Genomic DNA, 57,671 nt, shown 5'->3' on the forward strand with positions numbered 1-57,671 from the left:
GTCGTTGAGTGCCATAATCACCTTGGCTTTTGGTGCCATCTTCTCTATGTTAGGATTCTTTTTATACATACTGTCAATCTGAGCGATGGCTACTTTGCTCATTTTCCCAACCACTTCTTCGTAGTTCAGCAGCTTCTGCAAGCAACCATTCTTATCAGTCTGGAAGAGAACAGGTACTCCATCGAGGTACCGACTGAGCTGATCGCCAAACTGTTGTGCCGCCTCTTCGTTCCCTTCTATCTTCGTATCTTTGGTCAGGAACTCAACTTTAAAACCGTCAGCAGTGGCATCTTTCACCTCGACAGTGGTCGTGTTGGTTATCTTAATGTTCTGATTTCCAGCACCCATAGGCAGTGCTGCATTGACAGTGTTTACGTTTTCATAAACGGCTTTGTCACCTTTCTTGAGGTTGACCTTGATGAGTGTCTGCGCATTCAGTACCGTTACGGTAAGTAATAATGCAAATGTGATGAGTGTCTTCTTCATAATTTCTTTCGTTTAAAATTGTACTTTAAATGGTTAGTTGTTCTCTTTCACATCCTTGTTATGGATGTTATGCTTGATGTTCCATGGGCTGGCAGTTGCCGTTCTATGGCATAGAATGCGTCGTGCCATGGTAGGGGAAAAACAAAAAGGTGGCTGATGACCTTCTGAATCATCAACCACCTTATTATATATTAGTAGGATCTTGCAATGATAACACGGTATTTAGCAGGCTTGCCACTTACCATGTCGGTGCCAGGAGTCTGTTCGAACATGAACGGAACACAACGGATTGTAGCCTGTGTGTCCTCCTTTATCTTGGCTTCTGTCTCTTCTGTACCATCCCAATGGCAGAGGAAGAAACCACCATCCTTAACCTTCTCCTTGAATTCTTCGTAGTTTTCACACTCGTAGATGTGCGCATCACGGAAGTCTTTTGCCTTCTGGAAGATGTTGTTCTGTATGTCATCGAGGAGATTTTTCACGTAGTCAACGATGCCATCGAAGCTTACACTGTCCTTTTCAAGCGTGTCTCGGCGCATAACCTCAATGGTATTGTTCTCCAAATCACGACCACCCATTGCCAAACGGACTGGTACTCCCTTCAATTCATAGTCTGCAAACTTGAAGCCTGGGCGCTTATTGTCAGCGTCATCATACTTCACTGTGATGCCCAATGCCCTCAACTGGTCGATAGCAGGCTGTAACTTGGCTGTGATTTCCTTCAGTTGTTCCTCGCCTTTGAAGATAGGTATGATGGCAACCTGTATAGGAGCGATCTTTGGAGGCAACACTAAACCGTTGTCATCAGAGTGTGTCATGATCAAAGCTCCTATCAATCGGGTGCTCACACCCCATGATGTAGCCCATACATACTCTGGTTTGTTGTCCTTATTAAGATAGGTTACATCGAAAGACTTAGCAAAATTCTGACCTAAGAAGTGTGAAGTACCACTCTGAAGGGCCTTACCGTCCTGCATCATAGCCTCGATGGTGTAAGTGTCAAGTGCTCCTGCAAAGCGTTCAGTCTCACTCTTTACACCCTGAACAACAGGTACTGCAAGCCATTTTTCCGCAAAATCAGCATATACATGCAGCATTGTTTGTGCCTCTTTCTCTGCCTCCTCACGTGTAGCATGTGCTGTATGACCCTCTTGCCAGAGGAACTCTGAGGTGCGAAGGAACGGGCGAGTACGCATCTCCCAGCGCATAACGTTACACCATTGGTTACACATCAATGGCAGATCACGCCAAGAGTGAATCCAGTTCTTATATGTATTCCAGATGATTGTCTCACTTGTAGGACGTATTATCAGCTCTTCTTCAAGCTTAGCGTTAGGGTCTACCTCAACAGCATTGCCGTCTTCGCTTGCTTTTAAGCGATAATGAGTAACCACAGCACACTCTTTGGCAAATCCCTTTACGTGCTCAGCCTCACGAGAGAGGAAGCTTTTCGGAATCAAAAGTGGGAAGTAAGCATTCTGAACGCCTGTCTCTTTGAACATTTTATCAAGCTGTGCCTGCATCTTTTCCCATATAGCATAGCCGTAAGGCTTGATAACCATACATCCACGTACGGCAGACTGCTCAGCCAATTCAGCTTTTACTACAAGGTCATTGTACCATTGAGAGTAGTTCTCTGCTCTCTTGGTCATGTGTTTTAGTTCTTTTGCCATAATATATTTATCTGTTTCTTTTCTTTTAGGGGAAATCCCAAGCTTTGTAGGCAATTCCCTTTTGTGTTTGTAACAGGAACACCTAACTTTGCGATAGAGTAATACAAGCAAGTGCAAATGAAGTTTACTTCGGCATTGCCAAGCACTGCTTATTTTGTGCAAAATTACAAAAAAATGTTGGCAAATAGTGCTTTACACCATAATTTGTTTATCTTTGCACGGATTAGAAATAACGGGTGAGCCATCAGGAAGGCTCCATTTGAAATTAAAGGATAATATTATAACATAAACATTGCAGGTTATGAAGAATATGAAAGTAATGGCAGCAGGCATGTGTATGCTGACTGTCGTAAGTTGTCAGACCAAACAAGGAACAGGTGCTTTAGCTGGTGGTGGTGCCGGAGCGGTACTGGGCGGCATCGTTGGTAACATCATAGGAAAGAATACAAAGAGTACTGCTATCGGTGCAGCTATCGGTGGTGTGATTGGTTCAGGTGCTGGTGCGCTCATCGGTCGTCACATGGATAAGGTGGCACGTGAGGCTTCTCAGCAGCTTCCTAACGCTCGAGTTGACAAGGTAACAGATGCAAATGGTCTGGATTGTGTGAAGGTAACCTTCGATTCTGGTATCCTTTTCCCTCTTAACAAGTCTACTTTGAGTGCTTCAGCTAAGAAGGATCTGACGAAATTCGCTGGTCTGATGAAGCGCAATTCAAACTGTGACGTTGCTATCCAGGGCTACACTGACGCTTCTGGTAACGATAATATCAACATCCCTCTGTCACAGAGTCGTGCCAATGCAGTGTCTTCTTATCTGAAGGCAAACGGTGTTTCTAACCGTCAGATTCGTTCAGTTGAGGGCTTTGGTAGTGCTAATCCTATCGAGAATAAGACTGTCAGTCAGGCTAACCGTCGTGTAGAAGTTTATCTCTATGCTTCATCTGAAATGATTCGTCAGGCTAACAACGGTTCTCTTTAATCATTGATTCTGCAGTGCACAGTACTTATGTGTACTCTTAAATAAGTAAGCAGGTAATCTGTTCCATCCAGGTTTCCTGCTTCTTTTTTTGTTAATACCATCGTAAAACAGCTTTATAGCTTTCGTTTTCTTTTGGGATTTATCCGTTGATGCACCATTTATTTGAGTTGATAAGGTGTATAGTATTCAACTTATATCAGCTCTTTATTCCAAGGATAGAGCCTTGAAAGTTTACCGATAAATACTAAGATAACTTTTAAATTGCTTTGCTGTCACTTTTAACATTTCGATTAATAGCCTGTGAAAGAGGGTATTATGAGAGAAGAATGGGTGACAGTAGTGACAGGAAAGTTAGAAAGTTGCGAAAAAGTAGGGTTACTTTATAGGTGTAGACAAGTGAGCTTTGGTGTTCTTTTCAGGGTCTTCTTAAACTTTTCAGATACAAAAACAGAGAACCTCCCCAGCTCTTCCGACGAAGAGAGGGGAGGTTCTTTGTTTACCTTCATTAGTATTTGAAGGTTGCTGTGAGCGTGATGTTGCGCCCATCAGCATGAGCATATTCAGCATTACGTGCCATTAACATGGATGAAGGTGTATAATATGTATAATTCAGTAGGTTCGATACTGCGAGGCTGAAGTCCCATGCTTTCAGCTTCATTCCTGCCATAAAGTTCAGCAGGTTGATACGGTTTACGATTCCTTCTCCCTCATTGTAAGCACCGGTAGCATTAGGTGTGAAGCGGTTGCGCTTACCTGTGTGGATGTATTGTAGCTGTAGATACGTATTCTTAATAGGGGAGTAGTTCACGTACATTCCCAACTTTGCTGCAGGAATAGATATGTTCGACATGTATGTATCCCATTCTCCTGAGGCTGATTTCAGTTTGCCTTCAAACCATGAAAGGTTTGCTCCTGCCTTGAGATTGTCAAGGATCTTGGCGTCAGCACTCAGTTCAATACCATACACTTTCTGTGGTGTCCGGTTGACAACCCAGAAGCCATTCTCTATCTTCAGGTCACTACCGAGCTTTGAATAGGTATAGAAGAACGAGCCATTCAGCTGCAACCAGTCACCAATCTGTGAGTAAGCACCAATCTCATAGTTGTTTGTCTTGACTGGTTCTGTTGATATTTTTGATAGCACATCAGCCTTTGCAGCACGTAACGTACGACCCAAATCGAAGATTGAGAAGCCCTGTGAGAAGGCTACGAAAGGCTGGAATTCACGGATCTTGTTATAAGACAGTCCGACATTGAATGAGAGATTGTTGTAATGAAGTGATCCTCCTTGCACATGAACCTGTGGGTCAGAGAGTTTATTACGCAACACATCATAGTCGGGAACGCTCACATTGATGAAGTCATATCGTCCTCCCAGCTTCACGTTGAACCATTGCCACAGTGTAGCTTTCATCTGTACGAACGGTGCATGGTTGTTACTTCTGAGCCAAGGCATCCACAAACGACCGTCAACAAGGGGTTGCGCCGTCTTGTTGAAGAGGTAATCATAACCGTAAACAAGGCGTGCGAAGGCGTTTTCAGAGAGTGTCAGACGAGACGTGAACTGTGTACGGAAGCCGAACTTACGGTCTTTCACTGCTGACTGTCCGCTGGTCTCCTCCCATCGGGGTTGTGCTGGGTTGGCTTTACGGAAGTCGAAGATGGTGTAAAGGCTTGACCCATAGATGTCAGCCTCTAAGTCTGTATGTTTGAAAATGTCATGTGAAGTGAACTTCAAGTAAGCATTGTGGTTGTATCGTGTACCTTCATCAACAGCCTGTGGGTCTCTGTTCCCAATGACACCGATGGCTGGGCGCTGCAGATATATACCTGCTGAAGGAATCAGTTTCGTGTCCTGCAGACTGCGATAGAAGTTATACATCAGTTCAATTCGGCTTTTTGTTGACAGTGCATAGCCCAGTTTCACGAGTGTATTGGTGGTATATGTGTCGCCAAGTCCGTATCTTGGAGAGATGAATTGTCCGTCACCATCAACGCTACTGCCTGTTCTTCCGAAGGTTCCACTGATGAGATAGTCAAACTGTCCAGCCTTTCCGTAAAGCTGTTGGTTGATACGATAACCCTGACCCTTGCCCTGTCGGAAGAAGTTATAGGTTGATCCAGCCAGCGTTGTCTGTCCTGCAATGGCTCTGTTGGTGGTGTTTTTCTTAGTGATGATGTTGATCAAACCACCGATAGCACCGTTTCCATACAGTGCCGTTGACCCTTTCACAATCTCGATATGGTCGATGGCAGAGACGTCAATCGTACGGATATCACGGTCGGTAGAGCGTAGCGGAGTCGACTGGGGTATACCGTCAATCAGTATTAATGCGCTTCTTCCGCGGAGTGATTGTGCACGTGAACTTGTCGTATTACTTGACAATGCCATGCCCGGGGTGAGCAATCCAAGGAGATGCGACATGTCTGGAGCAATCTTACTCATTGCTTCTATCTGTTTATTGTCGATGATTGTGACCGTAGCAGCCGCATTCGACTTCAGTTCAGGGATACGTGTCGTACTGATGGTCACCTCCTGCAGATGCTGCGTAGAGTCCAGTGCGTTCTCTGTCTGTGCGTTACAAGGTGCAACAACTGCTGCCAGAATAAACACAAGTGGGGTAAATTTCTTTCTCATTATGTATACAATTTTTTATCGATAATCCATTATTTTGTGCAAAAGTATGTAAATTTTAGAATTTATACAATACCTAAAATAAGGTAATTTGATCGTCTCTTTCGCCTTAATCGTCCGTGTCCTCTCCCGTATATATCATAAAATGTCTCTTGTATATGGTTAAGAAGTCTCAGCTGTGTATCGCGCTTTCTGTTGGTAGAATAGTATCACTAATAATCGCCTTTAGTAGTGTGTGTTGTCAGGATTTTTATTACTCGCAAATCAAGAGGTGCTCTTTCGCCGTGTAAAAGACGCCCTTTTGCATTGTAAAAGATGCCCTTTTGAAGTGTAAAAGGTGCCCTTTTGCACCGTAAAAGATGCCCTTTTGCGAGGCGTTTTGTAAGCCTTTGATTGTCTGATGGTTACAAAGTCGTTTTCCATCCATATTCTTTCATTTTTCAGAATACCATGGCGTGCTATCTGTAAGGATAATTCACGGACAATAAAAAAGGCATCAAGCTGTGATAGCCTGATGCCTTATATTATTTAGATGATTGTAACAAGGATTACTTGTCACCCTCCATCTTCTTCTTCAAGTCAGCGAGTACGTCGAGATCACCAAGTGAAGTACCAGCAGCAACGTTGTTGATCTGTGCTGACTGATCCTGCTTGCGTGCGCCATTAGCTGCATGACGTGGGCGACGTGGCTCTTCCTTAACCTCCTCGAAAGTACGAGAGTGAGAGAGGATGATGCGCTTTGTGTCCTTAACGAACTCAATAACCATGAATGGGAGTTCCTCGCCAAGCTGTGCCTGTGTGCCATCCTGCTTAACAAGATGCTTAGGTGTAGCGAAGCCTTCACCACCTTCATCAAGAGTAATCACTGCACCCTTGTCCATAGACTCGGTGATCTTACCATTGTGGATAGTACCTGGCTTGTAGATTTCCTCGTACTCATCCCATGGATTTGACTCGAGTTGCTTGTGACCAAGGCTCAAACGACGGTTCTCTTTGTCAATTTCGAGAACAACAACCTCGATCTCTGCACCCTGTGATGTGAACTCTGAAGGATGCTTAACCTTCTTAGTCCAAGAGAGATCGCTGATGTGGATAAGACCGTCAACACCTTCCTCAAGCTCTACGAAGATACCGAAGTTAGTGAAGTTACGAACCTTAGCAATGTGCTTAGAACCTACTGGGTACTTCACTTCGATAGTCTCCCATGGGTCTTCCTTCAGCTGTTTGATGCCAAGAGACATCTTACGCTCGTCGCGATCAAGGGTGAGGATTACTGCCTCTACCTCATCACCAACCTTCATAAACTCCTGTGCTGAACGCAAGTGCTGGCTCCAGCTCATCTCAGATACGTGGATGAGACCCTCAACGCCTGGCTGTATCTCAACGAATGCACCATAGTCAGCCATAACAACTACCTTACCCTTAACGTGGTCACCAACCTTAAGGTTAGGATCAAGAGAATCCCATGGGTGTGGAGTGAGCTGCTTGATACCAAGAGCGATACGCTTCTTATCCTCATCAAAGTCGAGGATTACAACGTTGATCTTCTCATCGAGTGTTACAACCTCGTGTGGATCACTTACGCGACCCCATGAGAGGTCAGTGATATGTACGAGTCCGTCAACACCACCGAGGTCAACGAATACACCGTAAGAGGTGATGTTCTTAACAGTACCCTCGAGGATCTGACCCTTCTCAAGATGAGAGATGATCTCCTTGCGCTGTGCTTCAAGCTCTGCCTCGATGAGTGCTTTGTGTGATACGACAACGTTGCGGAACTCCTGATTGATCTTAACAATCTTGAACTCCATAGTCTTACCAACGAATACATCGTAGTCACGTATAGGGTGAACGTCAATCTGGCTTCCTGGAAGGAATGCTTCAATGCCGAATACATCAACGATCATACCACCCTTTGTGCGGCTCTTGATGTAGCCCTGAACAATCTCATCGTTCTCCAAAGCCTTGTTGATGTTCTCCCAGCTCTTCTGCAGGCGTGCCTTCTTGTGTGAGAGTACGAGCTGGCCACGCTTGTCTTCCTGGCTCTCTACGTAAACCTCAACCTTATCGCCTGGCTTGAGATCTGGATTGTAACGGAATTCTGAAGCAGGGATAATACCATCGCTCTTGTAACCGATGTTTACTACTACTTCCTTCTTGTCAACTGAGATTACAGTACCTTCAACAACCTGATGCTCCTGGATCTTGTTGAGTGTCTCATCGTAAGCCTTAGTAAGATCGCTCTTGCTAGCGCCATTCTGTGTTCCGTTCTCGAACTCGTCCCAGTTGAAGTCAGCTAAAGGCTGTACATTCTTGACGTCTTCAATTTTTGTCATAAAGTGTTTAAAAAAATAATTTAATTAATAAAGTTTGACTTTATATGAACTCTAATGGGGCTTAATATCCCCAAATCGAGCGCAAAGTTACTAATAATATTCTGAACATCAATGCTTTTGCGGTTCTTTTTTAACCTTTCTTCTCTTTACACCGAAAATATCCCAGATGTGGTTAAAGTCCTTTTTCAGGATGATACCCACACCTTGTGTGGTCAGTGAATTGCGAGAGAAGTAGCGGTCGTTGGTCTGATTATAGACGCGGAAGGCTACGTTCCCGCTTGGGAAAAGGAGGTATCTGATGTCGAAATCTCCAATGAATGAGGAGCTGTTTTTAGCAACATTGTCACGATAACCGAACTGCCCGTTGAAGAGTAGACGGTTGTTGAGCATGCTACCGGAGAGGAGTCCTTCGTATTCAGCATTGCTAAAGCCTTCGTTTCCTGTGGCAATGTTTGCTCCAAAGTTCCAGTTTCGGTTGTTTACTAAGTTGGAAAGGACTGTGTTGATCTGCTGGGAGATTGTTCCGGAGAGCAGACTCTGCATGGCAAGTGAGGTCTGACTTGGTCCTAAGTCTTTCTGTGCCATGTTGTTATTGTTGTTGCTTTGGGGATAGAACCTACCGACAGCAAGCAGATAAAGCACCTGGTTGTTCATCTCCTGTTCGGAGTTGAGGATGGAACGTACCATCTGTTGTGCGTCGGAGGAGAGCGTCGGAAGATCCAAATCAAAGGATACTGTTGGTGCTGCTGGTGTCCCTTCGATATTTAGAAGACAGTTTACTTTCGTGTTGTTATGTGCAAACGAATTGCCCAACCCTAAGTCGCTGAGAGGTACGGAGTTGATGGTGTATATTCCTTTTAAGTTGAGTGCAGCATTGAAAGGGTCACCTCCAAAAGCAATTGTTGACCCTGGCTGGAAGGAGAATTGCTTCTTGATGATGTTCTGTATGGTCAGACTGTAGAGCCCATGGTCTACGTTATAGTTGCCAAAAAGCTGGAATGCACCTTTATTATAATAGGTGGCACGGAGAATACCTGAGCCGTTCAGTGTGATGTTATCGCCTGTTGCTTCATCAAGGAGTACTCCTAAAGTGAGGTTAGGATTGGTCTTCAGGAGGAAATTGATGTGCAGATTGCTCGGTATATCTGCAAAGCTATTATTATTGTTGGCGTCAGATGGTGTGTGTGTAGTGGCTGGTGCCGTTACGGAAGAAGGGTTGCCCGTCTCTGGAATCAGTACTGTATTGCTGTCTACGGGTGTGGAAATCCAGTGGATAAAGTTGTTTGTCCCTACGTCACCTGCCGTTGCTGCGTTGTAAGTAATAAAGGTATTTTTCTCTGGTTCCAGCTCAACATTCATCGTTGTCTCACCCGGTCCACCTTTAATGTCACAGTTTCCTGTGCCGTAGACAACACCCCAGAATGTCTCTTTGCTGGTGTGTCTTGGGAAGTAATAAGACAGAAGGTTATGTGCTTCGACGTTGATGTCATAAGTGAGGTGGGTGAGGGAATTGTGGTGTAAGCCTCCCGTGACAATACCGATGTTCCCTTTTGGATCATAAACGGTATCTGTCGCAAATGTTATCTCATTCGGTATGAGTCTGACACGACAGTCTTTTAATGTATAGGTAACGCCAATAGGTTTGATATGGATGGGACCGTTGGCTATCATATCACCCTCAAGGTTTATGTCATCCAGTGGTCCTACCACCTTACACCAGCCTTCAGCCTGTGCGTTTATATCACTCATGAAGGAACCACAGAAGCTCTTTAGGAAGTAAAGGTGTGTCCCGTGGGCGTAAATAGGTAAGTTGATATAACTGTTTTTGATGTCAACATACCCCTTTATGTCCGTATATGATGCTGCACCAGCATCTGCTTTAGCATCTATATTGATTTTTCCTTCTTGTTCTTTGTAGTTTACTTTCGCTTGTAATGTCCCCATGTCGCCCTCTTGGAACGTGAAATCACGCACGGTAAGGGTTGCATTTGCCTGTGGATGAGAGAAGACAGAGTGGATAGAAGCCGTACCTGACGCTATACCAGAGAAGTCTACGCTGTGGAAATTGACAATATCTAATATGTACGGGACGTCGATATCCTTCAGTGTTACCATGAGAGAATCCTCTGGATTGCCTGATGTCTGTCCGTTGACAACGAAGTGTTGGTTACGGTTTGATATCTCAAAATGGTCTATAGCCAGGTTGTTGTGATAGTAAGACAAGTCGGATGGCTGTAGCTGTAACGTGATTGTGTCTACAGTTATCTTGGAAGGATTGAAGTGTAAGTCTGTCTGTAATGCTCCATGATGATGACTGAAAGCTGCCAATGTGTTGATATTACCATGTAGAACGGTGCTCCCTGGCATCTGGAAAGCAATGTCCGAGGCTACTTTATCATTGGCAATACTCCCCTTTGCTTTGACAATTACGTGTGGTCCTTGTGCTCCTGCACGTTCTCCAAAGAGGTTGACGAGGAGTCCTTCAGGATGCGTGTCTACTGAGAGGGACACATGTCTGAGCTTATGACCATCGTATGTGAGTGATGGTGCAGATGCATCCATAGTGATGGTATGTGCCTGATCATTCACCCTACCAGCAATACTGATAGGATAATGAGAGGTGAGGGACGTCTTAAAAAGTGTATTGAGGAGTTTCGTATCATCCATGCGGAAGGAGAAAACATAATTGTTTTTGCTTCTTGTCAACTGATAAGAAGGTTTCTGACGGATGACACTTGGTAAGTAATGGCTCAGAATATTTGTGATGCTTTGTGGCAATGAGGAGTAAGTATACTGTCCGTTGAGATGTATTTCACCAAGTTCTGACGTGACATCCAGCGACTTCATGAGTACACCACTGCTGGCTTTGGCATTCAGATGGTCTATGTTGATGTCTTGTCCTTCGCCCTTCATGAAGAATGATGACACTTGTAACGTTCCGTTTAGGTTGTCTACGGAAGAGTAATGACCATTAATCTGTGAGTTGAAGGAGATATCTCTATCTCCCAAAGCATCTGAAAGTTGCAGTTTATGGAGGTTTACATTATCAGCATTGATATTGATGTTTGCTGAGAGTACACCTTTTTTGTTGATGAAAGCGGAAATATTTGAAACTTTTCCACTTATTTCTAACTTGCCATTGGGGTCGTTTATTGCTATTTCTCCATTGAAAGCATCATGGTGAAGAAGTCCATCTACATGGATATTCTTGTAGGTGTAACCCTTATAGAAGAAAGAAAAGACATCCCCTTTGGCTGAGATGCGTGTGAGATCGGTACTACCATCAACGGCAATCTTGGCAACAACCTTTCCGAAATCAGGGTTTGCTAATAGCTCACCGATGTTGAATCCTGGTGTGATAACAGTGCCACGGAGGTTTTTACCATGCATAGAAGCAGCCAGTCGGGCACTACCAGCGTTGGTGTTTAGGTCACCACGTGCCGTATAAGTATTGTTTTGTTGACTGATAACGCCCTTATAGTAAATGTTCCCAAGGTTGTTTATGGGGGCGGGGAGTGGCTTTTTTGCTACTTTTGCAAGGTTTATGAGGGTGTTATGTCCAATCTTTAATGGTGCGAAAGTAATGTTCCACGAAGGCTTCGTGTCATAGTCCTTTATCCAACCTCTGGCTTTTAGAAGTGTTGACTCGGTGGGAGAGGAGACGGTTAGTTGACGAATTGTTACAGAACGGTTCGTTCCTTGTGCACTTAAAACGATTCTATAAGGGTTCCTGAGGAGGTGTAAGTCTGGTAAAAATGTGGAGAGATCTGATGGCTGTAGTGTACTATTAAAACCTTTAATGTTAAATCTTAAACTGTTGTTTATCAGTCTTTTGCCCTTTAACTCATAATGTGCTTTTATCTCTTCCAGAGCTACTTTGCTGTTAGGGAGTTGCAGGTTGAAGTCTGTAAGACTTGCTTGTCGTTGGTTGGCATTGACTTCAAAGGTCAGCTGTTGTACATCTAAGCCTGCCGATTCCTTGCATGAGAAACTCCTTAAGTTGGCAATAACACTGTTATCGTCAAGCTTATCAAGGACGATATGGGTGGAGATATTGGTTATGGCCAGGTGATGAAGGTTGAATCGGTGGGGTGTTTGTGGTGCATCATATTGATTATATCGTATGGAACCATTGCGTATGACAAGACTATTGATGGACAAGTGCAATGGCTTTTTGTTACTTTGGTCCTTTGAAGCCAGTGAGTCCAGCACGAATTGATAGTTGGGCTTGCTGTCTTTTGTTGTTTTGTAGAGGTCAGCCTTCAGTCCAAAGAGTTGTGCAGAGGATATATTGATAGCTCCAGATTGAAGGAGTGGAATGAGATCGACCTTTGCTCCGATGCGTGAAGCAGATAACATCTTCTTGTGATGCTGGTCATAAATGAGTAAGTCGTCAATGATAACGCGGTTCAGAAAGCCTAAATCAACATGTCCAATGCGTACTTCTGTACCGAGTTTTTCGGATGCTAAGTCTGCTATTTTAGAACCAATACCCCCCTGTACTGCTGGTATATGTAGCAGCACAATGGTGACGATGTATAAACTTATAATCGTCCATACAATCCAACGGATGGTAGTTCTAATTCTCTTCAATGCGTTTACAAAACTACAAAAAAAACGTTTTATACTGAAATTATTATATATAAATGTGCCAAATGTACTTAATTTTTGCTACATTTGCAGAAAATAAGCTGCGCTCGGCAATCGGAAAGTACTCCTTTCATTGCTCTTGCTTGCATTATTTTTGCAGAAAATAAGCTACGCTCGGCAATCCGAAAGCACTCCTTTCATTGCTCTTGCTTGCATTATTTTTGCAGAAAATAAGCTGCGCTCGGCAATCTGAAAGCACTCCTTTCATTGCTCTTGCTTGCATTATTTTTGCAGAAAATAAGCTGCGCTCGGCAATCCGAAAGCACTCCTTTCAATGCCTTTGCTTGCACAATCTATCGATGAAATAATATAAAAACTCGCAATAATATCATTTTTATGGCAAATGTAATTAAGTTACGAAAGGGCTTAGACATTAACCTGATTGGATGCGCACAGGAGCAGTTGCTGCCAGTTAAGCCGTCGAAGGAGTACGCTTTAGTACCTGATGACTTCACTGGATTGACTCCTAAGGTGGTTGTCCGTGAGGGAGATCATGTCCGGGCTGGTGACCCTTTGTTTGTTGATAAGGGTTGTCCAGAGGTAAGTTTCGCTTCACCTGTGAGCGGTTCGGTCACAAGTGTCGAACGTGGAGAGAGGCGTAAGGTGTTACGTGTGAAGGTTGTTGCTGATGAGCAGCAAGAATTTGTTGATTTTGGAATAAAGGATTTGGCTGGTTTGTCAGCAGACGAGGTGAAGGATTGTCTGTTGAAAGCCGGTCTTTTTGGTTTTATAAACCAGCTTCCTTATGCTGTCAGCACACGTCCTGATACTACGCCGAAGGCAATCTTTGTATCTGCACTGCGTGATAAACCACTGCAGGGCGACTTTGAATTTGAGTTGAAAGGACAGGAAAAGGATTTCCAGACGGGCCTTTCTGCATTGGCAAAGATTGCTAAAGTCTATTTAGGTGTCGGTGTTAAGCAGACTGCTGAAGCGTTGGTAAACGCCAAAGACGTTGAGGTTAACGTCTTCGATGGACCTTGTCCAGCTGGAAACGTCGGTGTTCAGGTGAATCATATCTCACCTGTCAACAAGGGAGAGACCGTATGGACCGTTGAGCCAACAGCTGTTATCTTCTTCGGTCGGTTGTTCAATACGGGTAAAGTCAACCTTACTCGTCGTGTAGCTGTAGCTGGTAGCATGGTGAAGAACACTGGTTACGTGGATGTTCTTGTTGGTACTCCGCTGCAGGATATTCTTGCAGACAACGTGAAAGGTGGCTGTCATGTCCGCATCTTGAATGGTAATCCTCTCACGGGGATCATCGCTACAGATGAAACAGTCCTTGGTGCACACACCTCAGAGGTAACAGTGATCCCTGAAGGAGATGATGTTAACGAGCTTGCAGGTTGGATAATGCCACGTTTCAATGATTTCTCAACCTCCCATAGTTACTTCACTTGGTTGCAGGGAAAGAAAGCATATAACCTCGATGCACGTATCAAGGGTGGTGAACGCCACATGATCATGAGTGGAGAGTACGACAAGGTGTTGCCAATGGATATCTATGGCGAATACCTTATCAAGTCTATTATCTCAGGAAACATAGACAGTCAAGAACAATTAGGTATCTATGAGGTAAGTCCAGAGGACTTTGCTTTAGCTGAATTCGTTGACAGTTCAAAGCTACCACTGCAGAAAATTGTTCGTGAAGGTCTTGATATTCTCAGAAAAGAAAATGCGTAGGGTTTCGTGATTCCTACATAAAATTTAAGAACCCTATAACGATTAATAATATGAGTTTAAGAAATTATCTCGATAAGATACGCCCAAACTTTGAAGAGGGTGGTAAGCTTCATGCTTTCAAGAGTGTCTTTGATGGTTTCGATACTTTCTTGTATGTTCCGAACGAAACATCCAAGAGCGGTGTCTCTATCCACGATGCGATTGACTCGAAGCGTATTATGAGTATTGTGGTAATCTCTCTGTTGCCAGCATTGTTGTTCGGTATGTATAACATCGGATACCAGAATGCTGTAGCTGCAGGGAAGTTAGCCGATGCAACATGCTGGGGAATGTTCCTCTATGGCTTGCTGGCATTGTTGCCAAAGATTCTTGTTTCTTACATTGTTGGCTTGGGTATTGAGTTTGCCTGGGCACAGTGGAAGGGGGAAGAGATACAAGAGGGTTACCTTGTGTCAGGTATTCTCATACCATTGATAATCCCTGTTACCACACCATTGTGGATCCTTGTCCTTGCCATTGCCTTTGCTGTTATCTTCACAAAGGAAATCTTTGGCGGAACAGGTATGAACATTTTCAATGTTGCTTTAGCAGCCCGTGCCTTCCTCTTCTTCTCTTATCCAAGCAGAATGACAGGTGATAGTATCTGGGTAGCAAGTGATTCTATCTGTGGATTGGGCTATACCTTACCTGACGGATTCACCATGGCAACACCATTGGGACAGATTGCTCAGGGTGTAGATGTCAACCATTCCGTTTGCGATATGGTATTAGGATTAATCCCAGGATCAGTTGGTGAGACGTCAGTCATAGCCATTGCCATTGGTGCTGTCATCCTTTTGTGGACGAATATAGCCAGTTGGAAGACAATGCTCAGCGTCTTCATTGGTGGAACAGTGATGGGACTGCTCTTCCATTCTACTGGTGCAACTCCAATACAGTGGTATGAACACCTCGTATTAGGTGGCTTCTGCTTTGGTGCAGTGTTCATGGCAACCGACCCTGTTACCTCTTCTCGCACAGAGACAGGTAAGTGGGTTTATGGCTTCTTCATCGGTGCGATGGCTATCATCATCCGTGTTCTGAATCCAGGTTATCCAGAGGGTATGATGCTCGCCATCCTCTTTGGTAACATGTTTGCCCCACTTATCGACTACTGTGTAGTACAGTCAAACATCAGCAAGCGTGCTAAGCGTGCTAAATAAATAAGGAGGAGAAAGATATGAAGACAAATAGTAATTCTTATACAATTGTTTATTCTGTCATCCTCGTGTTGATAGTAGCTTTCTTGCTTGCGTTCGTTTTCCAGGCATTGAAGCCCATGCAGGATGCTAATGTGCAGCTCGACCAGCAGAAACAGATTCTTTTTGCACTCAATCAGGATCGTAATATGACCAACGAACAGGCTGTTCAGCTGTGGAAGAAGATTATCATTGCTGACGATGTCATCAATGCTGACGGTAAAGTTACCGAAGCTGGAAAGCAAGGAGGCGTTGATGCTGGCTTCAAACTGACCAGCAAAGACGCGAAGGAAGGTAAACTGGCACTGTATCGTTGTAAAGTAAACGGTGAGGATAAGTATGTTATTCCTGTTTATGGTAATGGTCTTTGGGGTCCTATCAATGGCTTTATTGCCATCAACGGTGACAAGCAGACGGTGTTTGGAGCCTACTTCAATCATGAGAGTGAAACTGCCGGTTTAGGTGCAGAAATCAAGGATAATGCCTCTTGGCAGGCTAAGTTCAAGGGAAAGAAGCTCTTCTCTGGTGCAGACAAGCAGAAGATAGCGTTGGCTGTGGAGAAGAAGATTACCGACCCATCAACGCAGGTTGATGCCGTGACAGGTGCTACTCTGACCAGTAATGGTGTTACGGAGATGTTCCAGGCTGATAAGGGTGGACTCCAGCCTTACGTCAAATTCCTGACCAGCAAATAACTGTCTAACCGTTTAATGCAATAAGAAAATGAATTTATTTTCAAAACAAAATAGAGAGGTTCTCAGTAATCCGCTGAACTTGGACAACCCTATTATGGTCCAGGTGCTCGGAATCTGTTCAGCCCTTGCCGTCACTTCACAGTTGAAACCGGCAATTGTTATGGGTCTTGCCGTAACGATTATCACGGCATTCTCCAATGTTATTATCTCACTTATTCGTAACACGATTCCTAATCGTATCCGTATCATCGTGCAGTTGGTGGTCGTTGCAGCTCTTGTGACCATCGTTAGCCAGATATTGAAGGCTGTTGCATACGACGTAAGCGTACAGCTTTCAGTCTATGTCGGGCTTATCATCACCAACTGTATCCTCATGGGACGTCTGGAAGCATTCGCTATGACCAACAAACCATGGCCAAGTTTCCTCGATGGTATTGGTAACGGACTCGGATATGCCATGATTCTTGTTATCGTTGGTGCTGTCCGCGAGTTCTTCGGTCGTGGTTCTCTGTTAGGCTTCAAGCTAATCCCACAGAGTTTCTATGATGCTGGATACATGGATAACGGTATGATGTCCATGCCAGCCATGGCCCTCATCCTGTTAGGATGTGTTATTTGGATTCATCGTTCATATTTCTATAAAGAAGACAAGAAGTAGTTATGGAACATCTTATTAGTTTATTCTTCAGGTCCATCTTTGTGGACAATATGATTTTCGCATTCTTTTTGGGAATGTGTTCATTCCTTGCTGTATCGAAGAATGTGAAGACTTCGCTTGGACTTGGTGCTGCGGTAACCTTCGTTTTGCTTGTTACCACACCTGCCAACTATCTCCTGTTGACAAAGGTTTTAGGTCCCGACTGTCTTGCAGATGGTGTCGACCTCACTTATCTTAGTTTCATTCTTTTCATCGCAGTCATTGCAGGTATCGTGCAGATAGTGGAGATGGCGGTAGAGAAATTCTCTCCTTCACTCTATGGTGCATTAGGTATCTTCCTTCCATTGATTGCCGTTAACTGTGCCATCATGGGTGCATCACTCTTTATGCAGCAGCGTATTGGTCTTGATCCATCCAGCACACAGTACATTGGGTCCGTATGGGATGCTCTCATCTACGGTCTCGGATCGGGTATTGGTTGGACTTTAGCCATCGTCGCAATGGGTGCTATCCGTGAGAAGATGGAGTATTCTGACGTGCCAAAGCCATTGCAGGGCCTTGGTATCACATTTATCACAGTAGGACTGATGGCCATGGCAATGATGTGCTTCTCAGGTCTTAAAATCTAAGTAATCAAATGGGACAATTCATAACAACAAGTATTGTAGTATTCCTGATTACCATCCTGGTGCTGGTAATCCTCCTGCTTGTGGCTAAAAAGTACCTTAGTCCGAGTGGAAAGGTGACGATAACGATTAATGGCGATAAGGAGATGACCGTTGACCAAGGTAGTTCCGTCATGGCAACGCTGAACGAAAACGGTGTCTTCCTGCCTTCTGCATGTGGTGGTAAGGCAAGCTGTGGACAGTGTAAGGTGCAGGTTGTTGAAGGAGGAGGTGAGATTCTCGATTCCGAACGACCACACTTCAGTCGTAAAGAGATAAAGGATCACTGGCGACTCGGCTGCCAGTGTAAGGTGAAAGGTGACATGGCACTGAAAGTTCCTGAGGCTGTCATGGGCGTAAAGGAGTGGGAGTGCACCGTTATCTCCAACAAAAACGTGTCAAGTTTCATCAAAGAGTACAAGGTTGCTTTGCCTCCTGGCGAGCACATGGACTTCATTCCTGGTTCGTATGCACAGATTAAGATTCCTGCTTACGACTGTATTGACTATGACAAGGACTTCGATAAGAATGATATTGGTGAGGAATATCTGGGTCCATGGAAGCAATTCAATCTTCTTTCATTGAAGGCTCACAACCCAGAAGACACCATTCGTGCTTATTCTATGGCGAACTATCCTGACGAGGGTGACATCATTACGCTGACGGTTCGTATTGCTACACCACCGTTCTTGCCACGTCCTCAGGTTGGTTTCCAGGATGTACCAACGGGTATTGGTTCGTCTTATATCTTCTCACTCAAGCCAGGTGACAAGGTGATGATGAGTGGTCCTTACGGTGATTTCCATCCTAATTTCACCTCAGGGAAGGAGATGATATGGATTGGTGGTGGTGCTGGAATGGCTCCTCTACGCTCTCAGATTATGTATATGACCAAGACGTTGCACACACGTGACCGTGAAATGCACTTCTTCTATGGTGCTCGTTCACTCAGTGAGGCGTTCTTCCTTGAGGATTTCTGGGAACTTGAGAAGGAATATCCTAACTTCCACTTCCATCTTTCACTTGACCGTCAGGATCCAAAGGCTGATGAAGCTGGCGTAAAATACTATACTGGCTTTGCCGTTAACTGCATTCGTGATGAGTATCTTAAGGACCATGAGGCTCCAGAAGATTGTGAATATTATCTCTGTGGACCTCCTATGCTTATCAAGACTGTTACCGATTATCTTGATAGTCTTGGTGTTGACAAGGATGCTATCATGTATGATAACTTCGGATAATTCACCTCTTAATATATTTATAACGGGAATATCAGTCATGGTATTCCCGTTTTTTTGTTCCTATATATATAATAAGGTGTAGAAATGGCAGATGAAGTTCACTCCGATGCTTGCTTGTGAAGGGGACAAGTGGGGGAGTTTGCAGGATGATCAGTAGGCGTCCTGCGTGCTAAAGGCTTTGGCTCTTGGGGGCTAGGACTCCTAGGGTGCCTAGGATTCCTAGGCTTTAAAGGCTATTAGCTGGGGGATTCTTAGGGGCTAGGAGTCCTATGATTCCTAGGAATCCTAGGCTTTAAAGCTATTACCTGGAAGCCCTTTTTGTCAAGATTCTTCCCATCTGCTTTTCAATCTATGCCCTTTTGCTTTGTAAAAGGGCATGTTTTGCATTGCAAAAGGGCATCTTTTGACGTGTAAAAGGGCGTCTTTTACAATGCTAAAGGGCACCTTTTAAAACCCTCTTTGTAACCTTTTGATAATCTGATGGTTATAAAGTCGGATTTTAAAGGATTTCTTTGAGAAATTAAAAGATGAACCTTTAAATTATGTAATGATGTTTCAATGAAGCTACTTTTCCTCCCTCCGTGAAGAAAGATGTATAGTTGACGTCATGATACACCCACTATGATTGGAAGAAAAAGCAAAAATAGTGGAAAAAAAGATACATGTTTTCCTTGTATTATCAAAAGATATGTTTAAATTTGCAGAGAAAATTCATTTTGGAATCATTGTTAACTTAAGAATGGGAGACGGTGGCTTTCCCATGATTATGATACCATCATGTATGGTGATTTAGCAATATTACCATATAGAACATACGATTTATAAAATTATTCATTTAATAACAAACCTATCATGAAGTATCATCATGTGTTTAGTTTCACCCGAAGGTTACCGTCCGTAGTAATCCTGATGACCTTTTTCCTGGTCTTCATAGGGACTACTCCGGCGTTCTCACAGGTGCCGGGCAAGCCGTTCTCAATCTCGTTTAAGGACAAGAGCGTGGCTGATATCCTGGATTTCCTTGCAACAAAGGGCGACTACAAGATTAATTATTCCGACGATGTGAAGAATGATTCTCTGCTTCTCACCATCTCATTCGATGACGTCGACGAGCTAAGTGCAGTGGAGAGCCTTTTGTCACATACGCATTTCATGCACAATGTTGATGGAAAAGTCATCAACGTCTTTAAGATGCAGGATGCCAAACAAGGACAGTACACCCTCAAAGGTACTGTTAAGGACAAGGACGGACTGGGTGTCCCCTTTGCCATTGTACAGATAAAAGGAACATCAAAGGGTGTGACTGCCGACATAGACGGTAATTTCTCCATGCCAATGGACCAACAGGAAGGCAACATAACCATATCAAGTGTGGGCTATGAACCCAAGACTTTGAAGTATAATACGGCAAAAGACCTGAATGTTATCCTTGCTTCTTCAGCCCATTCCTTGGGAGAAGTGACGGTAGTTGCCTATGGTAAGCGTAACACACGTGAGCAAGTTGGTGCGATAGCATCCGTTAAACCAGAGGATTTACAGAAGACTCCGTCAGCAAGTATAGAAAACTTGCTGCAGGGACGCATGGCAGGTGTGGATGTAAGTAACCTCTCTGGCTCACCAGGTGGTGGTGGTGCAAAGATTACAATACGTGGTTTCAGCTCGTTGAACCAGAACGGTATCAACGACGGAACGCCTCTTTACGTCATTGATGGTATCCCTGTGTCAGGTAGTGCAGGCGAGGCTACGGGTGGTATCAACCCACTTGCTGGTCTTGATCCCGCAAGTATAGAGTCGGTTCAGGTACTGAAAGATGCTGCTTCTGCCTCTCTTTATGGTTCACGTGCAGGTAATGGTGTCATCCTTATCACGACAAAGAAAGGAAAATCGGGCAAGTCTGAGGTAAGTGTCAACGTCTCTCAGTCACTCTCTTGGTTGCCAAGTACCCCAATGCAGACCATGGGTAAGGGCGAGCGTGACATCGCTTTGCTTCTTGCAAAGAGCCAGCGTGGCGCACACTATGACTATCTCACGGATAAGATTGTTTTTCCTGGATCCTATAAAGATTCGTATGGATGGGATGCTGATAACGATGGTGCATATGACTATCTGTGGCGCAATGGTAGAGTTCTCGACCCTGATCGCCGTTTACCAGCCATCGCTCAGGACTCTCTGAACACCTTCTATAATAACAAAACCAACTGGTGGAAATACGTTTTCCGTGTTGGTCGCGTGACAAAAGCCGACCTTCAGTTGGCTGGTGGTACGGATAATATAAGGTATATGGTCAATGGTGGTGTCTATGATGAGACCGGTATCATGATCAGTTCCAACTTCCGCCGCTTCAGTTTGTTGAGTAATCTCGACTTCAACCTGTCTACAAAGCTCAGTGTTTTCACACGTATCAACCTCGCTTATGCCACACAGAAGGCTGGTTCGGGTGGTGGTCGAGTGCAGGGATTGACCTTTGACCCGAAACGAACGTCGACACTTCTGCCAGGAAAGGGGAGTACTGCAGAGCAGATTGCACTGCGTCAGTTGAGGGATATCGACAAGACAAACTCTAATTATAACGTCCGATTGAGTCTCGGTTTGAACTATGACATCATCAAAGGGTTGCGGTTCTCATCCACATACTCACTCGATCACTACTTCACAAGAGTATATACCTTCACGCCAGACTATCTGAAGTACGACCTCAAGTCGGCTGTTGAAGCATCGAACATCGCAATGACGAATATTCAGACAGAGAATATTCTGACTTATAACGTACCACTGTCAACTGATCATAAACTGGAGTTGATGGCAGGTATGACCTATAATTACGACCTGTTACAGAACCTTAGCGGTACTGCAAAGGGTGGTCCGACGAACTCAATCAAGTACGCTGGTGAGGGATGGCCTTCTCTTTTGAATGATGGAGGTACGATAAGAGCAGCGCAAAGCTTCCTTACCAACCAGCAGGAACAGTCGTTGGTCAGCTTCTTAGGCCGTGCTGTATATAACTATAAGAAACGTTACATGGCTGAAGTATCCGTTCGTTCGGACGGATCCAGCGTCTTCGGAAAAGATGTTCGTTGGGGTACCTTCCCTTCAGTGGGCCTTGGTTGGGCATTCAGTGAGGAACGTTTCATGAAGAAACTCTGGTGGTTAAGCTTCGGAAAGCTACGTGCTTCATGGGGAAAATCAGGTCAGAAGTTCCAGGAACCTTACCTTGCACTGGGTGTAATGGAGGAGAGTAACATCTTCAATGGCTCGTTGGGCTTGATACCACAGTCCATGGCAAACAAGAGACTGACGTGGGAAGAGAGCGATCAGTATGATGTTGGTCTCGATCTTCAGCTCTTAGACTATCGTTTGAAGTTCAAGTTGGATTATTATTATAAGTATTCCAGCAAGCTGTTGATGCAGTCTTACCTCCCAGGTAACGTCTTCTTGGCAACGAGCATGTGGGATAACGCTTCAGCAATATCCAATGAAGGTATTGAGTTTGAGGCTCAGTATGACATCATTCGTAAGAAGAACTGGAACTGGAGTGTAGGCTTGAACCTCTCACACAATAAGAATATGCTGCGCAAGACCTATAACGGTGAGGACCTCAACGACAAGGTATTGGGGCGTCCGGTATATGGTATCTACACCTTCAAGGACGAGGGTATCGTGCAGAAAGAGGAGGATATCCCAATGTATCCGAATGCCTCTGGAAAGCTCACACCGCTCTACTTCCAGTCTGTTAACAACCCATTGCGTGTGGGTGGACGTAAGATCAAGGACCAGAACTTTGACGGTGTGATTGATGATAAGGACCTTTACTATGCTGGTAGTACGCTGCCTGCAGTGTATGGTGGTCTGAACAGCCACTTGGAATGGAAGGGATTGAGCCTTGATGTATTGTTCAGTTACACCATAGGACGTAAGGTAATGAACATGTATAAGAACAGTGCCTTCACCTTTACCAAGGACTTTGGTGTTATCATGAACTACTTCCACGCCAATGATTTCTGGACTCCAGATAACCGCGGAGCCAAGTATCCTTCCCTTGAATTTGCTGATAAGGATTACATCGGACAGTTTGATGGTAACGTAGACTCGAACATTGAGAACATCAGCTTCCTGCGTTTGAAGCAGTTAGTCATTGGTTATCAGTTCCCAAAGACATGGTTGAAGGGCACATTCATTAAGGATGCAAACATCTATCTCAGTGGTGAGAACCTCTTCTTGATAACTAATTATTCTGGAGTTGACCCTGAAGTCATCAATCCTTATACAGGAAAAGACGACGGAACACAGTATCCTTTGAACAGAAAGGTGACCTTGGGACTTAATTTAAAATTCTAATTGAGAATGAAAAGAATCATATATCTTTCGTTATGTGCCTGCCTTCTCACTTCCTGCAGCCTCGATCTGCAGCCAGAGAACGGTCTTACATATAGCAATTCCTTCAATACTGAGAAGGAATTGAACGCCACAACGACATCCATACAGTATTATATAAACACTACAGTGGGCAATAACTATGACTTTGCAACGGCTGGTGTGTTGGCTGATAATATCTTGGATGGCAAGCAATTACGTGAGTGGAACCCACGAACGGTGATAACAAGTGAGTATTCTTGGAAGGGTTTCTATGATATTATCTTTGAGTCTAACCTGTTGTTGGATAACATTGACAGGACAAAAGACTTGTCTCCTGAGCGTCGGAACTACCACGTTGGACAGGCAGAGTTCGGTCTTGGACTGTCTTATTTCCTCTTGGCTCAACGTTATGGGGATGCTATCATCACAGAGAACTCTTCGGTAATCAAACCTTATCAGCAGTCGTCTCAGGAGCAAGTGCTCGCTGCGGCAATTGAACATGCAAAGAAAGCGTATGACGTTTTGCCTACTTGGGACAAGCTGACTGACCTCAATGGCAATGCAATAACCAATCGACAGACGGCTTCAAAGGGTACTGCTACTGCTTTGTTGGCACAGATTTATGCGTGGAAAGGTAGTGTTACAGAGCTTTATCATCTGAAAGGTAATGCGCAGGAGGACTACCAGAACGCTGTTAAATATGCCACTGAGCTGATTGATAATAAGGTGGGTAGCTATCAGTTGTGTGCTTCTCCAGAAGTACTTTGCACCTATCTGTCAAATGAGAAGAGCCCTAATCCAGAGGCAATCTTCAGCCTTTACTTCGATAAGACACGTTCTGAGAATGTCGTTTCACCAAATGAAATAGCACAGAACTACGTGAGCTGGCCTGTAAGAGAAGATCAGACATTGGCTGATCTGACATCAAGTACCACTTATCAGCTGTACAAATCAACGGTGGAGACGCTCTTCCCTGATACAACAGACAAGCGTTTGCAGGCGTTTTTCTATCAGTGGGGAACTCAACATGACGTAGATGGCACAGATTATGCCATTATGTATAAGTTCAGAAAGGCTATCTTCGATCCTGACCAGTACTCTCCAAGTGGTAAAAGTTACCGTACTGTAGATGCTGATTACGTGTATTGGAGACTGGCAGATATCTACCTTTTGCGGGCAGAATGCAATCAGAAGTTGGGCAATGAAGCACAAGCTATTGCCGACTTGAACGTTATCCGCAATCGTGCAGGTGCCCTTTCTTACCCTTCAACCTATGATACTGAAGGTCTGAAGAAGGCCATCTTCCTCGAAAGAGAGAAGGAGTTCATTGGTGAAAATGACGCTCGTTATGCTGATATCATCCGTAATGGATATGTCAAAGAAGAGCTACAAGGTAAGTTCAAGGTGCTCACCAACCAGGATATACAGAATGGTGCACTCTTCTTACCATTGCCAAAAGACGCATGGCAGGATAAGGATGGACATGTCATTAACAACCAATTGCGCCAGAAACCATATTGGCAGGCATACAACTAATGGTATGCTGGGTTACGAATCTATAATAATTCTGATATAAAGATGAAGAAGATCATATTTCTTGTGGCGTTGTCTTTGGCTATATTAAGCCTCGGCAGCTGTACACAATATAACTTTGATGATACCGGAGTAGCCAATGGTAAGCATGAAACAACCATGTGGGACTACTTCAAAGGTGATAAATATAACTGGCAATTGCTATGTGAGATGGCTGAAAGGGCTGACCTTGTGAGTGTCTTCCAGGGCACAAGCCAGTACGGAAAGAACTTCACTTTCTTCGGACCTACCAGCAATAGTATCCGTAGATACCTCTATGCGAATGGTATGGATAAGGTTTCTGACATCCCAGTAGCCGACTGTAAGAAGTTTATCCTCGACTGTTTGCTGCCAGGTAAGCGTGTTATGCTGGACGATTTCAAGGAAGGTGTGAAGTCAACTGACCCCTCTACGCCAGTAGGAAAGGGTGGTGAGATGCTCACAATGGCGTCAGGTAAGCAGTTATGGGTATATTCTTTCCGTGAATCTTACAATGGTGTGGCACATGCAGGACCACTTCAGATCTATCTTGTGTCACCTTCTACGACGAAAACATCCCACGTTGCCTCATGTAACATTGAGACATTGACGGGTGTTGTACACTCTCTTGATTATAACTTCACGCCGGGTGACTTCTAAAGTCACGCTGGCTGAAGAGCTAAAAGCATACTGCTTGATTGTCCAAAGTGCATTACTTGAATATCAAAAGTAGATAGCTTGACAGTCTAAAGTGCATTACTTGAATATCAAAAGTAGATAGCTTGACAGTCTAAAGTATATAGTTTGAAGGTTCAATGTATCTTACTTGAATATCCAAAGTAGATAGCTTGACGGTTCAAAGTTTCTTACTTGAATGTCAAAAGTACATTACTTGAAAGTCTAAAGTATATAGTTTGACAAACCAAAGCAGCTTACTTGAAGGTTCAAAGCAGATTATTTGAAGGTTTAAAGCAAATTAGTTGAATATCCCAATCATATAAAATGAAGATTAAGCGATGAAGAAGATAAAGAAAAAAAACATACTGATGCTCTCTCTTATGGCACTTGTCATAGGGTTCACAGCATCATGCAGCAAGATGGATGTGGGTTATCTCCGAACAGAAGGAGCCTCATTCACTCCAGATTCATTGAATGTTTTCCACAACATTGACCCTACCAGCGTGCAGGCAACAGACAATTTGCCGTTCGTTTCCATACGCATTCAGGGTGTAGCAGGTACCAATCCTGTTAATTATGAGCTATCAAGTGTCAAGGCTGACAGCCCTTCTGCTTCCGAACTCTTTATGAAACTCTATAAAGAAGGGAAGATTTCAGTGGCTGGTGGACTGATCGTTGTCTCACAGAATGCTTCCCGTCAGCTTCCTAACGGGCGTTATATACTCTCTCTTAAGGTGTATAATGAGGACCACGAGGCCATCCTGAAAGATGTGTTTACGATTGTAGTAACAGACGATAAGTTGCCTACAGCTTAACTCCCGTGGGTTTCTCACACAACAATAAGAACAATATAATAAGGTATTACTTATGAAAATGAAAAGATATATCTATGCGCTTGTAGCGCTTCTCATGTTCGTTTCTCCGCTATATGCTCAGGAGAATACAACGGGTATCAGCTTCTTTAAAGGCACATTTGAGGAAGCATTGGTCAAGGCAAAGCAGGAAAACAAACCGTTATTTGTCGACTTTTACGCCGTATGGTGCGTCCCTTGCAAGAAGATGGCTAAGACAGTCTTCACCCAAGAGGCGGTAGGTAAGTACTTCAATGAGCACTTTATCAGTCTACAACTTGATGCTGAGAAGGGCGAAAACGTACAGATTGCGAAGAATTATAAGGTCGTTGCCTATCCGACAGTAGCTTTTATCGCTCCAGACGGCAAGGCTTTGTCAGTCAATACGGGTGCTATGAATGCCGATGAGCTCATGGAAGCAGCCAAGATTGTTGCTGGTGAGAGTGTTAGTTTTGAGGAACTTTACAATAAGTACAAGGCAGATAACAATGACCTCGACGTACAACAGCAGCTTCTTCTCAAAGCTCCTTCCTTCCTACAGGCGCAGGAAGGCATGGAAGCAGACAAGTGGGTGACACGTCTACAGAAGCTTTATAAGAACTATGTTGCTGCCAAAGCACCAACGAAAATCATCAATGAGAATGACTATAAGATTATTCTTACCCTCGAAGGGGATGATGATAAGGAGCACAAACAGTACATCGTAGACCTCATCAATGACCATCTTGATGATTGGATGAAGGCTATTGGCAAGGCACCAGCCTACTATATCGCTGAAGCTAACGACATCCTGGCTGAGGATTTGGCAAAGGAGGGCAACATAAAGTATAAGGATTATGTTGAGAAAGTCAAGAATCAGTATGCCAAAGCCTATGATGTTATTGGCTTGAAGGGCATCACTCCTTATGAGAAGTCAAAGCTTTACTTCGATGCTCTCTACAATCTTTATAAGAATAAGGATGTAGATGGATACGTAAAAGCCATGCAAACTTACTTCTCAAAGATGCAGGATAACCTCCGTGCAGCCGACTATGGTAAGGCAGCACAGAACCTTTACATGGCAGCAGGCAAGAGTTTGAAGCCTAAAGATCATGAGGTTGCTATCCAATGGGCGCAGAAAGCACTTTCACAAGAGGATGCTGTCATGGATAGAGTGAACTATATGGTGATGATAGGTGACTCTTATCGTGAGCTGAAGAACTATGCTAAGGCACGCGAATTCTATAACCAAGCGTATGCAGAGACGCTCCGTTTGGAGAATATGGAGATGCCTCAAGCCATGCTTCAGGACGCCATCAAGCAGAAACTTGCTACTATCGAACTCCTTGAAAAATAAACAATGACAATGTTCAAGAATATCATTAAACAGCTTACGGGCGTGCCTATGGCATTGCTCGTGGGCTTTTTCTTTTTATCGCTGACCCCTGCTCATGCACAGATGAAGGGGCTTCGGCAGGGGAAACTACCCAATGGCTTGACTTATTACATCTACAATGACGGCTCTGATGTTGGTGAGGCACAGTATTATCTCTACCAGAATGTGGGTGCTATCATGGAGAATAAGGACGAGATGGGGCTTGCCCACGTGCTCGAACACTTGGCTTTTAATGCCACAGACCACTTCCCTGACGGTGTGATGAACTTCCTTCGCAGTCATAATCTCAATGATTTTGAGGCGTTCACGGGCGTTGATGACACACGTTATGCCGTTCATAACGTCCCAACAAAGGATGCAAAGCTCAATGAACAGATGCTTTGGATACTTCGTGACTGGTGCCATGGCATCAAGATAAACCCACAGGACGTTGAGAAAGAACGCAGTATTATCCTTGAAGAGTGGCGTCATCGTGCTGGTGTCAACCGTCGTCTGACGGATGCCATAGCACCTGTTGTCTATAACAACTCTGGTTATGCAACACATAATGTCATTGGTTCACAGGATTTCCTACGCTCATTCCAGCAGAAACAGGTAAAGCAATTCTATGATAAATGGTATCGTCCGAACCTGCAGTTCATTGCTATCATCGGCGATGTAGACCTTGATCAGACGGAGAAGAACATCCAGGCGGTGTTCAAGACGTTGCCTAACAAGCTTGCACCAGCCGTTGATCCACAGGTTCGTAACATCCCTGACAATGCCGATCCGCTCTATCTTCGCTTCATAGATCCCGAGAATAAGAGTGCTTCCTTTGGTCTTTATCAACGTTATAACGTGAAGGGTAACGCTCCAGAAGAGGACAGAGTGCGTCAGTTTATCTTCACAAAATTCTTCAATACACTTGCTCCTAAGCGCTTTGTCATGCTGAAGAATGCTGATAAAGAGAACTTCATAGCAGCTGAGGTGAGCCTTTCTCCGTTGGTGAGGGATTACTATCAGATGGCGTGGGACATGGTTCCTTATGAGGGTAAGGAACAGAAAGCACTACAACAGATGCTTGCTGTGCGTGCTAACCTGCGTGACAATGGTTTCACGGCAGCCGAGTTTAATGCTGAAAAGGAGAAGATGTACAGTGGAATGAAGGATGTTCTGGAAGCCAAAGGACTTGGAACACCCGACAATGCACTGATGCTTTTCCGTCAGAACTACCTCTTCGGAATCCCCGTAGCCGACTTCCGTACACAGATAAGTCGTAACATTGAGACGCTTGTAGAGTTGGAAGTAGAGGATATCAATGCGTGGATGAAGTCACTCCTGACGGATAAGAACCTCGCTTTCGTTACTTATTCTAAGTCGAAAGATGAGATGAATATTACGAAAGAGGCGTTTGAGAGCGCACTGAAAACAGAACAAAAGGACGAGCAGATGGCGCAGACAAACGATGTTCAGCCCATCACGAAGCTCATAGACTTCAATATTGTACCGGGTAAGATAGTTGCTGAGAAACAGCTCAAGACGCTACAGTCGAAGGAATGGACCCTCAGTAACGGGGCTAAAGTCATCTATAAATACCTGCCCGAAGCCAAGGGACGCTTCTTCTTTGCTGGTTCATCAGTAGGTGGAAAGTCCATTGTTCCTGCTAAAAACCTTGCTGATTACATGGCAATGCGCGCCCTGCTGATGCAGTCGGGGGTATATAAGTACAACCGAAACCAGCTGGCTCAGTGGTTACAAGGTAAGGATTTGAATCTCTCATTGTCCTTGGAAGACTACAGTGATGGCGTTGGTGGCAATGCAGCAGTAGCCAATGCTGATGATTTCTTTGCTTATCTGTATCTCGTTTTGTCACGTCAGAACTTCTCAAAGAGTGTCTTCGACAAGTATATCCAGCGCAGTCTCTATCTGTATGACAACCGTCCTACAACGGGTATGGATGCTGTTCAGGACTCCATCCGCCAGCTTCTTTATCCTGCAACGGCTGAGAATCCTCTTCAGAACGAGGCTTTCTATAAGTCAGTACAGTTCGATGGACTGAGCAAACAGTTCGATGAGCACTTCGGAAATGCCGCTCAATTCACTTATTGTCTTATCGGTGACATCCCAGAGGCACGTGCCAAGGAGCTTGTCACACGCTATATTGGTTCGCTGAAGGGCGATGCTAAAGTGGCAAAACGCACGGTTCGTCCACTTGATTTCACATCTGATAAGCCACTGATAAAGCGTACCTTCGAAACCGAATCAGATGATGGAATGGCTGAAATAGAGATCTCTTACGATAACAAGGTTGCCCTTTCCGACAAGGAACAGGCTGCTCTGGAAGTGATGCGTGCTCTGTTGGAGCGTCGGTACTTCGATGTGTTGCGTGAGAAAGAACACCTTACTTATACCGTTGGTGTGCAGAGTGTCTATACGGCACAGCCAAAAGAGAATGAGAGTCTTAGCATTCACCTGCAGACATCACGTGAGAATGTGGACAAAGCCATCACCCTTGTCTATCAGATTCTTGATGACGTGAAGGCACAACGCTTCTCTCTTGACGATTTCAAGGCAGCAATGGTGCCACTGGCAGTTGATGAAGAGCGCACTGATGCACCACAAGACAACAGTGATCCGTCCCTTTGGTTGAGTCTGCTGAACGTCTATGCGGAGACGGGTAATGAGCTTTCGCCAACAGTACCAACAGCTTCAACGCCAGTCTTCAGTACGCTGACACCACAGGATATAGCTGCTGTGGCAAAGAAGATCACCAACAATGCCAAGCAACGTGAGATTGTTGTGAAGCCTGTTGTACACGAAGGTAAGCGCACAAACTTCTAATATTATAAGCTGAAAACTGCCGTAGTATCATCCAATACTACGGCAGTTTTCTTTTTCCCTGTCCCTTCCTGCATCCTCAACATCGGTTATCTTGTTTTCTCCCGTTAGCCTTAGTCGATGCACTGATACGTAGTTTGGCTTTTGTGATATTATCCTTACATTTATTAACCACAGTCCAACCCGTTTTTAAGTCATTTCCTTTAAAACCCGCCTTTGTAACTGTTTCTTTCACAGATAGTTATAAGTGGCATTGTAAAAGGGCGTCTTTTACCATGCAAAAGGGCACCTTTTACACATCAAAAGGGCATCTTTTACAATGCAAAAGGGCGTCTTTTGCAATGCAATATACGCCCTCTTACAATCCAGTGTGTCATTTTCCTTTACATGACAGTACTCCCTTCTCCCTTCAGAAGTTCCTATAAAGTAAAACCCCATCTTACTTATTGCGTAAGATGGGGTCGTCAGTTGAAAAGTATAATCAGTAATTTGTTTTTTGCAACAATGTGTCTTTGCGTTTATTCAGCTACTGGTCGTACAGCGAAACCATACGTACGAACGTTACGATATAGCGGATAAACCTTGTCAACCTGTATACCCATGACACATCCATTGTTGACATCATTGGGGTCAGCTGACCAATAGTCACCTTTTGATCCACCATAGAACCAAGCGCCATACTTAGAATCACGGTATCCGAAAGCCGGGAATCCGATCGTTGCATTCCTACTGCTGTTTGTCCAGAAGACGTGCCCATAGTTTGCGGTATAAGCTGCCTGAACATCAGTTCCGTTCACGTTCATAGTACCTTCGTTGAGTCCGTTGGCAGTGAAACCAGTGAAAGCAGCGTTTGAAGGAACACTGAATCCTACAGGAGAAGGGTCATAAATCGTCTTAACAACAGGAGTATTGTTTACCTGATTAGGGTTACTTGCCGTTCTGTTGTTGATTGACCAGAGGTTATAGAAGTAATAATACTTTGTCAAACCAGCATTCGTGTTAATGACTCCTGCGGCATTTGTTCCTGTTGTATAGAAGAAACCAGGGTTCTGAATGATGTTCTGCATGTAGATTTGGTCGCCTGCATTCTGTTTGATAGAGCCCTCTGGAAGAATTGTATTTGAGCCAGGGAATGGGTCTTTACGTCCCCATTGATACATGTTTGCACTACCTTCGTTCTTCTCTACACCGTCATTTTGTGTGATAGTAACCACTGCCTCTTGCTTTGTACCGCCATTACCAATAGCCTGTTCAACCTTGATCTTTACAGTACGAGGCGCAGAATAGGATGTTCCTTTCCATGCTGTTGGCTTCCAACCGAGTGTTTCCTCTGTGAAGTTGAACACCTTTCCCTGCTTATTGGTTACTGGAATCTTGGTTAAAGCATTCTTAGGTGCAAACCATAAGTGCCATGACCAGAGGATAGTGTTACCCTTCTTGACAGCTATGACGGCGTTACCACTCTTGAGATTTGCCTTTGTTACTTCAAATTTCACAAATGCATTGCCACTTGCATCACGATAGATCGGTGCTGAAGGGAGGGTAACGAGGTTAGCGCCATCAGCCCAAACAACCTGTGCACCATTGATACCATTGTTGGCTTTATTATTGGTTTTCTCAATCCAAGGATCTGTGATTGGCTTTCCATCATGGTCTACGAGCGTATGAAGAATGACATCCTTTGTAGCTGCAGGACTACCAAACGTAACGTTTGTTACAGGTGCTGAACTCTTATAAGCACTGGCATTTGTTGCTCCATTCTTAATGGCATTACCATAAACTAACGGTATACTGTAGTATCCCGGAGCTGAAATCACATAGCAGTTGGCTGTGTTCTGCACAGCATCGGCACCTGTATTGTTTGACAGGTTATATGGATTCGCAGCCGAACCCAGTGGTGTTGCGTCCTGAAGTTCCTTGTTACGCTTAGCTGCAAGGTCGATGACGTCATTGCTGAGTGTTGCTAGTCCTTGCTCAGCAGCAGTACCTCCGTTGCCTGATTCCTTGGTAAGTGATTTCAACCAAGCGGGCTTGTTCATTGTCCATGTTGCTCCATTGTCCTCGCTATAACCAGTGATCTTCCACGCAATTGGCTTCTTTGTTCCGTCAGGAGCAGTGCGATAACTTGTTATACCATAGTTACCTGATGTTGTTCTGTTGTATGCAACAGCCTCAGGACTGGTAGCTTCCAGCGTGTAAGTCCAGGTTGATGTCTTCTCACTTAGCTTGTAAGTACGTGTCGTTCCCTGCTCCCATGAACCCTTGAGAGGGATGGAAATAGATGTGTTATCAGTGAATGTGATCACCGCAGTAACCTTGTTTGTCAGTTCCTGTGGTATCAAGTAGAAGGTATAATTGTCCTTAAGATTCTCGAAACGAACGCCAGTTGAATACTTCGTTACGTCCCTTATGATGCTGTTTGGGTTCTCGTTAGTTCTGTAATTCAGGTTATCTAACTTGACATCTCCACGTGTGTTATACCCCGTAGACACCCATTGAGCACCTGTACCATCATACTTATTAGAGATGATATACTTACTTTTCAGCAATACATTCTTAAGGGTAATCTCTTTAATGGTCTTGTCGAACGACAGATTTTGCCCTACTGCAAAGCGTATAGCAGTAAGTGCATGACGGAAGTTAAGACTTGTTTTGGGCGCTTGGAAGCGTGTTGCATATTGCACATCACCAGAACATGCCGTCATAAAGTCTACCTGTTGTCTTACATCTGGGTTCGTTGTGAACTCAACAGTTACGTTACCTGAAGCATCAGGGTAGGCAATGTTCGACTCAGGATAGGCTGCATAGAAACGGCCAAAAGGCTTATACCATGACCAACGAATAGGAGTATATAGCTCACCGGAGTTCTTTGTCTTTGCACTATTGAACCAATTCTCGTTGATATTGCTAACTGCTGTACCACGAATACCTGTTGTTGAGAAGTCGCCAAGCGACATTCTGTTTACGATATTGGCACGTGTGCCAGCATCAACCTTGACCGGATTGACACCTTCTACAGTCGTTTCAATCAAACAAACATCAAGTCCTGCTGCGTTCTGAGCCTCTAACTTGCGTCCCATTAGCTCTTGTTGAGACTGTGATGAGCCGTTGGCAGCACGTGTCAAAACGCCTCCACGACTAAGAATCTCCTCTTGGGCATCGTTAATTTCGAAGTGTACAACGGCGTCGTTATCGCCATTGTTTGCGTTATCTCCTAATGTCTCGTCCGAGCATGAAGCCACAGTCAAGGCAAATGTTCCTGCAAATAATGGCAGTAAAGTGTGTAGAAAAAATATCTTTTTCATTCCTTTTATTCTTTTATTATCTGAGTATTTCTATCCTTCGAGGTTGTCATCATCACCTCCATCAACTGGTGTTAGAGGTTCAACCGTAACAGTTCCAGCGGGACTACCACCTGCTCCGGGGCGCACATTAGGGCTTGAGACTAAGAGATGGCTGTCTTCTGCTACATCAAAGACGGCAACATGCGGTCTGATGTAGTCTTTTTTAAATAGAGTTTTAATTTCCTTCATTTTTTTAGTTATCATAAACTTATCACCAATCTTTCGTTAAAATGATCCTGAAAAGGAGGCGTTGATGTTGTAAATATTGACTTGCATGATGATAAATCATGCACTGTTATCCAGGGATTTATCCCATATCATGATTAATTCGTGTGCAAAGTTACTAATAATATATATCACTTCCGTTTTTGTTTTGTTAATTTTATTATTAATTAACTGTATAAATTCCAATTTAGATTGTGGTTTTTCGTGTCTCTTTTTATGGTGTTAGAGGGCGAAAACCTTTGTTTTAGGGGCTGATAGACAGTTGGTTTTGCGTTTTGAATGGTGCTGACTTTTATATTGAATGGTTTTCTTTCATTCAATAAACTATTGTTGATGGAAGTTTAAAAACTCATAAAAGGAGTTTAGTCTCATCATGGGTAATGTTCGTTTCATCATGGATTTGGAGGCAGGGGGATGTCTTTCTGTGGTTACAATGGCTGCTAAGGGGAAGTGGATAGTGGGGTGCTGTCTTACGGATTAGGCTTTATTTACATGCTTTTTGGGCTGATTCTATAGTTTTTTCTTTACCTTTGCAATACTTCTTTCTTGCTTTTGGCAAAGGAAAAGAGGGCAGGAGAGAGGATATTATTAAGGAGAATGAAGATGAAAAAAGGATTGGTATTAGAGGGAGGAGCCATGCGTGGACTGTTTACTGCAGGTGTATTGGATGTTCTGATGGAGCATGATATATGGCCCGATGGCGTTATTGGGGTTTCGGCAGGTGCTGCTTTCGGGTGTAATATGAAGTCGAAACAACCGGGACGTGCGCTCAGATATAACAAAAACCTGGTCAATGACTGGCGTTATTCATCCTTACGTTCCCTCCTTACGACGGGTGATTACTTCGGAGGAGACTATGCTTATCACTATGTACCACGCCATATTGACTATTTTGACGTTGACACTTTCTCCAAAAATCCTATGAAATTCTGGGTTGTTTGTACGAATGTAGACACGGGAAAGGCTGAATATAAACGGCTGACGGAGGTAGATTACGACAGTTTAGAGTATATTCGGGCTTCTGCTTCCATGCCTATTGCTGCCCGTATCGTTACTGTTGACGGGAAAAAGATGCTTGATGGCGGTATTGCAGACTCCATTCCGCTTCGTTTTTTCCAGCAACAAGGCTATGAAAAGAACCTTGTTGTACTCACCCAACCAGCTGGTTACGTGAAGAAACGTAGTCCGTTGATGCCACTCATGCGCATGTGGTTGCATCGTCATCCACGTATTGTGCAGGCTTTGGAAGACCGTCCTGCCATGTATAATGCCGAGTTAGACTATGTAAAAGAGGAGGAATCGAAGGGCAAGACACTCGTTCTTCGTCCACGGAACAAGCTGACGATTGGGCACATCTCCCACAATCCTGATGATATGCAGATGACATATGACCAGGGAAGGGAGGTTGCTTTGGAGCATTTAGAGGAGATAAAAGCCTTCTTTCAGTCGTAAACTACAACGTAAGAAGTCCACGACAGCCGTCTTCAATCAGGTCAAGTGCCAGCTCAAAGTCGGCTGATCCGCCGTAATAAGGGTCTGGAACACAGGTGGCATGTGGGTGTTCAGTGAAGAAATCAGCCATACGAAGCACCTTTGCACGTGCCTTTTCGTCTGTAGTTTGTGATGTTATGTTGCGGAAATTGTCCTCATCCATCACGATTATATGGTCGAATCGGTCGAAATCTACGCTGGAATCGAACTGACGGGCATGATGATCGATGCGGTAACCACGCCGATTACCATGCTCACGCATGCGTTTATCGGGTAATTGTCCTATGTGCCAGCCTCCGATACCAGCTGAATCAATCTCGTATTGACTGCTTAGTCCACGTTCATCTACCATGTGTTGCATGACAGCATGGGCTGCCGGAGAGCGACAGATGTTACCTAAACAAATAAAGAGGATGCGTTTCTTATTGTCTGTTGTAGTCTTCATATTTCCTGTTTGATACTGTTTCTGCAGACAAAGTAACGAAAAAAAACTGGAAATAAAGGCGTATCTCGATAAAACATAGAGAACATTCGGCCATTAATAATATGACAATCATTCATTAATAATATGATAATCACTCATTAATAATATGGCAATCGTCCATTAATAATATGATAATCGTTCATTAATCATATGATAATTACTCATTAATAATATGATAATCGTTCATTAATAATACGATAATCACTCGTTAATAATATAACAATCAATCATTAATAATATAACAAATGAAAAGAATCTTACTATCACTTACCTGCGTTATGGCAGCCTCTACGGGCTTTGCACAGCAGGCTTTATCATGGGGCAAGGCACCTTTGGCGTCACCAGTTGTCAATGCTGACAACACAGTTACCTTCAATATCGTAGCTCCAGAAGCACAGAAAGTGGAGATAACGGGCGACTTTCTGCCTGTGAAAAAGGTAAAAACAGCCTATGGAGAGCAGGAAACTCCGGGCGTGGAGCAGCTGAAAAAGAACGAGAAAGGGGTGTGGTCATACACCTCATCAGCCCTTTCTCCCGAGCTTTATACCTACAATCTGATCGTTGATGGTGTGAAAATCACTGATCCACTGAACGTTTATGCAGTGCGCGACATCGCCAGTATGTTCAATATCTTTATGATTGGAGGGGGCGTAAAGGGGCTTTATCAGGTGAAAAACGTACCCCATGGAACGGTAGCAAAGGTATGGTACAACAGTCCAACGGCTGGTTTGACACGTCGGATGACGGTCTATACGCCTGCAGGATATGAGACAAGCGGCACGAAAAGGTACCCTGTTCTCTATCTGTTGCACGGCATTGGTGGTGACGAAAACGCCTGGTCAGAGTTGGGAAGAGCCACTCAGATACTCGATAACCTCATTGCTGAGGGCAAGGCAGAGCCTATGATCGTGGTCATGACGAATGGAAATATATCTCAGGAAGCGGCACCTGGCGAGACATCTGAGGGTTTTAAGACACCGACAATGATGCTTCCCAAGACCATGGATGGCAACTTTGAGACTGCATTCCCTGATGTTATTAAGTTTGTTGAACATACTTATCGTGTGCAATCAGACAAGAATCACCGTGCTATTGCGGGTTTATCAATGGGTGGTTTCCACTCTTTGTACATCTCAATCAATAACCCTGACACCTTCGGATACGTTGGTTTGTTCTCTGCAGCAGTAGATAAACAACAGTCAGGTGGCGTCATCTCGGTCTATGAGAACCGTAATCAGAAGATTGATAAGCTCTTCAGTAAGTCGCCAAAGCTCTTCTGGATAGGTATAGGAAGTACTGATTTCCTCTATCAAAGCAATGTAGATTTGCGCAAATACCTTGACAGTAAGCATTATAAATACACCTATATGGAGACAGAAGGTGGACATATCTGGCGCAATTGGCGTATCTATCTGAGCGAATTTGTACAGAAACTGTTCAAGTAAAGACGGTGTTATCACCTGACAAAGACTGTGGATTACGCACTTAAATACGTTTGTTCACAGTCTTAAAGATAGCATTTCACGGTCTAAAAGATGATTAAGAACGCTTCCTCTGCATGGTGCGTGAGGGTTTAAAAGGAAATGAGAAAGGTCCCGACATATCGTAATGATAATGTCGGGACCTCATTTTTATGTGTCAAGGAGTGAGTGGAGTGGAAGAGCGTTAAGCCAACATCCCGTCCTTAAACTCCATTGTTCAGTTTTAAAACATCAAAACCATAGATCTCAAACCTCAAACTTTCATGTCATTAATATGCGAAGAGAGGATAATCACCCATGGTTGTGTTCACCTTCTCACGTACACGTTTGATAACCTGTTCGTTCTCAGGATCAGCAAGAACCTCGTCGATTAACTCTGCTGTGAGTCGCATCATATCCTCCTTGCAGCCACGTGTTGTCATGGCAGCAGTACCGAGACGCAGACCACTTGTCTGGAAAGCAGAACGCTCATCATAAGGAACTTTGTTCTTATTGGCTGTGATGTCAGCAGCAACAAGTGCTGTTTCAGCCACCTTACCAGTAAGATCTGGATACTTCTGGCGCAGGTCTAGCAACATAGAATGGTTGTCAGTACCACCACTAACGATGCTGAATCCCTTGTCAACAAGCGCCTGTGCGAGTACAGAAGCATTCTTCTTCACCTGTGTAGCATACTCTTTCCAGCTTGGAAGGAGGTTTTCACCGAAGCCAACAGCCTTTGCTGCGATGACATGCTCCAATGGTCCACCCTGGTTTCCAGGGAAAACTGCAGAGTTAATGAGCATAGACATAGGCTTTACATCGCCCTTCTTGGTTGTCAATCCCCAAGGATTATCAAAGTCTTTACCCATCATGATGACACCACCACGTGGTCCGCGCAGCGTCTTATGTGTAGTAGTTGTAACGATATGTGCGTACTTCACAGGGTTCTCCAAGAGTCCTGCAGCAATCAGTCCGGCAGGGTGAGCCATGTCAATAAGCAGCAATGCACCAACTTCATCAGCTATAGCACGCATGCGTTTGTAGTCCCACTCACGGCTATAAGCCGATCCGCCACCGATAATCAGTTTTGGTTTGTGCTCACGTGCGAGGCGTTCCATCTCGTCATAGTCCACACGTCCTGTCTCACGATTCAGTGTATAACCAATGTGGTTATAGAGAATACCTGATGTATTTACCTCACTACCATGTGACAAGTGACCACCTTGATCAAGGTCTAAGCCCATGAAAGTATCACCAGGCTTCAGTACAGCGAGGAATACAGCTTGGTTAGCTTGTGCGCCAGAGTGTGGCTGCACGTTAGCATACTCAGCCCCAAAGAGCTGCTTTACACGCTCAATGGCGAGTGTTTCAACTTGGTCTACGACTTGGCATCCTCCATAGTAACGTTTGCCTGGGTAACCTTCAGCGTACTTATTGGTTAGGTATGACCCCATGGCCTGCATAACCTCATCACTGACAAAATTCTCTGATGCAATCAACTCCATGCCCTTTAGCTGGCGCTGGTGTTCCATTTCGATAAGATCGAAGATTTCTTGGTCTCTTCTCATGTGTATTTGTAATGTTTAGGGGGTTCGTATATCTCTACAAACCCGTTGGTTAGTGTTATGGCGCAAATATACGAATTAAGTTTCTAACATGCAAGCGTAACGGAAAAAATTATGTAACTTTGCAGAAAAGCTAATAATAAAATGAAACTGAAAGAATTATTCCAAGCCTACGAGTTTGATGAGATTTATCCTCAGATTGGGCTGATGTTCCCTAAGGGAAGGCACTTGCGTGAGGAGTTCCGCAATGCTTATAATCTTCTTTTAGACATCAAACCGGTGATGTCGAAGAAGCAGATACGTTATGAACTCATGGAAGATCCTGACTCAAATGAGATGTTTTTCGGTGCTGATGACCATGATTTCAATGGTCCATGGGACGTTCTCTTGGGCAAGGAGTTAAAGAAAGGACCGAAAGTTGACCTTACCAGTGAGGAGTTAGTGGCTAATTGCTTGCTGAATGTGGTGCTCATTGGGCGTCATCCAAGGGCTTTCGACAAGGATTTTGAGAAGATTACGAGATAAGAAACATAGCTCCCTATAATATAATAAGGTGTAGGGAGAGAAAAAACGGGGGAGTTAAGTCAACTGTTTCCACGTTCTTTGCATTGGCAGGACGGGTGGAGGACAGTTGATTTAGCTCTCTTTTTTGTTCCCATGAAATAACTTTACTAATTTAAGACCATGCTTTCTCCGTTCTGAAGGGATAAGCACTTATTTTCGCCTTTGTAACCTCTTGTTATCCAAAGGTTTACAGATGGGGTTGTAAAAGGTGCCCTTTTGCGATGTAAAAGACGCCCTTTTACATGGTAAAAGATGCCCTTTTGCAATGCAAAACATGCCCTTTTACAAGCCAAAAGGGCGTCTTCTGTTTTTCAATACTGAATATACTTTACATTATACGGTTTGTATCTGTCGTCTGAACCTTCATTTCCTGCGTTCTGATACGTTGGTCTGATACTGTCATAACCGTGGCGAAGGGCGATTCCGAGATGTGGCGATGAAGACAGCATCAACCGTAAAGACTAAGGCGAGAGAGGGAAGAACCGCTTGAAAACAAAAAGGCCAGACGGAAGAATCCGCCTGACCTCGACTCATAAATTGACCACTATATGCACCACCGTTGCGGCATTATAATGCGAGTTGTGCCAACCACACATCAATGCGATCGTCTGTTTTTTCCGGCTCATTGACGTCATCAAGAGCAAGACCAACAAACTTTCCGTCGACAACGGCTTCTGAGTCGTCATATGTATAACCGCTTGCGTCTACCGCGCCAACAACCTTTGCGCCAGCATCCACCGCAGCATCATGGAGTTCCTTCATACCTCCGCAGAAGGTATCGCTATAACTTTCGGAGTCACCACAGCCGAAAATGGCAACCGTCTTACCACTAAGACCAGCCTCTTTCAGCACTTTCACCCCGTCATACCAGTCGTCCTGCATCTCACCTGCACCCCATGTAGATGTTCCAAGGAACAATGTGTCATAGTCAGAGAGCTTCTCTGCCGTGAGATCAGTAACGTTAATACAGTCGGCACCAGCCTTTTCTGCAATCTTTCCTGCTATCTCTTCACACATACCCGTGGAAGAACCAAATACTACAAGTTTCATGATTCCTTTTTTTTTGTCAGTTCTCAATAATGAATGGTAACACTTGTTACCCTCTGATCATGGTGATAATCATCTTGAAACGTTCTGGTGCATTGACAGAATGGCGTGCTCCAGAAGGGATAATAAACAGTTCGCCAGCACTGATGACATGCTTTGTATCCTCAACAGTCAGCTCCATCTTACCGTCAATGACCTGGATGAGTGCATCGAAAGGTGCTGAATGTTCGGACAAACCCTGTCCTGCATCAAAGCTGAAGAGCGTCACACTCCCTGCATTGTTGTGTACAAGTTCCTTGCTTACTACGCCACCATCAGCGTAATCAATTACTTCTTTTGCTGGGAAAACCGTACCTTTTTCTAACTTTGCCATATTCTATTGTCTTTTAATTGTATTAATAATTATGTTCTGACAATAGACGAACAAATGCAATGCCAAAGCAGATAAGAGTAACAAATGTTACCTGTTTCGGGACTAAAGACAAAAAAGGCTGTGATGAAAGAACATCACAGCCACCTTATTATATTAATAGAAGAATCCCCGATAGGCATCAATCAGTGTGGAAATCTGCTGAAGTTGTGTGTCGATAAGCTCCGTCTGACAGTCTAACTGCTCACGTTCACTGTCTAACACCTCCAGGTATGTGGCACGATTGTAAGCATAAAGCTGTTGAGCAGCCGTCACTGCACGCGTCAGAGATTGCACTTGTTTGTTTTTCAATGCCTGATATTGTGACAGGTTATGTGCACGCGACTGCAGCGTACTCATATCACTATATGCCGTGAGCAATGCCTTGTCGTAGTTATAAAGAGCCTCCAACTGCATAGCATTGGCTTGATCGAAGTTCGTCTGTATGGCTTTCTTATTAATTAATGGAGCTGTCAATCCACCCAAAACGCTGAATGCTACAGACTCCGGAAGACGCAGAAGATACTTCGGACTGAAGGCATCTAAGCCTAATGTAGCCGACAGATTGAGCGAGGGAAGGAAAGCTCTTCGAGCCGCTTCCACGTCCCATTTGGCAGCTTGCAGCTCATGTTCGGCACGAAGAATGTCGGGACGTTGCAATAGAAGACGGGCTGGAATAGCTTGTAATGTGGGCAACGACTGATGGTCGAGTGCATCCTTGTCACGTTTGATGGGTGTAGGATATCGCCCAAGAAGAAGGTTCAGACTGTTCTCCGTTTCCGTTATTGACTGTCTCAACTGGTACTCATTAGCCGATGCTTTGGCTAGTTCAGCTTCAAATTTCTCTACAGCCAACTGTGTATCTGCATCTGCTTCCTTCTGAATACGGGCTATCTGGACAGCCTTTTTCTGTAGTTCTATATACTTTAACGTGATGTTGAGCTTGTTATCCAACGCCACTAAAGCATAGTAATTCTCTGCAATATCCGCTACCAACTGGCTCTTTAGCGTGCGTTGTCCTTCTGCTGTAGCAAGGTAACGTTCAACTGCTGCACGCTTACTGCTATTGAGTTGCTTCCAAAGATCAATACTCCAATCAAGCTGAAGGTTCGGTGCTATATCGGGAATGACGGTCGGAATGTTATGTCCTGGTGTGAGTTCTGTTCCTACATTACCAGCTCCTTCGCTCGTATAGCGTCCCACTTTCGACACACCAATAGTGGCATTGGCAGTCACAGTAGGCAACATCTGTCCACGTTTTGCCGTGATAGCACTCTTAGCAATAGCCATTTCCTGTAGTGTTATCTTCAGATCTTGATTGTTATTGAGTGCTGTATCAATGAGAGCACACAATGCCGGATCCTTGAAAAAGTCGCGCCATACGTGTACATTGGTCACCGTGTCGGTGGTCACTTTTGGCAATGTTGCTTTTATATTGTCCTTAGGCAGTGTTGCTTGAGGCGTTTTACATGCCATCAGCGTCAGCAACAAGAGAGCTGCCAGAGCAGTGAATAAACCTGTTTTATGCGTTGTCATCAGCTTTATCTTCTATAGATTCTTTGTGATATCGTTTATCTTTCTCTTCGCTCAAAGGCTTTTCTTTCTGATAATTCACAATCTTATCAGCCATAGAGGCAAAGATATAATAGAGTCCGGGGATGATGATTAATCCTCCCATCGTACCAATCAACATACCGCCTACGGCTGCTGTACCAATCGTTCGGTTACCAATTGCACCCGCACCCGATGCAAACACAAGTGGAATAAGGCCCGCTATGAAAGCAATACTCGTCATAAGAATAGGGCGGAAACGTGCTACTGCACCCTCAATGGCTGCCTCTGCGATGGTCTGACCCATGTTTTTGCGTTGTACAGAGTACTCAACCATTAGCACAGCGTTCTTTCCCAGTAAACCAATAAGCATCACTAAGGCTATCTGTGCATAGATATTGTTCTCCAATCCGCATAGTTTCAGTAAAAGGAAAGCACCGAAAATACCCACAGGTAGGAAGATAATAACAGGCAAAGGAAGGAGGAAGTTCTCGTATTGGGCAGCCAAAATGAGATAAACAAACACCAAACAAACAATGAAAATGATGATGGCAGTGTTGCCTTGGTCCACCTCATCCTTCGAAATACCAGCCCAATCGTAGTCGTAACCCTTAGGAAGTGACTTCTCTGCAACCTCTTGTATTGCTTTCAAAGCCTGTCCACTGGAGTATCCAGGGGCTGGTGCTCCCGTTACTTCTGACGAGTTATAGAGGTTATGGCGTGTGATTTCGCTCATTCCATAGGTCTTGCTGAGGGTCATAAAGTCGGCATACGGCACCATTTGTCCTGCATCATTCTTCGTGTAAAGATGCAGAAGATCTTCAGGAAAGGCACGATATTGTGGTGCTGCCTGTACAATAACTTTATACGGTTTGCCAAACTTTATGAAGCCAGTTTGGTAGTCTGAACCCACAAGTACAGACAAACCGTTGAGTGCTTTGCCTGGTTCTACACCCTTTTGGAGTGCCAATGCATCATTAACATTGAGCATATACTGTGGGAAACTGGCTGAATAGAATGTGAAAGCATTGCCAATTTCGGGTCGTTTGTTAACCTCTCGCACGAAATCTTTGCTCACTTTCTCCATCTGATGGTAGTCGTTGTTACCTGTTTTATCAAGCAATCGCATCTCAAAACCACTCGCTGCACCATATCCAGGGATCGATGGTGGTTCGAAAAAGTCGATGTTTGCAGTTGTAATAGCTTTACATTTATCTTCCAAATCACGAATAATCTCCTTTGCAGTGCGCTTCCTGTGCTTCCAATCCTTTAGGTTTATAAGACAGCTTCCAGAGTTAGCACTGGTGCCTTCGGATAGGATTTCGAAGCCTGCTAATGATGAAACACTCTCTACACCATCTTCTTTTTCTGCAATTTTCAGCAACTGATGCGCCACTTCATTGGTACGTTCTATCGTCGAACCCGGTGGTGTTTCAATAACAGCATATATCATTCCCTGGTCTTCTTGTGGGATAAATCCTGACGGTAAGCCCATATTTACCCAGTAAGCTAACGCACAAAAGACGAGTACAGCACCCATCGTTAGTAGCTTATGCTTCACTGTATGCTGTAATACATGGGCATATTTCTTACTGCCAACATTGAACTGTTGATTGAAACGTTGCAGCATTCTGCCCAGCCAACCCAGCTTAACATGGTTCTCTTGTTCCTTAGTTAAGATGAGAGCACACAGTGCTGGAGTAAGTGTAAGGGCTACGAATCCTGAGAAAAGAATACTAGATGCCATCGTTATAGAGAACTGTCTGTAGAACATTCCCTCTGGTCCTCCCATAAAAGCAACGGGTATGAACACTGAAGCCATCACCAAAGAGATAGCAATAATGGCACCACTGATTTCTTTCATAGCTTTCTCTGTAGCCTCAACTGGCAACAGTTTATTGCGCGATATTTCTACATTTACTGCCTCAATTACCACTATGGCATCATCAACAACAATACCAATAGCCATAACAAGGGCAAAGAGTGAAATCATATTGAGTGTGATGTTGAATGCCAACATCGCAATGAAACTACCTAACAGGGACACAGGTACTGCCATAATAGGTATGACTGCCGACCTCCAATCGCCCAAGAATATGAACACAACAATGGCTACAAGTATGAAAGCTTCAAACAGCGTGTGTATTACTTTCTCTATACTTGCATCAAGAAAGCGGCTAATATCATAGCTAATCTCGTAGTGCATACCTTTCGGCATGTCCTTTTGGAGGTGCTTCATAGCCTGCTTTACCTGTTTGATAACGTTGCTTGCATTACTTCCGTAAGCTTGTTTCAGGGTTACAGCTGCTGATGGACGACCGTTAAGAGTGGAGTAAATATCATACACCTCACTACCCAAATGAATGTCGGCAACATCCTTCAGACGAACCGTCTGCCCATTGGCATTGCTCTTAAGGATGATGTTTCCATACTCTTCTGTCGTGGTGTAACGTCCTGGATACTTCAAAACGAACTCCTTAACCTGCGGCCGTGTACCACCACTCTCACCTAATTTACCTGGTGAAACCTCTATGTTCTGATCTTCCAAAGCATCACTCACGTCGTCAGTCGACAGTCCGTAAGATATCATCTTGTCTGGATGTAGCCACACACGCATGGCATAACTGCGTGTACCTAATATGTCAAGATCACCCACACCATCAACACGTAGCAGCTCAGGGGATATGTTTATGTCGAAATAGTTAAACAGAAAGTCCTGATTAACATTAGGATCATCACTGTAAAGGTTGATATACATGAGGATATTCGGCTCTTCGCGCGATATCTTTACACCCTCACGAATCACCTCAGGTGGTAACTTATTTGTTGCTGCCGACACACGGTTCTGCACATTTACGGCGTCAACATTAGGGTCAGTACCCAACTTGAAGACAACGTTTATCTCTGCTTCACCATCGTTTCCAGCATCACTTTCAATGTATTTCATGCCCGGAACACCGTTCAATGCCTGCTCCAGCGGGATGATCACCGACTTAATAAGCAGCTCATTGTTTGCTCCCGGATAGTCAGCAATGACATTTACCTTCGGAGGAGAGATGGAAGGGAACTGTGTAATGGGGAGATTAAACAGTGAGAGGATACCGATAAAGGCAATAACCAGTGCTATCACAATGGATAGAACCGGACGTCGAATGAAGATTTTGAACATCTTTTAAATGCCTATTTTGTTCAACTTGATTGATTCACGGGGTGATACGAAGCGTGTACGGACGTGGTCGCCGTCGTTAACCTTTTGTATTCCGTCCGTCAGATAGTGGTCATTGGCACTCAAACCAGAGCCAATAACGTATATTCCTGTCAGTTCAGCAGCTATCTGTATCTGCCTTTGATGAACGACATTGTTCTTGTCTACAACGAAAACATACTTCCTATCTTGTAGCTCATAGACTGCTTCTTGTGGAATAACAATGGCATGTTTCTTCTGTAAGAGTAATTGAATAGTGCCTGTCTGGCCATTGCGCAGTAGGTTATGTGCGTTCTTAAAGAGTGAACGAACAGATATTGTACCCGACGCACTGTCGAATTGTCCTGATATATCAGCAATCTTTCCACGTGCAGGGAAGGTGCTTCCATTTGCCAAAATCAGCTTCAATGGTAGCTGCATGTAGCGGTCCGGATGCTCTTGGAAGTCGAGATAATCCGTCTCAGAGATGTTGAAATAAACCTGCATCTGCGTGTTGTCCGATAGTGTTGTCAGTAAATCGTCTTGCTGAATATAGCTTCCCAGCTTCTCAGGTATGCGACCTAAGACGCCAGAGAAGGGCGCACGGATAACGGAAAGACGCTTGCGCTGAACAGCAAGACGATAGTCTGCCACTGCCGACTGCAACTTTGCCTTTGCCATACGGCGTGCATTGGGCGAGATAACATTGTTTTCTGTGAGCTTACTCGTGTTCTGCAGCTCTATTTGTGCCTGCTCTTGAGCTGATTTCGACTTGGTAATCTCTTCATCAGCACCAACGATGGCAAGGCGAAAGAGCGGTTGCCCAGCCTTGACATACTGTCCTTCGTTGACGTAAACCTGCTGAAGAATACCTTCTTGTTGGGAACGTACCTCAATATTCTTTAGTGATTGAATGTTTGCCACATAGGTTTCAGGGAGGTTTATGTCGGTAACCAACGGCGTCGTTGATGTATAGACAGCGACCGTCTCCTGGTCGTTTTTCTTAGAGTGGCAGCTCCATAGCAGCAGTGCCATGAGCAGTGTTAAACCAAAAAGTCTCTTCATTTATATATAATGTAGTGTTATCTCTATTAGAGGTCGTAAACTTGGCTCTATCAAAAAAGTAATGCAAAGGTAGTAATTTGATTCGATAGTGTTACGCTTCTGCCGATTTTTTTTCTTCTATCATAGATAAAATATAAGGTGAAGGGCGAAAGGTTGAAGAATTAAGGGGGTACAAAGGTGGGATAGGAGAGAACCCATCGCCTGGTAGTAAGTATGGAAATCGTTATTAAGGAAATAATCTTACAAAAAATGAAGGGCAATAGATTGAAAAACAGACAGAAACCGTTAAAAACCGACTTTGTAACCCTTAGTATATCAAGTAGTTACAAACAGGCTCCTAAAAGGGCATCTTTTGCACTCTAAAAGACGCCCTTTTACCATGCAAAAGGGCACCTTTTACAATGCAAACAGGCATCTTTTACAACGCAAAAGAGCACCTTTTAAAATCCACTTTATAAAATATTTTACTTTTTGGGGTGATCCATGACTTCTCAATAGTCCGTAAAGTGGCTCTCAATAGGGATAGGATGTCATCCTCTTCCATCCTTATTCATCCCTCCCATGTATCCCATCCCCGGACGGATATTTTATCTATTGATTCAAGAAAATCCACGAATTGTTTGGTGCAATCAGAAAATCTTATTACCTTTGCACTCGCTTTTGATAAAGCAATAGGGAGATCCGCTAGCTCAGCTGGTAGAGCACAACACTTTTAATGTTGGGGTCATGGGTTCGAGCCCCATGCGGATCACCAAGTAAAAAGAGGAATAGTCATTATGATTATTCCTCTTTTTGCATTTCGTTCATCATACCATTGCGTTTTCATTCTTCCCCTTTTTCGTTTCAATCATCAGGAGATTACCGCCTTGTGAAGAGCCGGCTGCCATTTCTTATGTTATCTGTAGAGTTCTTATCCTCTTATCATTCTGCACCACAGTACGCCCTTCCAATCACCCTTCCCCGTCTTGTCTCATGCCACATCATATACTCTCAACGTTGTTGATATCGAACAATGTATTGCCAAGTTCCGTATTCCCGCTAAATATCTATCGCCCCTTGCTTCGTCACTAACCTCTATATCCTATAACATTCTTGTCTCCTTTTCTACTCAAGGACAAAAGCTGACTGCATATTCTTTTCAAGTTTGCTGTCATTTCTGTCACTCTTTTTTCGCCTTTAATTTGTTGATTGTAAAGCTATTAAGCGAAATGTTAAAAGTGACAGCAACTAAAATAAAAACTATTTTAGGGTTTTTGCAGTAATAACATATGCTGTTTTTAAAAGCATAACATACATTCTACTTCCCCGTTTTTCCATGATCTAAAAATGCATTTACAAAATAAAAGTCGTATATTTGTCCTTGAAAGTGTTGTGCTTTAGCTCTCTGTTCTTTAGAAAAGAGAATAAGAAAGGCTGTCAGGAAGGGACATAAAGATAGAATCTATAACACTGTTAGCTTGACTTTCATCAAACTCTTAAGATGAATATGCCAGTTTACAAAGAGAAGTTATAGTTTATAAAGACGATAAATAATATGGGTAAGAGAATAAATCTATATTGTATGTTTATAATATGTATTGTCCTTTTGATGAGCTGTAACTCTCATAAAGAAAAAGAACTTACCATTTTTTATCTTTGTGGTACTATAGAATCACATAGACATCTCGAATGTACTAAACTAGATAGTATCTGTAAAACGATAGAATACGATGATACTATCTATGTAAATGCCGTGGCTTTTAAGCAAATAGAAGATGGAATAAGGAATTCAAAGCCTGTCAAGAATAGCCCAAATTCATATAACTCCGTAATGTATGTGAATGCTGGAGATATGAATTTGTGCCTTAACGGGACAGATAACAGGTGTTGGGTAAAACAAACTGGTGGGCAGTATCATCCGTCTGTTATTAATGATAAAACCGCATATCTTCTGAAATGGAAATCTCATTATTATAACTTTTTACCACATGATGTGTTAGTCTTAGATAAAGAAATACGGCAATATGGCATTCCTTATGATTATAGAGAGAACCAAGTTGAGAAGCCCGTAAAAAAGAAAGAGGTCTCTAAAGTCTTATTAAAAATAAGAATGTAAGCATCATTAAATAAGTACTTTTTAATCCATAGTTATAGTTTTCTTGGTGCTAAGATCAAAGATAAACTCATAAGGCTGAACTGCAAGTGTTGGAGTTCAGCCTTAAATTATATTTTGATAGGAATAGTTGAATAAGCAATAATAATCTACAAATACGGAAAAGCGTTATAACTTCACCTTTGATACTTAAGGTATAAGAAATCAAATCACTTAAAAGAATGAGAGAGTTTGGTTTATCTATCTGGATTGTATGACATGCTGCAGCTGTTAGAAAGGATGATTGAGCCACAGATAAAAGGGCAGATGATAGAGTAAAAGTATTGTTAGTAATAAGCGAATCATAAGGGAATGGAGGACTTTCCTGTTCCTATTATCAGTCCAAAGGTTCTGGTTTGTCAGATTGATTCATATCAATAAATGCATATATGATCGAAAAAAAGAATGAAAAAGCTTTGATGTGTGCGCAAACAGTATTACCTTTGCATCGTCAAAAGACAAATTAAGATTGTTTAGGTTAGTAGTAATAGATTTAGATTTTTTAGTTCAAAGTTAGGACAAAAGAGATTGTTCAGATAATAAAAGATAGGTTTAGTTTAGGTAAAAGAAGGTTAATAAAAGGATAACAACGATGCAAGATGATTGGTGAACGCCGTGAGGCGCGAACCAAAAGTCAAGCTCAAACACAACTTTTCCTTTATGGAAATGAACAAAGGGTACAGCATTTTGCAGCACCCTTTGTTCATTTTTATATATCCTTTGTTCGTTTCTTTTTCTCCTCCTTCTTTCCTTTTATTCTCTTGAAGGGCTTCATCCGATGGTTTTTATGTTCTCTTCAACTTCTTGAAAATGAGTTTCTAATAACAGAAAGTATTAGCCTCTCATGTGTTAAATCATTGTTTTTAGGTATTGTTCACAGTGTTTATTTTTATTAATTTTGCCACCAAATAAAGACCTATGACTAAATTTATATATGCTATGAGCTTGTTTTTGCTTGCAGCAATATCAATAAAAGCACAGCCAATCCAGAAGACATCCAGTTGCCTTTTGCATGGTTCTGTGGTATCTTCTACCGATGCTACAGCCATTGCAGGTGCTACTGTACGCCTTTATCAACTGAAGAAATTAGTTGGAGGGACGGTGTCTGATGCTTCAGGTAACTTCAATGTGAAGTGTCCTTCATCAGGTTCTTTACAGCTTCGCATCACTGCTGTCGGCTTCAAAGAGGTCGATACGACTCTGAATGTGCCCACGGTTACACCTATATATATATACATGCGAGCTGGGAAACACACCATGGACGAGGTCACAGTGACGGCTTCGGAGAAGCGAGGTATGACCAGTACGACCGTCATAGGACAAACGGCAATGGAGCATTTGCAGCCCTCTTCATTCGCTGATCTGCTGGCATTGTTGCCCGGAGGCATGACAAAGATCCCCGCATTGGGCAGTGCTAACGTCATAACCTTACGTGAAGCAGGACCGCCAAGTTCGCAATATGCCACCTCATCATTGGGTACGAAGTTCGTCATTGACGGTCAGGCGATTGGTACTGATGCCAATATGCAATACATTGCAGGCAGCTTTCAGGGGGATGCAGACAACAGTAGGAACCACGTTAGCTATGGTGTTGACATGCGAGAGATACCGACTGACAATATAGAAAAGGTGGAAGTGGTACGCGGAATACCATCCGTTAAGTATGGAGAGTTGACCAGTGGACTGATAAACATCACTCGAAAGCGCAGCCAATCACCCCTGTTGCTTCGGCTAAAAGCTGATGAATACGGTAAATTAGTGTCCGTTGGGAAAGGAATTCTGCTCTCTGGCAAGTGGAATCTGAATGTAGATGGAGGCTTATTGGATGCCAGAAAAGAGCCAAGAAACCGTTTCGAGACCTATCGAAGACTCACTTTCTCAGCCCGTTTGCGTAGGAAATGGAACCTGGGAGAGCATTATGTACTTGAGTGGAGTGGGGCAACTGACTATTCCTTGAATATAGATAATGTGAAAACCGACCCCGAAATACAGATTCATAGAGAAGACAGTTACCGTTCATCTTACCTTAAAATGGGGATGAACCATCGACTGTTGCTTCGCAGAAAGGCGTTGGTGGGACTCCAGAGTGTGTCTTTGGCATACTCGGCAAGCCTTGCTTCCGACAGAATACACCAGACTGAAGCCGTCGCTTTACAGCGTGATTACGTCGTACCGTTGGCATATGAGAGTGGAGAGTACGATGGATTGTTTCTTCCCATACAGTATATCTGTGACTATAGGGTGGAAGGAAAGCCCTTTTACAGTACTCTTAGAGGAGAGACAGAATGGTTGGCACGGACGTCATTCATCAGCCATCACATCACGGCAGGTGGCGAATTCCTGTTGAATAAGAACTATGGTAGAGGGCAGATCTTCGATATTACCAAGCCACTTCACGCCTCTACAGCCCGCAGACCACGGGCATATAAAGACATACCAGCCACAGATATCCTCTCCTTCTATGCCGAAGACAAAGCCACAATGCCCATTGGTAAACACCAACTGACGGTGATGGCAGGACTTCGTACCACCCAAATGCTGAATATTCCAGCATCTTATGCCGTCCATGGGAAGCTCTTTACGGATACAAGAGTTAATGTTCAGTGGGATTTTCCATCCTTTCTGGGCTTCAAAAGCTTTGTTTCCGGAGGCTTTGGGATGATGACCAAGATGCCGACAGTACTGGATTTGTATCCCGATTACGTGTATAAGGACATCACGGAGATGAACTATTGGGATGTCAGACCAGCCTATAAGCGTATTCATATACGTACATATAAGCTCAATCAGGTTAACCCTGACCTCCGTCAGGCACGTAATAAGAAGTGGGAAATACGTCTGGGAATAGACAAAGGAGCACACCATTTCAGTGTAACTTACTTCCATGAGGACATGAAAGACGGCTTCAGAAGTACCACAACAATGCGTCCTTTCATCTATAAGAGGTATGATACCTCGGTGATTAACCCTTCTGCACTTACGGGTCCACCGTCTTTGGCATCCCTACCTGTGGCCACTGACACCCTGTTAGACGGTTATGGACGAACCGAAAACGGCTCACGAATAATGAAACAAGGCATAGAATTCCAGTATTCCTCCCCTCGAATACCCGTCATTCAGACCCGTATCACGGTGAATGGGGCGTGGTTCCGAACCCTATATGAGAACAGTATACCCTTGTTTCGGTCGGCTCCTAACGTCGTAGTGGGTACTGTTGCTATAGCAGACAGGTATGCCGGATACTATAAGAGTACGGATAAATACGACAAACAGATATTCACTTCGAACTTCATCTTCGACTCTTATGTGGACAAACTGGGGTTGATTCTGTCGGCAACAGCGGAGTGTTTCTGGATGAGTAACACCAAACGACCTGCCACATCGAGTGTTCCTATGGGCTATATGGACATCACTGGCACCGTACATCCGTATGTTGAGGCTGACCAAAGTGACCCTTATCTGCGGTGGTTGGTGCTGACAGGCACTGCAGGACAGGACATGGACTATCGGGAAAGAAGCTATATGCTCGTCAATTTCAAGGCTACAAAGCGTTTCGGACGGCATCTATCACTGTCGTTTTTCGCTGATAGAGTGTTCTATGTAGCCCCCGATTACGAAGTCAATGGCTTCATCGTGCGTCGTACTTTCTCCCCTTATTTCGGCATGGAGATAGGGTTGAAGATATGAAATGAGTATTTATAACATAACAAATAGATGATGAAAAAACTCTTAAAGACCATCTCTGTGATGGCATTGGCATTGCTTCTGGGTAATGCTTGTACCAATGATGACGTCCCATCGGGCAAGGTTTCGATTAAATATGCTAAACTTGTGCTTAAGATAGGCTTACCTCAAGGCTTCCAGGATGTCGACTCTCTCGTGGCATTTCATGTGAAAGTACATAATGTTTCTACGGGAAGAGACAGCTCTTTCACCGTCCCGAATATTGCTCGGGAGGCTGTTACGGAAGGGAATCCACCCACAGTAACACTCGATACCCTGACCATTGCCGAGGGACTTTACAATGTTGAGCTTGAGGCAAAGGCTGTTTATCACAGTCGATTGAAGACCCCAAGCACCGTCAGAGGTAACCTTATGAACCATACTATCGTACAAAATGGCGCTGATGTGGCGTCTTCTGTCATCGTAAACCTCTTCTCTCCCAACATGGATAACGGCTTTGTGATAGCTGAAATACATGCTGCACGCACGTTAAGACCATCTGGTGACCCGTATACAGGCGACCAATACTTCCGAATCACAAACAATTCGGACACTGTTATGTATGCTGACGGGTTGTTTATAGGCGAGAGTGCGTTCCAACAGATGATACATCAGAACTATAAACCTTATATATTAGATAAGGAAACACCACTCCAATATCTCACGAAAGTACCTGGAATACATGGTAAAGACAAGAAATATCCTGTGCAACCAGGGGCTTCTCTCATCATCTGTGACAATGCTATAGACCACACAACGGCTGATCGTAACCCTAATTCCTTCGATCTTTCAAAGGCAGATTGGGAGTGGTTTGATGAGTCAACAAACCCCAGAGTGACGGATATTGATAACCCTGCAGTACCGAATATGGAGCGTCTCTACACCTATTCACGTACCATCTGGGGTCCACATGACCGTGGTTTCTATGCTTATGTCATTGGTTTTCTGGGCGTAGACAGTCGTACTTACCTTACGGATAAGGCTTATCAGTATGATTATTCCTATCGGTTTGTGTATGGATCAACGTCCAAGGACATGAAGTTCCATGCTGTTAAGATTCCTAACACATGGATTCTTGATGCCGTGGTGTTGGCTATCAAGGATATGAAGAAGTGGAATGTCATCAGTCCAACATTGGACAATGGCTATGCATGGTTCTCTGAAGTAGACCATGATAAGAACCGTTATGGCAAGTCAGTACGCAGGAAATACAATTCAAAAACGCATAAACTGATTGATACAAACGACTCTCAGCACGACTTTGAGACGGTAAAAGCCAATCCATGGTATGTCTTTAAGTAGGTTATATCACTGCTTTCTCATCGTAATCTACTGTTGTCTGCCGCTCACGGGGGCTGCTCAGGAGAGCGAAAGGGATTCTCTTCCCTCACATTCGTTGGTGTATGTGAGGGAGGCTGATACCTATTTGCGTTATTTCAGTCGACTGGGTGGAAAGGATATCACATCAAACCTGGATGAATTCCACCATAGTTTTTCTCAGATAAAGGCTGGTTATCAGCATGATAACACCTCACTTCCACTTGATGCACAGCAGGGTTCGGGAGCTGAACTGATGTTTTTCAGGGCACAATCCCACATGAAAACAAGTAAGAATGCTGTGGCTTGGGGAGAGGCTTGCTATGAGAATGGACGGCGAATGGGTATCTCGTGGAATCTGAACAGTGATTATAAACGTATCTTTCCATACGTTATTGCCGATACAACAACGCTCTCTATGCTCCGGGAATACTATCTTTTCCGTGGTGGATACGCTCATCAGCTGAACAAACTGGCGTTAGGAGCAGAGTTAAGTTACCGTTCTACGACGGAATATAGGGATGTTGACCCTCGTCCGAAGAACACTTCACTTGATGTTCAGGTACGTTTAGGTGCTGGATATGCCGTATCGGCGCAGCGGATGGTCGGTCTGACGGTTGGTGCAGGCAGATATAATCAGCAGAGTAACGTACTGTTTATGAACCCACAAGGCAACCGTGTGCTCTATCATCTCATGGGACTTGGGATGCAATACTTCCGCTTCAAGGGACTGCAGAACGCTGTTAAATACGAAGGGAGTAACTATCTGATAGGGCTTTCTACGTACACGAAGAACCGAATGGGACTGCAGGCATCAGCGGATTTGGCGTATGAAACGGTACAGAAACGCCTTGCTTCGGAACGGGATGTCCCCATTTGCGATGCTTTTCAGACGACATGGCGGGGTGATGTCTCATGGATTGGGCAGCGGAAGCAATGGACTTACAAGGTGACACTCAATGTTGAGGCTGTTGAAAGGGATGGACAGGAGCGCTTTTATGACAGTGGTTTGACCAATTATCAGCAGATAGCGAGTGCCAGACCCTTTGTTTTCCAGCGGCAAATGATGTGCTTGTCGGTCACGGCATTACGTCGTTTCTCACCTCTGACGTGGTTGATCATTCAGCCCAACGTGGCTTATGAGGTGCAGAACACCCAGTATATAATGCCCGTAAGACAGTTGAAGACGGCTTTCATGATACCTTCTTTGCAAATGAAAGTGTCGAGAATGTTCTCAAAAAGTCTGTTGTCAGTGGGGCTACAGACGGCAGTTGGACGACAAATGCACCATCATTTCGTGTTTGATGAGCCCGAACTGTTTGACAAACCGGTTGAGATGTTTCGTAACAATGCTGCTATGCAGCAGGCAAACTACTGTGATGCGGCGTTGGAAGTGCGGTATGACGTACAGCTTATCAAGGCTCTTTCTTCCGTCTTTGTGCAGATAACGGCTGGTCATCGGTGGTTTGATAACCATCAGAAAGCCTATAACACAGAACTGTCTGTTGGTGTTACGCTTTGATAGTGACCATGTTATAATATATGATTCAATATCTGATTAATAATTAAAACATAAACTTTTATGAAGAAAATTCTACTTACAATGTTCCTGATTTTGTGCAATGTGCTGGCTGTTTCTGCACAGAATGGTGGAGCAATCAAGGGCGATGCCTACTTCAATCAGCGTGTCGTAGGACTGAAAAAGGCTGGTACGCTGGAGCAAGAGGTAATATCTCGTTTCAGTGATGTGAATGTTCAGGGCATCAAAGTCATTGGTCCGATGAACGAAAAGGACCTCCGTTATCTGGCAAAGTTGGCAAAAGGCGGAACACTTAACGACCTTCACTCTGCCAATCTCACTGATGCTGTGGTGGAAAACATCCCAGAAGGGTGCTTCAAGGACCTCACTTATTTCATGTATATCTACTTCCCGTCATCATTGAAAAGCATCTCTGACAATGCATTTAAGAACTGTAACCTACTTGCTGTGGTTCTGAATGACGGACTTGAGACGATTGGGAACAGTGCGTTCTATGGTGTTCACAGCAAGAGTCTGACTATCCCTGCCTCAGTAAAGCACATCGGTGATGCTGCTTTTGCTGGTAATAAAGACTATAAGACAGTGACTGTTGACGCTGCGAATACGAACTTCAAGATGGTTCAGAACATGCTTTGCGATGTGAAAGAGCAGAAGGTGTTGCAGTGTTTCGACATGGCTGAGGGTGCAATCGATATTCCTCAGGAGATGAAGAGCATTGGGGATGAGGCTTTCTCTCCGCTTCATAACGTCACAACAGTGCGTATCCCTTCTTCCGTTATACGTGTTGGTAATGAGGCGTTCAATGCTGCTTACGGATTGAAGAACATTGAAGTGGCTGCTGAAAACCCTTCTTTCACAGCCGTTGATGGTGTATTGTTCAACAAGGATCAGACGGATTTGATTACTTATCCTGCCTCAAAGGACGGACAGGCTTACACCGTTCCCACTACTGTAAAGCACATTCTCGACGGTGCTTTCGCACAGGCGGGCGGGCAAAACGCACATAAAGGCATGAAAGGTGCAGAGAAAAGGAAGAATGATTTGGTGAAGGTTACGGTGCCAGAAGGTGTGGAGAGCATAGGAAAGGATGCTTTTCTCTTCAGTGGACTGTCAGAGATCAGTCTGCCAAAGACGCTGAAGAGCATCGGCAGTAACTGTTTCTATTATACTGATCTGACGCAGATCGTCATCCCAGAGGGTGTAACCCGATTGGAAGATGCTACCTTTGGCGCATGTGCAGGACTGGAGAAAGTGACGTTACCTAGTACGTTGAACTATATAGGACGTGACATTTTCGCTGTTTATAATCCTACTTTGACGGACATTCTCCTCTATGCTGAGGTGCCACCAGCGTGTGATGATGAGGCTTTCCATACGTTCGACAATTCCGTTACATTGCATGTTGTGGGTAGCGCAGTGAAGAAATACAAGCAGAACAGTGCTTGGGGCAATGGTCCCTTCGACTCTATTGTAGGCGACTTGACACCAACGGGTGTGGCACACGTGGGACAATCGGCTGATAATGTGACTGTTGTGGGGATATATGATATCCATGGTATGAAGCTCCAACACAAGGTGAAAGGGTTGAATATACTGAAGATGAGCGACGGAAGTGTACGTAAAGTAATGATAAATACACTCAACTAAATGGCTCTTCTAATGTGGTATTAAGGTTTCAGGATGTATATTTTGGTTCGGAGCATGGCAGCTTTTGTCATGCTCCTTTTTTGTTTTCTGATGTTATGAAAAGCCTTTACACAAAATGAAGGGTGATAGCTGGATTATTCAACGAAAAGGGTTCATTTCTTGGTTTGTAATCATCAGATAATCAAAGGGTTGCAAACAGGCTTGTAAAAGACGCCCTTTTGCGTTGTAAAAGATGCCCTTTTACTCATCAAAAGATGCCCTTTTGCAATGCAAAAGGGCATCTTTTAGAATGCAAAAGGGCACCTATTGGAATCCTAATGTGAATTTATTTGACGTTATGTGGTCCTTGCCTCA

Annotated in this window: 36 protein-coding genes and 1 tRNA gene (2 of these 37 running past the window's edge); 22 read left to right on the top strand and 15 right to left on the bottom strand. The window is 44.0% G+C overall.

Annotation, left to right across the window (positions count from 1 at the left end; all coding sequences use genetic code 11):
* Together ACZ48L_RS11715 and proS are read right to left on the bottom strand one after the other, a co-directional pair.
* Positions 1-486: the 5' portion of a hypothetical protein gene (locus ACZ48L_RS11715; protein WP_025792264.1), read on the bottom strand. It extends 447 nt beyond the left edge of the window; 486 of the gene's 933 nt are visible here — the first part of the coding sequence; its start codon is at positions 484-486; the stop codon falls past the left edge of the window.
* A 191-nt stretch (positions 487-677) separates the two neighbouring features.
* On the bottom strand, positions 678-2,159 hold the full coding sequence (proS, locus tag ACZ48L_RS11720; RefSeq protein WP_025792262.1) for a proline--tRNA ligase: 1,482 nt from the start codon (positions 2,157-2,159) through the stop codon (positions 678-680).
* A gap of 301 nt (positions 2,160-2,460) precedes the next feature.
* Between proS and ACZ48L_RS11725 the strand changes: the two genes are divergently transcribed.
* Positions 2,461-3,138 (top strand): OmpA family protein, encoded by a 678-nt coding sequence (locus tag ACZ48L_RS11725; RefSeq protein WP_025792260.1) that lies wholly within the window; start codon positions 2,461-2,463, stop codon positions 3,136-3,138.
* Positions 3,139-3,643: 505 nt separating this feature from the next.
* Here ACZ48L_RS11725 and ACZ48L_RS11730 read toward each other — a convergent pair.
* From ACZ48L_RS11730 to ACZ48L_RS11740, 3 genes are all read right to left on the bottom strand, one after another.
* Positions 3,644-5,776 carry a TonB-dependent receptor gene (locus tag ACZ48L_RS11730; RefSeq protein WP_025792257.1) on the bottom strand — a complete coding sequence of 711 codons (2,133 nt, stop codon included), beginning with the start codon at positions 5,774-5,776 and terminating at the stop codon, positions 3,644-3,646.
* Between the two features lie 545 nt (positions 5,777-6,321).
* Entirely contained in the window at positions 6,322-8,109 is a 1,788-nt protein-coding gene (rpsA, locus tag ACZ48L_RS11735) for a 30S ribosomal protein S1 (protein WP_025792255.1), read from the bottom strand.
* A gap of 108 nt (positions 8,110-8,217) precedes the next feature.
* A complete protein-coding gene (locus ACZ48L_RS11740; protein WP_025792253.1) occupies positions 8,218-12,702 on the bottom strand; it encodes a translocation/assembly module TamB domain-containing protein in 4,485 nt (1,494 codons plus the stop codon).
* 393 nt (positions 12,703-13,095) lie between these two features.
* On the opposite strand from ACZ48L_RS11740, the gene ACZ48L_RS11745 reads away from it, so the two are divergent.
* The 12 genes from ACZ48L_RS11745 (at position 13,096) to ACZ48L_RS11800 (ending at position 30,570) form a co-directional block, all read left to right on the top strand.
* Positions 13,096-14,445, top strand: a complete 1,350-nt coding sequence (locus ACZ48L_RS11745; protein ID WP_025792252.1) for a Na(+)-translocating NADH-quinone reductase subunit A — start codon at positions 13,096-13,098, stop codon at positions 14,443-14,445.
* Positions 14,446-14,495: 50 nt separating this feature from the next.
* Complete coding sequence (locus tag ACZ48L_RS11750; RefSeq protein WP_025792250.1) at positions 14,496-15,647, top strand: NADH:ubiquinone reductase (Na(+)-transporting) subunit B; 1,152 nt, start codon at positions 14,496-14,498, stop codon at positions 15,645-15,647.
* 17 nt (positions 15,648-15,664) lie between these two features.
* A complete protein-coding gene (gene nqrC, locus ACZ48L_RS11755; RefSeq protein WP_036871428.1) occupies positions 15,665-16,378 on the top strand; it encodes an NADH:ubiquinone reductase (Na(+)-transporting) subunit C in 714 nt (237 codons plus the stop codon).
* Positions 16,379-16,406: 28 nt separating this feature from the next.
* Positions 16,407-17,036: an NADH:ubiquinone reductase (Na(+)-transporting) subunit D gene (locus tag ACZ48L_RS11760; RefSeq protein WP_025792249.1), complete on the top strand. Its 630-nt coding sequence runs from the start codon at positions 16,407-16,409 to the stop codon at positions 17,034-17,036.
* Between the two features lie 2 nt (positions 17,037-17,038).
* Complete coding sequence (gene nqrE, locus ACZ48L_RS11765; RefSeq protein ID WP_008822958.1) at positions 17,039-17,665, top strand: NADH:ubiquinone reductase (Na(+)-transporting) subunit E; 627 nt, start codon at positions 17,039-17,041, stop codon at positions 17,663-17,665.
* Positions 17,666-17,673: 8 nt separating this feature from the next.
* A complete protein-coding gene (nqrF, locus tag ACZ48L_RS11770; protein ID WP_008822959.1) occupies positions 17,674-18,942 on the top strand; it encodes an NADH:ubiquinone reductase (Na(+)-transporting) subunit F in 1,269 nt (422 codons plus the stop codon).
* Positions 18,943-19,794: 852 nt separating this feature from the next.
* Positions 19,795-23,277, top strand: coding sequence for a SusC/RagA family TonB-linked outer membrane protein (locus tag ACZ48L_RS11775; RefSeq protein WP_464722060.1), 3,483 nt, complete (start codon positions 19,795-19,797; stop codon positions 23,275-23,277).
* A gap of 6 nt (positions 23,278-23,283) precedes the next feature.
* A complete protein-coding gene (locus ACZ48L_RS11780) occupies positions 23,284-24,831 on the top strand; it encodes a RagB/SusD family nutrient uptake outer membrane protein (RefSeq protein ID WP_008822961.1) in 1,548 nt (515 codons plus the stop codon).
* A gap of 42 nt (positions 24,832-24,873) precedes the next feature.
* On the top strand, positions 24,874-25,506 hold the full coding sequence (locus tag ACZ48L_RS11785; protein ID WP_219524338.1) for a fasciclin: 633 nt from the start codon (positions 24,874-24,876) through the stop codon (positions 25,504-25,506).
* Positions 25,507-25,862: 356 nt separating this feature from the next.
* Complete coding sequence (locus ACZ48L_RS11790; RefSeq protein ID WP_025792246.1) at positions 25,863-26,339, top strand: hypothetical protein; 477 nt, start codon at positions 25,863-25,865, stop codon at positions 26,337-26,339.
* A 52-nt stretch (positions 26,340-26,391) separates the two neighbouring features.
* A complete protein-coding gene (locus tag ACZ48L_RS11795) occupies positions 26,392-27,711 on the top strand; it encodes a thioredoxin family protein (RefSeq protein WP_219450200.1) in 1,320 nt (439 codons plus the stop codon).
* Positions 27,712-27,720: 9 nt separating this feature from the next.
* Entirely contained in the window at positions 27,721-30,570 is a 2,850-nt protein-coding gene (locus tag ACZ48L_RS11800) for a M16 family metallopeptidase (protein ID WP_464722061.1), read from the top strand.
* 515 nt (positions 30,571-31,085) lie between these two features.
* Here ACZ48L_RS11800 and ACZ48L_RS11805 read toward each other — a convergent pair.
* Together ACZ48L_RS11805 and ACZ48L_RS11810 are read right to left on the bottom strand one after the other, a co-directional pair.
* Entirely contained in the window at positions 31,086-33,872 is a 2,787-nt protein-coding gene (locus ACZ48L_RS11805; RefSeq protein ID WP_025792244.1) for a fimbrillin family protein, read from the bottom strand.
* Positions 33,873-33,902: 30 nt separating this feature from the next.
* Complete coding sequence (locus ACZ48L_RS11810; RefSeq protein ID WP_008822968.1) at positions 33,903-34,100, bottom strand: hypothetical protein; 198 nt, start codon at positions 34,098-34,100, stop codon at positions 33,903-33,905.
* 639 nt (positions 34,101-34,739) lie between these two features.
* On the opposite strand from ACZ48L_RS11810, the gene ACZ48L_RS11815 reads away from it, so the two are divergent.
* Complete coding sequence (locus ACZ48L_RS11815) at positions 34,740-35,588, top strand: patatin-like phospholipase family protein (protein WP_025792242.1); 849 nt, start codon at positions 34,740-34,742, stop codon at positions 35,586-35,588.
* 1 nt (position 35,589) lies between these two features.
* On the opposite strand, the gene ACZ48L_RS11820 is transcribed toward ACZ48L_RS11815, so the two are convergent.
* Positions 35,590-36,072, bottom strand: a complete 483-nt coding sequence (locus ACZ48L_RS11820) for a low molecular weight protein-tyrosine-phosphatase (protein ID WP_008822970.1) — start codon at positions 36,070-36,072, stop codon at positions 35,590-35,592.
* Between the two features lie 284 nt (positions 36,073-36,356).
* Here ACZ48L_RS11820 and ACZ48L_RS11825 point away from each other — a divergent pair, with 284 nt between their 5' ends.
* A complete protein-coding gene (locus tag ACZ48L_RS11825) occupies positions 36,357-37,556 on the top strand; it encodes an esterase (protein WP_315275611.1) in 1,200 nt (399 codons plus the stop codon).
* Positions 37,557-37,861: 305 nt separating this feature from the next.
* Here ACZ48L_RS11825 and glyA read toward each other — a convergent pair whose 3' ends face one another.
* Positions 37,862-39,142 (bottom strand): serine hydroxymethyltransferase, encoded by a 1,281-nt coding sequence (glyA, locus tag ACZ48L_RS11830; RefSeq protein WP_278513259.1) that lies wholly within the window; start codon positions 39,140-39,142, stop codon positions 37,862-37,864.
* 141 nt (positions 39,143-39,283) lie between these two features.
* On the opposite strand from glyA, the gene ACZ48L_RS11835 reads away from it, so the two are divergent.
* On the top strand, positions 39,284-39,664 hold the full coding sequence (locus tag ACZ48L_RS11835) for a hypothetical protein (protein WP_008822973.1): 381 nt from the start codon (positions 39,284-39,286) through the stop codon (positions 39,662-39,664).
* A 606-nt stretch (positions 39,665-40,270) separates the two neighbouring features.
* Here ACZ48L_RS11835 and fldA read toward each other — a convergent pair.
* The 5 genes from fldA to ACZ48L_RS11860 all read right to left on the bottom strand — a co-directional run bounded on the left by fldA (position 40,271) and on the right by ACZ48L_RS11860 (position 46,959).
* Positions 40,271-40,753, bottom strand: a complete 483-nt coding sequence (gene fldA, locus ACZ48L_RS11840) for a flavodoxin FldA (RefSeq protein ID WP_025792241.1) — start codon at positions 40,751-40,753, stop codon at positions 40,271-40,273.
* Between the two features lie 46 nt (positions 40,754-40,799).
* Entirely contained in the window at positions 40,800-41,123 is a 324-nt protein-coding gene (locus ACZ48L_RS11845; RefSeq protein ID WP_008822975.1) for a cupin domain-containing protein, read from the bottom strand.
* Positions 41,124-41,276: 153 nt separating this feature from the next.
* Positions 41,277-42,695: a TolC family protein gene (locus tag ACZ48L_RS11850; RefSeq protein WP_025792238.1), complete on the bottom strand. Its 1,419-nt coding sequence runs from the start codon at positions 42,693-42,695 to the stop codon at positions 41,277-41,279.
* Positions 42,682-45,879: an efflux RND transporter permease subunit gene (locus tag ACZ48L_RS11855; protein ID WP_315275620.1), complete on the bottom strand. Its 3,198-nt coding sequence runs from the start codon at positions 45,877-45,879 to the stop codon at positions 42,682-42,684. Before ACZ48L_RS11855 ends, ACZ48L_RS11850 begins: the two co-directional genes overlap by 14 nt.
* A 3-nt stretch (positions 45,880-45,882) precedes the next feature.
* On the bottom strand, positions 45,883-46,959 hold the full coding sequence (locus tag ACZ48L_RS11860; RefSeq protein WP_025792236.1) for an efflux RND transporter periplasmic adaptor subunit: 1,077 nt from the start codon (positions 46,957-46,959) through the stop codon (positions 45,883-45,885).
* Positions 46,960-47,637: 678 nt separating this feature from the next.
* Between ACZ48L_RS11860 and ACZ48L_RS11865 the strand changes: the two genes are divergently transcribed.
* The 6 genes from ACZ48L_RS11865 to ACZ48L_RS11890 all read left to right on the top strand — a co-directional run bounded on the left by ACZ48L_RS11865 (position 47,638) and on the right by ACZ48L_RS11890 (position 57,317).
* Positions 47,638-47,713 (top strand) — tRNA-Lys (locus ACZ48L_RS11865).
* 780 nt (positions 47,714-48,493) lie between these two features.
* Positions 48,494-49,054 (top strand): hypothetical protein, encoded by a 561-nt coding sequence (locus ACZ48L_RS11870; RefSeq protein ID WP_025792234.1) that lies wholly within the window; start codon positions 48,494-48,496, stop codon positions 49,052-49,054.
* 954 nt (positions 49,055-50,008) lie between these two features.
* Positions 50,009-52,777, top strand: coding sequence for a TonB-dependent receptor (locus ACZ48L_RS11875; RefSeq protein ID WP_464722062.1), 2,769 nt, complete (start codon positions 50,009-50,011; stop codon positions 52,775-52,777).
* 27 nt (positions 52,778-52,804) lie between these two features.
* Positions 52,805-54,115, top strand: a complete 1,311-nt coding sequence (locus tag ACZ48L_RS11880) for a DUF4876 domain-containing protein (protein ID WP_242401736.1) — start codon at positions 52,805-52,807, stop codon at positions 54,113-54,115.
* Positions 54,102-55,652 (top strand): DUF6850 family outer membrane beta-barrel protein, encoded by a 1,551-nt coding sequence (locus ACZ48L_RS11885; RefSeq protein ID WP_025792230.1) that lies wholly within the window; start codon positions 54,102-54,104, stop codon positions 55,650-55,652. Before ACZ48L_RS11880 ends, ACZ48L_RS11885 begins: the two co-directional genes overlap by 14 nt.
* Positions 55,653-55,712: 60 nt before the next feature.
* Positions 55,713-57,317 (top strand): leucine-rich repeat domain-containing protein, encoded by a 1,605-nt coding sequence (locus ACZ48L_RS11890; RefSeq protein ID WP_025792228.1) that lies wholly within the window; start codon positions 55,713-55,715, stop codon positions 57,315-57,317.
* Positions 57,318-57,668: 351 nt separating this feature from the next.
* On the opposite strand, the gene ACZ48L_RS11895 is transcribed toward ACZ48L_RS11890, so the two are convergent.
* A protein-coding gene (locus ACZ48L_RS11895; protein WP_025792227.1) for a hypothetical protein crosses the window boundary here: on the bottom strand, positions 57,669-57,671 show its end. The gene runs 1,146 nt beyond the window's last position; 3 of the gene's 1,149 nt are visible here — the last part of the coding sequence; its start codon lies off the right edge, out of view — the gene reads right to left on this strand; the stop codon is at positions 57,669-57,671.

Source organism: Prevotella histicola (genome assembly GCF_055385135.1).

Excerpts from the sequence above, each read along its gene's own strand:
- ACZ48L_RS11810 (WP_008822968.1), bottom strand. The coding sequence starts at position 34,100 with ATGAAGGAAATTAAAACTCTATTTAAAAAAGACTACATCAGACCGCAT.
- nqrC (WP_036871428.1), top strand. The coding sequence starts at position 15,665 with ATGAAGACAAATAGTAATTCTTATACAATTGTTTATTCTGTCATCCTC.
- ACZ48L_RS11880 (WP_242401736.1), top strand. The coding sequence starts at position 52,805 with ATGATGAAAAAACTCTTAAAGACCATCTCTGTGATGGCATTGGCATTG.
- ACZ48L_RS11745 (WP_025792252.1), top strand. The coding sequence starts at position 13,096 with ATGGCAAATGTAATTAAGTTACGAAAGGGCTTAGACATTAACCTGATT.
- ACZ48L_RS11835 (WP_008822973.1), top strand. The coding sequence starts at position 39,284 with ATGAAACTGAAAGAATTATTCCAAGCCTACGAGTTTGATGAGATTTAT.
- ACZ48L_RS11890 (WP_025792228.1), top strand. The coding sequence starts at position 55,713 with ATGAAGAAAATTCTACTTACAATGTTCCTGATTTTGTGCAATGTGCTG.
- ACZ48L_RS11860 (WP_025792236.1), bottom strand. The coding sequence starts at position 46,959 with ATGAAGAGACTTTTTGGTTTAACACTGCTCATGGCACTGCTGCTATGG.
- rpsA (WP_025792255.1), bottom strand. The coding sequence starts at position 8,109 with ATGACAAAAATTGAAGACGTCAAGAATGTACAGCCTTTAGCTGACTTC.
- ACZ48L_RS11855 (WP_315275620.1), bottom strand. The coding sequence starts at position 45,879 with ATGTTCAAAATCTTCATTCGACGTCCGGTTCTATCCATTGTGATAGCA.
- ACZ48L_RS11800 (WP_464722061.1), top strand. The coding sequence starts at position 27,721 with ATGTTCAAGAATATCATTAAACAGCTTACGGGCGTGCCTATGGCATTG.
- ACZ48L_RS11875 (WP_464722062.1), top strand. The coding sequence starts at position 50,009 with ATGACTAAATTTATATATGCTATGAGCTTGTTTTTGCTTGCAGCAATA.
- nqrF (WP_008822959.1), top strand. The coding sequence starts at position 17,674 with ATGGGACAATTCATAACAACAAGTATTGTAGTATTCCTGATTACCATC.
- ACZ48L_RS11790 (WP_025792246.1), top strand. The coding sequence starts at position 25,863 with ATGAAGAAGATAAAGAAAAAAAACATACTGATGCTCTCTCTTATGGCA.
- ACZ48L_RS11785 (WP_219524338.1), top strand. The coding sequence starts at position 24,874 with ATGAAGAAGATCATATTTCTTGTGGCGTTGTCTTTGGCTATATTAAGC.
- ACZ48L_RS11760 (WP_025792249.1), top strand. The coding sequence starts at position 16,407 with ATGAATTTATTTTCAAAACAAAATAGAGAGGTTCTCAGTAATCCGCTG.
- ACZ48L_RS11775 (WP_464722060.1), top strand. The coding sequence starts at position 19,795 with ATGAAGTATCATCATGTGTTTAGTTTCACCCGAAGGTTACCGTCCGTA.
- fldA (WP_025792241.1), bottom strand. The coding sequence starts at position 40,753 with ATGAAACTTGTAGTATTTGGTTCTTCCACGGGTATGTGTGAAGAGATA.
- ACZ48L_RS11805 (WP_025792244.1), bottom strand. The coding sequence starts at position 33,872 with ATGAAAAAGATATTTTTTCTACACACTTTACTGCCATTATTTGCAGGA.
- ACZ48L_RS11815 (WP_025792242.1), top strand. The coding sequence starts at position 34,740 with ATGAAAAAAGGATTGGTATTAGAGGGAGGAGCCATGCGTGGACTGTTT.
- ACZ48L_RS11885 (WP_025792230.1), top strand. The coding sequence starts at position 54,102 with ATGTCTTTAAGTAGGTTATATCACTGCTTTCTCATCGTAATCTACTGT.
- proS (WP_025792262.1), bottom strand. The coding sequence starts at position 2,159 with ATGGCAAAAGAACTAAAACACATGACCAAGAGAGCAGAGAACTACTCT.
- ACZ48L_RS11725 (WP_025792260.1), top strand. The coding sequence starts at position 2,461 with ATGAAGAATATGAAAGTAATGGCAGCAGGCATGTGTATGCTGACTGTC.
- ACZ48L_RS11820 (WP_008822970.1), bottom strand. The coding sequence starts at position 36,072 with ATGAAGACTACAACAGACAATAAGAAACGCATCCTCTTTATTTGTTTA.
- ACZ48L_RS11750 (WP_025792250.1), top strand. The coding sequence starts at position 14,496 with ATGAGTTTAAGAAATTATCTCGATAAGATACGCCCAAACTTTGAAGAG.
- ACZ48L_RS11870 (WP_025792234.1), top strand. The coding sequence starts at position 48,494 with ATGGGTAAGAGAATAAATCTATATTGTATGTTTATAATATGTATTGTC.
- ACZ48L_RS11825 (WP_315275611.1), top strand. The coding sequence starts at position 36,357 with ATGAAAAGAATCTTACTATCACTTACCTGCGTTATGGCAGCCTCTACG.
- ACZ48L_RS11730 (WP_025792257.1), bottom strand. The coding sequence starts at position 5,776 with ATGAGAAAGAAATTTACCCCACTTGTGTTTATTCTGGCAGCAGTTGTT.
- glyA (WP_278513259.1), bottom strand. The coding sequence starts at position 39,142 with ATGAGAAGAGACCAAGAAATCTTCGATCTTATCGAAATGGAACACCAG.
- ACZ48L_RS11850 (WP_025792238.1), bottom strand. The coding sequence starts at position 42,695 with ATGACAACGCATAAAACAGGTTTATTCACTGCTCTGGCAGCTCTCTTG.
- ACZ48L_RS11780 (WP_008822961.1), top strand. The coding sequence starts at position 23,284 with ATGAAAAGAATCATATATCTTTCGTTATGTGCCTGCCTTCTCACTTCC.
- ACZ48L_RS11795 (WP_219450200.1), top strand. The coding sequence starts at position 26,392 with ATGAAAATGAAAAGATATATCTATGCGCTTGTAGCGCTTCTCATGTTC.
- ACZ48L_RS11845 (WP_008822975.1), bottom strand. The coding sequence starts at position 41,123 with ATGGCAAAGTTAGAAAAAGGTACGGTTTTCCCAGCAAAAGAAGTAATT.
- nqrE (WP_008822958.1), top strand. The coding sequence starts at position 17,039 with ATGGAACATCTTATTAGTTTATTCTTCAGGTCCATCTTTGTGGACAAT.